This is a genomic window from Mycobacterium sp. SMC-14, assembly GCF_046250075.1.
Lineage (GTDB): Bacteria > Actinomycetota > Actinomycetes > Mycobacteriales > Mycobacteriaceae > Mycobacterium.
Genome location: NZ_CP176429.1, coordinates 4,546,421 through 4,603,887, shown reverse-complemented (window position 1 = coordinate 4,603,887; position 57,467 = coordinate 4,546,421). Strand labels below are relative to the sequence as shown.

Sequence of the window (57,467 nt, the reverse complement as noted above, 5' to 3'; positions counted from 1 at the left end):
GTTCAGCGAGGAAGACCACGCCCAGGCTGATCAGCATGGCGGCAAGCATGCGGGACGCCCTTTCGTCGCTGCCGAGGCTAGTGACTCCCCGGCCCGGCCGCCAGCCGGCAGGGAAATTCGGTGGGCCGAATTCGATGATCCGGCAACAGGACAACTCGGGTCGAATTCCCTTACGCGGCAAGCAGCATGGCCAGAATCGCCGTGTCGGGATGGCTGACCGGGTCGACACCGACCCGGCTCACCATCGAGGTGACGGTGCCGTCGGATTCGGCTTCCACCCAGGCGGCCCGATGCTCCAGTCCCAAGTAGGGCAAGCCGGGCAGCAATACGCATCCCGAGGCCGCGCCCCGGCATTCGGGTAGCGAGGGAATGGTCTCCGAGGGCGGGTGCAGCATCAGCAGTGCGGAGGGCTGGCGGCCGGCGAAGTACCCCGGTGCGATCGCCGATTCACCGGTCACGGTGCCCTCGGCCAGCAGCAATCCGACGGTGCCTGGCCCCGGGTTGTCGGGGAGTTCCTCGTGCGTGCCGAACACCGTTGTGGTGGGCAGCAATCCGGGCATGGAAGCGACACGAACCGCGATGCTGAGCAGCTGTGCCCATTCCTTGGTCGACTCGGGCCAGCGGCCGAAGACCACGAATCCGTGCAGCTCGCCACGGGAGTGAAACGGGGCGACTTCGATCGCCCGGCCGGACCCTGTCGTCTCCATCGCGCACCCTCCGCGACATTTGGCCTGTTGGCTGATTCGCCTGCTCGCATTTCAGCGGGTGGGTTATCTGGCAGCATGCGGCACCCACACGGCGGATTCAAGGTGACACGGCGGGGCAGCGGATAACGAAACGGTGAAAAAACCCGGCGGTTCAGCGAGGCTCGACGGAGCAGAGGCGACGCTGGAATCGCCGTATAAAACAGTGGGGCGCCACGCCCATGGCGCGACGCCCCACTCGTGCCGGCGGTGCGGCTAGAAGATCAGCCCCGACGTCTTCGAGGTGGCGGCCGCGAAACGCGACTGCACATCGGCCCAGTTGACCACGTTCCAGAACGCCTTGACGTAGTCCGCCTTGACGTTCTTGTACTGCAGGTAGAAGGCGTGCTCCCACATGTCGACCTGCAGCAGCGGGATGATGCCCAGCGGGACGTTGGCCTGCTGGTCGTAGAGCTGGAAGGTCAGCAGTTTCCCGCCGAGGGTGTCGTAGCCGAGCACCGCCCAGCCCGAACCCTGCAGGCCGTTGGCCGCCGCGGTGAACTGCGCACGGAACTTGTCGAACGAGCCGAACGCGTCGTCGATGGCTGCGGCCAGTTCGCCCGTCGGCTTGTCACCACCATTGGGGGACAGGTTCTTCCACCAGATCGAGTGGTTGACGTGCCCACCGAGGTGGAACGCCAGGTTCTTCTCGTTCAAGAAGATCGCGCCGTGGTCGTCGTTGGCCCGAGCGTCCGCGAGCTTCTCCAGTGCGGAGTTGGCGCCGGCCACGTAGGCGGCGTGGTGCTTGCTGTGGTGCAGTTCGTTGATCTGACCCGAGATGTGCGGCTCAAGAGCTCCGTAATCCCAGTCCAGGTCCGGCAAGGTGTAGTCGGCCACGGGGTTCCTTCCTTCGGTCAGTACTGATCCGGTGTCGATCACCGTTGATCATTGTCGAGAGGCGTTGACGGTCTAGCGGCACCCCACTGCCAGCACGGTCGCGGTGTGATCGGGCCACCTTCACCCACACTGCTCCAACACTGGATGTACCGCAACAACGGGTCGAGCTGACGCGCGGCGTCAGCCGATCACAGTGGTCGGGCTGAGGTTCAGGTCAGGACCAGCGCAAGCAGGACTGACAGCAGCACCAGTGCAATCACTCCCGCGCGCAACGACGCCAGCAGATAGGCGCGCTTGTAGGTGGACGATCCCGCATGCCATCCCGACGCCGTTGCGACGGATCCGGGTCCGATCGGGCGTGCCGTCATTCCCCTGCCCTCAACATCCCTGTGCCCCCAACTTCACCGCGCGCCCACCCCCGTGAGGCGCATCACATCAGTTCTGTGACGGCGATCATAGCGCTTTGTTCGCCCAGTGGAAAAATTCGATGCGATAACCCGACTTACCTGCACGGATGCAATCCGGGGGATTTCGGTCGCTGATCGCTGCAGCGGACGGCTGCTTAGCCGATCAAGCGATTTCGCTCGACGCTGTTAGTCGGTTCGCTTCGACGACGCTGCGTTATCCACAACCAATGCGTCATTCGGTATGTAAGAAGCACATCACGCCGCGTGTGGCTGTCGATGGGTGTGTGGATAAACCTGTGGAAACTGTGGATAGCTGTTGGTAGCTGTCGGCGCCCGGGCGGGCGGCAAGGAACGTCTTCGCCCCCAATTCCCGTCGGCGCTGGCCGTCGCACCGCCGACCTTGCGGTCGCCGCGGTGTTGATGGCGTCGACCCGACTGCGGTCGGCTCCGCCGACCTTGCGGTCGCCGCTAGGCTGGTGCCGTGATCCAGGTCTGTTCCCGCTGCAACACGCGGTGGAACGTGCGCGACCGCCAGCGGGCCTGGTGCCCACGCTGCAACGGTGCGCTGTGGGCGCCGCTGACACCCGAGCAAGAGGCCGAGCTGCAGTGGACCCAACCCGGGCCCCCCGCGCCGCCGCCGGCAGTCGGGGAAGCGCCGCCGCGGCTGGGGCCCGGTTACCGCTGGATCGCAGTACGACCCGGCCCGCCGCCACCGCAGTCGCCTGCCCGGCGTCCGCTCGGCCCCACCCCGCGTTATTCGGTGATGCCCCGCTGGACCCTGATGGGCGGCCCGATTCGCACTGCGGCACAGTCGAAAACGGGGGAGCGGGTGGCGCCTACGGCGCGCTCGCTGGAGAAGACGCTCGCGGCCGCGATCGCCGCGCTGGGCGTGGCGGCCCTGGTGCACGTCTTGATCTATGTGTTGATGATCGTCAATCGCACCATGCTGCTCAATCCCCTGGTTGCCGGTGGCGCGGTGTGGCTGGGCCGGCTGGCCGGGCTCGCCGCGATCGCGGCGGTGGTCGCCTGTGCGGTGGTGCTGACCAGGTGGCTGCTCGCCCGTCGTTCGGTAACCTTCGCCCGATTGCATCTGCCCGAGACGCGCCCGGCTTGGGCGGTGTGGGCTGGGTGCCTGGTGCCGGTGGTCAACCTGGCCTGGGCGCCGGTCTTTGTCATGGAGTTGGCCAAGCGGGAGGGCCGTCTGGACCGGCTGCGCAAACCCATCGTGATGTGGTGGGCGGTGTGGACGGCCAGCACTGCCGTCGCGATCTTCGCCACCGCCACCAGTTGGGCCGACGGGGCCCAAGGCATTGCCGACAATATGGTGGCGACGGTGGTGGCGTACCTTCTCGGCCTGGCCGCAGTGGTGACTGCGGCACGGGTGGTCGAGGGATTCGAGCGACGCTCGATGGGGCGGCCGGCCCACCACTGGGTGGTGGTGGCCGATGGCCGCGATACCGCTGCCGAATCGCCTCCCGCTCCGGCGGCCGCGGCGAAGCCGGACGAAGCCACGACACCGGCCCCGGCTCGTGAGCCCGACGGGCGGGAACCGGCAGCATAAGCCCATGACACCGGCCGGCGATGTCGTCTCGGAACACCCGTTCGTGGTCGCACACCGGGGTGCATCTATCGATCGTCCGGAACACACCCTGGCCGCCTACGACTTGGCGTTGCAGGAGGGGGCCGACGGTGTCGAATGCGACGTGCGGCTGACCAGTGACGGTCATCTGGTCTGCGTGCACGACCGTCGGGTGGATCGGACGTCCAGTGGGGCCGGGGTGGTCAGCGAGATGACGTTGTCGCAGTTGCAGCGCCTCGACTACGGCGCGTGGCACCGTGGCGGGCGAACCGGTTCACCGGAGCTCGACGGCATCGGCGACACGGGCCTGCTCACCCTCGATGCGCTGGTTGCGTTGGTCCTGGACTGGCACCGGCCGGTGAAGATTTTCATCGAGACCAAACATCCGGTGCGATACGGCTCGATGGTCGAGCGTGAGGTGCTGGGGTTACTGCAGCGATTCGGGCTCGCCGCACCGGCATCGGCCTCGCGGTCGCGTGCGGTGGTGATGTCGTTCTCCGCCGCGGCGGTATGGCGGATTCGCCGGGCCGCGCCCCTACTTCCGACGGTGCTACTCGGGTCGGGCGCCCGTTATCTGGGCGGCGGCGCGGCGACGACGGTCGGTGCCACGGCGATCGGTCCGTCGATCGAGACGCTGCGGGAGCATCCGGAGTTGGTGGATCAGGCTGCTGCGCGGGGCCGCGCGCTGTATTGCTGGACCGTCGACCGCAACGAGGACGTCGACTTCTGTCGCGATGTCGGGGTCGCGTGGATCGCAACGAATCAGCCCGCCCGAACCAAGGCGCGGTTGCGGACGGGCTGATCAGCGGGCGAGGGGTTTACCCGCCGGCGATACGCGGCGCGCCGGTCTCTTGGCCCACCGTGATCTCGCGTGCGATGAAGGTCTCCAATTCGAACAGGTTGTGCCCGGCGCGGTCGGCGACGCGGAGCAGCCGGGTCATCAGGGCCATCTCCTCGACCTGCTCGCGGAGGAACCACTGCATGAATTGTTCGCCGAGATGATCGCCCTCGTCGCGCGCGGCGCTGGTCAGCCGGCTGATCTGTTCGGTGACGGTGCGCTCCTGTTCGAGCGTCAGCGCCAGCGCGTCCCGCGGGGCGTCGAACTGGTTACGCACCGCGTCGACGCCGGGGATCTCCACCCGAATGTCGCGGTCGAGCAGGTACTGCACCAGCATCATCGCGTGGTTGCGTTCCTCGACGGCTTGGGCGTAAAAGAACTTCGCCAATTGCGGTAAATCCTCACCGTCGAAATAAACCGCAACCGCGATGTATTGCTGCGCCGCGGTGAATTCGTGGTAGATCTGCTCTTGAAGTAACGCGTGGAATTTCGTCTTGTGGCTGTCGGTCTCGATCATGAACGCGATGCTACCCCTGGTCAGCGATGGTTTGCATCCAAGGTGAGACTTACTCAGGTCAGCATTGCCTAAGTAAAGATAGGGTAGGCTGAAATGGCACAATCGTGCGCGGAAATTAGGTTTGGCTCAATTATCGAAGCTCGACGTGAGTGGTGTATCGCTACGCAATGCGTCGAATAATCGGTCGGCCTGGACGTGGTTCCACACCACCGCGTCGCCGACGTCGGTCGTGATGAATTCACCGATCGGCACGGTCAGCGTGGTGGCGGCACCGCGCAGCGCCCAGCCCAGGCCTGCCAGGTCCAAGACGCCCGAGTCGGCGTCGACGGTAATCGCGTGTGCGGCGGCGTGCGGCACGGTGTACCAGCGCACCGGATTGAGCCAGACCGCCGGATCCGCGACGCGGGCGAGCAGCGCCGACAGGAACAGCCGCTGGTGGGCCATCCGATCCAGGTCGGCGCGCGGTGTGGCCCGGCTACGCACATAGCCCAGCGCGGCCGCCCCGGCCAGTTTCTGGCAGCCGGCCGGCAGACTCAGTCCGGCCAGCGGATCGTCGATCGGTTCGTCCGGGCACAAAGTCACGCCGCCGAGGGCGTCGACGAGCGTGGCGAAACCGCCGAATCCGATCTCCAGATAGTGGTCCAGGCGCAGGCCGGTGGCCTGCTCCACCGTCCGGGTCAGCAGCGGAGCGCCGCCGAGGGTGTACGCGGCGTTGATCTTGTCTTGGCCGTAGCCGGGAATCGTGACGTAGGAGTCGCGCGGCAGCGACACCACGGTGGCCGGCGACGCTGATCCCGCGCCCGGCAGATGGACGAGCAGCACGGTGTCGGTGCGTCCGTCGCCGATGCTCGCGCCGGTGCTCAGGTCCCGCTGCTCCTGCATCGTGAGATCGGCACGGCTGTCCGAGCCGACCAGCAGCCACGTCGTCCCGGGGCCCGGCGCCGCGCGGTCGGCGTATTCGGAGAACGCCACGGTTCGCTGCAGCGCGGTGTCGAGCCAGGCGGCGGCGCCCACCGAACCCGCTGCCCCGAGCAACGCCACCAGCACAGCCAGTACCGCCACCCGGCGCGGCCAGGATCGCTGCCGACGCGAAGCGGGTGGGCGCGGCGCCGGCGGACGCGGCCCGGGCGGGGGCGCCGGGCGGTGACGCGGTTCCGCAAGGCGTGGTGCGGGGTGGGTCATTGGCCGCGGGACGGCTCGGGGTGGCGGCGTCGGCGAGGCCGGCCGGCCCTGGGGGACGCGGTACAGCAGCGGCGGCGGCTCACGGCGCGGCGGCCGAGGAATGTGCCAGGGCTGACCCGGCCCGCGATCGCCGTTCACTCGCCCAATCTACGTATCGCGCGTCGTCGGGGCGATCTCCCCGGCGCGCTGACCGGGCCGGTGGGCGCCGAACACGCCAGTTCATCGCCGTCGCACCACGTTTTTCTCAGGGATTGTTAGAAATTTTCCGAAGAAATCGTTATCTTGTCCACGTTGTCGCCGCGATTGTGGAGAGAGGTCTACCCGCAGATGACTCGTCAGTGCAGCACGAAGCGAAACCGCCGGGTCGCCGGACTGGGAACGGCAGTGGGGGCGTTTCTGGCGTTCGGAGTGATGCCGTTGGCTGCTGCGCCGGTGGCGTCCGCTGAGGGCTTCGAGGACATGTTCGACCAGGTACTGGCCCCGTTCATGGACACGACCACCGGCGGCTTGGACTGGGATGCGGTGTTCAGTCCGGCGGCCTGGGATGCGTTCGCCGGATCGGCGGCTGCGTCATCGCCCCTGGAGAACCTGCTGTACCCCGACGTTGCGGCGTTGGTCCAGAACTGGGTCTACAACCCGCTGTACACCGGTATCGACTGGTTGGTCAGCAACTCGTTGATGGCACCGGTCGTCGATGTGTACAACCAGATCAGTGGGGCACTGGGTCTGGGCCTGATGATCGGCGATGGCGCGGACGGTACGGCCGAGCATGTCGCCGGTGGTGCGGGTGGCTGGTTGTTCGGTGACGGTGGGGCCGGCTGGGACAACACCGAGGTCGGTGGTGCCGGTGGAGCCGGTGGATCGGCCGGGTTCTTCGGTAACGGCGGCGCCGGCGGCGAAGGCGGCGAAGGCGGCAGCGGCGGTGCCGGCGGCGTCGGCGGGTGGTACATGGGCGTCGGTGGCGCCGGTGGTGCGGGTGGCGACGGCGTCAACGGCGTCAACGGTGGCATCGGTGGAGCCGGTGGTGACGGACGCGGGTGGATGCTCGGTATCGGTGGTGCGGGCGGCGACGGCGGGGACGGCACCCACCTGGGTGGCAACGGCGGTGACGGCGGTAACGGGTCGATCTGGTTCGGCGGCGGTGGCGCCGGCGGTGACGGCGGTGACGGTGTCTACCTGAGCCAGGGGGATCTGCCCGCCCTGGGCGGGGCCGGCGGCCTCGCCGGCTCGCTGGGCACCCACGGCGCGGTTGGCCACTTCGGCACGCTGGACGGGGCCCCGGAGAAGGGACCGGCCGAACTCAGCACTGCCGGCGGCTGGATCGTCGACAACGACGGACGAGTCGTCATCCTGCAGGGCGTCAATCAGGTGTACAAGTCGCCGCCGTTCACGCCCGGCGGCGACGGTTTCGGCGCCGACGATGCGGCGTTCCTGGCCGCCAACGGATTCACCGCGGTGCGGGTGGGCCTGTACTGGGACCAGATTGAACCCCAGCCCGGGGTGTACAACTGGGCCTACCTTGATTCGGTCAGGGAGACCATCGCGATCCTCAAGTCGCACGGCATCGTCAGCATCCTCGACATGCACCAGGATCTCTACGGTGTGGAGATCGGTGGGCACGGCGCGCCGGACTGGGCGACGATGTTCAACCCGGACGACAACGACACCACCCAGCCGTTCCCGTTCGCCTACGCACTCAACCCGGCGCAGAACCAGGCCTGGGATGCGTTCTGGGCCAACGAGAAGGTCGACGGTATCGGGCTGCAGAACTACTACGCCCGGATGTGGCAGACCGTCGCCGACTATATGGCTGGCACGCCCGGCGTGGCCGGCTACGAGATCATGAACGAGCCGTGGGCCGGCTCCTCGTGGTTGGGCAGCCTGCTCGGCAACTCGCACTTCGACAACCAGTCGCTGACGCCGTTCTACGACCAGGTGATCTCGGCGATCCGGTCAGTGGACCCGAACACCACGGTGTACTACGAGCCGAACGTACTGTTCGGCAATGCCACCGCGGGCATCAACATGGGCGGGGTCGACGACGACAACGCCGTGTTCTCGTTCCACGACTACTGCATCTTCGACGCCCTGGGTGCCGGCAGTTCCGCCGGCTGCTCGCTCTGGGACGGGATGATGATGGAGAACGCCCAGCGCTACGTCGACCGCTACGGCGTTCCGGGCGTGGTCACCGAGTTCGGCGCCACCGGCAACACCGACACCATCGCCAGCCAGCTGAACTCGATCAACCCGCACAAGTTCGGCTGGCTGTACTGGGGCTACAACGACACGGGCTCGCTGGTGCACGACCCCAGCGTGCCGCCGACCGGCGACAACGTGAACGAGGCCATTGTGGCGACCCTGGCCCAGCCCTACCCCCAGGTGATCGCCGGAATCCCGAACAGCTGGTCGTTCGAGAACGGGGTCTTCTCCTTCAGCTACTCCACGGCGATGGCTGGTGGCGGGGGCAGCTTCGACGCCGGGTCGGAGACCCGGATCTCGATCCCGGACATCCAGTTCCCGGACGGCTACCAGGTGAGCGTCACCGGCGGGCAGGTCGTCTCGGCGGACAACGCCTCGGTGCTGGTCATCGAATCCAACGCCGGCGCGGGCACCATCACCGTCACGGTGACCCGGGCCGCGGGCTGAGGCCTGCGCGGGCCGCCGTAGCGGTCAGCGCAGCCACCCCAGTTTGTCGGCGAACAGTGCGTACCCGACGAAGGCCACGGTGTCGATCAGGCCGTGCGCCAGGATCAGCGGCCACAGCCGCCTGCTGCGCTGCCAGGTGTAGCCGAACACCAGGCCCATGGCGATGTTGCCCAGCCCGGCGCCGAACCCCTGATAGAGGTGGTAGGCGCCGCGCAGTAGCGCCGAACAGGCCAGCGCCACCCGCGGCGACACCCGCAGCTGCCGTAGCCGGGTCAGCAGGTAGCCGACCACGATCACTTCCTCGGCGAACCCGTTGGCGAACGCGATCACGATCAGCATCGGCGCACGCCACCAGGTGTCGTTGATCGCCGCGGGAATGACGTCGGCGTTGAGCCCCAGGATTCGGGCCAGCAGGTACAGGCCCAGTCCGGGCAGTCCGATCAGGGCCGCCAGGCCGAGTGCGCCGGCCAGGTCGGTGCGGCGGGGCCACCCGCCCAGCCCGATACGGGCGGGTCCGATTCCGCTGCGCCACAGCAGGTACAGCGCCAGCGCGCCCCAGGCGATCAGTTGGGCGGCCCAGGCGGCGTTGAGACCGAGGTCGATCAGGTCGAAATAGGACCGGCGAGGGTTGAGGGCGATCCGCTGGGCGCCGAGGTCACGCAGCACCGCGTCGGCGAGCTGCAGAATCGCGGTGACGGCGCTCAGCCCGTAGGTGACGGCCAGGACCAGCAGGATCTCCAGGCGCAGTGCGCCTCGCGGGGTCTGGAGGTCGGTCACCTGGCCACGGTAGCTACTGCTCCTGGCGTCGGGCCTGCAGCCCGTTGAGAAACGGGCAGCCCATCAGTGCGCGCACGGCCCGGTTCAGGCTCAGCACATCCTCGACCGGCTGCGGGAAGCTCAGTCGGACATCGCGGTCCCCGTCGGGCGCCTCTACCCGCAGCCACATGCCGTAGCGGTCCACGGCGAGCGGGCGGGCCTGACCACGCCGCAGCTGTGGCGGCAGCTTGGCGGCGGCGAGCCGGGCGACCATGTCAGGGTGCGCCGAGTCGAGGTGCTGCAACCAATGCGCCTCGATCGCGCAGAACGGGTCGGGACGGGCTGCCAGCAGCTCACGTACGTCGACCGCCTCGGCTCCGGTGGCGTCGGCCAGCACCGCCGACTCGGGCGTCAGCCGCAGCAGTGCGTAGTCGACGTCGGAATCACTGTCGTCGGGTGCACCGGTATCGCGGGCACGCGACGCCGAGCGAGGCGAGACGACCTGGAGCAGAGCAGGGTTCGGGTCGACCGCCGCGATCCGGTCGAGCAGCACGGAGATCTCGCGGTCGGGCACCGGGCGCAGCAGGCCCCGGAGCCACGCCAGGGCACGAACGCGTTCGCGCAGTCGCAACGGCGCGTGATCGGTCAGCTCGAGCATCGCCTGCACGCCGGACTCGGCGGCCTGCGCGACCGGGTCCGCGACGGGGACCGCGACCACCACGGATCCATCTCGCAGCAGGTGGCAGACCGGTGCGTTGACGGGCGCGGCGTCGGCGGCGTCGGCGATCGCCACGAGGGCTTGACCCCGGATGCAGGCGCTGCGAATCCGCTCGGCGGACGTCGGGACGGTTGCTGCTGTAGTCGTGGCCATCGATCACCTTTCGAAGTGAGGTAAGCCTAACTTAATTAATGACTCGGATGGGCGCAACAGGAATTGCGGAATCCGGTCGCGGGTGCCACCGCTGCCGTACGTGACGGTGGCGGCACGTTCGAGGGTCGAATGTGAACTTGGCAGCACGCTCGCGCCGCCGGTGAGCGCGTCGGACGGTCGCGGCCGATAGGGTTGTCCGGTGACCCGCATCAGCTATCTCGGCCCGGCGGGGACCTTCACCGAAGCGGCGCTGCTCGCGTTGACCGGCGCCGGACGGGTTCCCGGCGCCGACCCTCAACCGGTGCCGGCCGAGAGCACCCCGGCCGCTCTCGACGCCGTGCGCACCGGCGCCACCGACTACGCGTGTGTGCCGATCGAGAACTCGATCGAGGGCGGGGTGACACCCACCCTGGACGGGCTTGCGGTCGGCTCGCCGTTGCAGATTTTCGCCGAAACCGCTTTAGATGTCTCGTTCTCGGTGGTTGTCGCGCCGGGACGTGGTGAGGCGGGCATTCGTACGGTGGCCGCTCACCCGGTCGCCGGCGCCCAGGTTCGGCGCTGGTTGGCCCAGCACCTCCCGCAGGCCCAGGTCGTGCCGGCCAATTCCAATGCCGCTGCCGCGCAGCAGGTCTGCGCCGGTGAGGTGGATGCCGGGGTCAGCACCGCGCTGGCCGCCAAGCAGCGGGGTTTGGTGACGCTGGCCGAGGGCGTCATCGACGAACCCAATGCCCGCACGCGTTTCGTGCTGGTGGGCGCCCCCGCGCCGCCGCCGGTGCGTACCGGCGCCGACCGAACGTCCGTGGTGCTGCGTCTGGACAACGCGCCCGGCGCCCTGGCGGCGGCCCTGACGGAGTTCGGAAGTCGCAGTATCGATCTGACTCGCATCGAATCCCGCCCGACCCGCACCGAGCTGGGTACCTACCTGTTCTTCCTGGACTGCGTCGGACACATCGACGACGAAGCGGTCGCCGAGGCTCTGGCGGCGCTGCGCCGCCGCTGCGCGGACGTCCGCTACCTGGGCTCCTGGCCCATCGAGCCGGCGGGCCGAAGCGAGGCGGCGTCGTGAGCGGGCGGCTGGTGCTGCTGCGCCACGGCCAGTCTTACGGCAACGTCGACCGTCGCCTCGACACCCGCCCGCCCGGTTCGGAACTGACTCCGCTGGGCCGCGATCAGGCCAGGGCGTTCGCAGCCGAGGGAGCGCATCGCCCGATGCTGGTCGCCCATTCGGTGGCCACCCGTGCGATCCAGACCGCCGCCGAGATCAGCGGCCGGCTCGGCGTGACCGCCCGGGCGCTCGATGGCATCCACGAGGTGCAGGCCGGTTCGCTGGAGAATCGCAGCGACGATGACGCGATCGCCGAGTTCAACGCGATCTATCAGCGCTGGCACTCCGGCGAGCCCGGCGTCGCGTTGCCCGGCGGCGAGACGGCCGAGCAGGTGCTCGACCGCTACCTACCGGTCGTCACCGACCTGCGGATGCGTTACCTCGACGATGACGAGTGGACCGGGGACATCGTCGTGGTCAGCCACGGTGCGGCGATCCGCCTGGCGGCAGCGACGCTGGCGGGGGTGGACGGCAGCTTCGTGCTGGAGAATCACTTGGAGAACGCCACCGCCGTGGTGCTGGCCCCGATCACCGACGGTCGATGGAGCTGCGTGCAGTGGGGCTCGCTGACGCCGCCGTTCTATCCCGAACCGCACCCGGACCCGGTCGGCGACGCATTGCGCTCCGACACCGACCCGATGGGCTAAACCGCCAGCGCGTATATCTGCGCGCAGCGGCAGCCGACCGCCTCGCAGTCCAGGGCGAACGAGTGCGGCAGCACCTCGCCGGGGCAGCCGTCCTCGGTGCACTCCGCGGGCTGCTGGACGTGGTGGATGAGTGTGCCGTGGCAGTGCTCCAGGCCCGCCCGGCAGTCTCGGCAGTGGTCATCCATGGATCGTTCATAGCACTGCGTGCCGACAGGCTCGTTCCGGCGCGCCGCGTCGAGGGCCGTCAGCTCCAACCCAGTTCGTGCAGCCGGTCGTCGTCGATACCGAAGTGATGGGCGATCTCGTGGATCACCGTGATTCGGACCTCCTCGACGAGTTCGTCGTCGGACTCGCACATCTCCAGCAGTGCATCCCGGTAGATGGTGATGGTGTCCGGCAGCGAGCCGGCATAGCTCGAATCGCGCTCGGTCAGCGCGACCCCCTCGTAGAGCCCGAGCAGGTCGGGCTCCTCGGGGTTGCGGCCCTCGACCAGGATCACCACGTTGTCGAAGGCGGCCGCCAGTTCGGCCGGGATCAGGTCGAGCGCGTCGGAGACGAGATCGTCGAACCGGCGCGGGTCCATCGCGACACTCACCGCGGCTGGCTACCGGCCGGCAGTTGGTTCAGTCGTTCCGCGGGGATCGACGGAGGCGGGATCGGGGGCTGGCCGTTGATCAGCAGCGATCCGCGGGCACTGTTGATCAGCGCCGCCCAGCCACCGTTGCCCAGCGTGGCGCCCAGGCTGCAGGCCACCTCGCGGCTGCCCGCCGACCAGCTGGGCAGGGAGACGGTGGCGTAGGTCAACGTCAACGTCGTGTCGCGCAGCTGCACCGGGTCCAGGTAGGCGTCGGTGAGCCGGGTACAGGAATCCTTGATGAACGCATCCTGCTCGGCCTCGGGGGGCAGCGCGTCGGGGAACCGCTCGGTCAGATTGACCGTGCCGGTGACCTCCTTGGTATGCGGCGCCGCGCAGTCGACCGGAACGTCGTTGGGCTGGTTGGTGGCCGGATCGATGCCCAGGCAGGTGCCCGGCGGCCAGACCTTGGACTGGTCGATGTCGGCGACCTTGCCGACGAACGCGGTCTGCCGGCCGCCCACGCCGGGCAGCTGCAGGCCGCACAGCATCCGGCGCTCACCGTGCTGGCGCCATGCGCGTTCGCCGGCCCACAACATGCTGGCGACGAACTTGCTGTGCGGGTCGAACTTGGCGCCGAGGTAGCGGCGCACCGACGACTCGCACTGCTCCTGGGTGATCTGCTCGATGCGGGCCATCGACGGCGGCGGGGCGTCGGGACCGTATTCGGCGCCCGGGAACATCTTCATGTCCACCGGGCCGGCCACCTCGAACTTGTGCTCGTCGGTGCAGCTGACGATCGTCGCCGCGTCCAAGTCGTTCTCCGGCCAGTTCAGGCAGTCGCCGGCAACCGCGTGGTCGATCGCTTCGTTGCCCTTGACCGTGCCGAGTCCCAGCCCCGGCCCGGTGCCCTTGCCGCCCGCCCCCGGCGCCGGCTCGGCGTTCAGATGGCCCAGCAGTCCGCCGGGGCCCTCGCCGACGACGGGAACAACGGTGATCAAACCGGCGATCAGCAACCCACCCAGCGCGGTGAGCAACAGGGCACGGCGGGTCGGGGCGGCTTGGAGCGTGCGTCGCCAAGACACCCGCTTGGCGGGTGGATTCTCCTGGTCGGCTGCCTCTGACATCGGGTCCATTCTGACAGGCAGCCGCGAGCGCGTGACAAATGATGCGAAAGTGATGCAGCCGGGCAGGTTGTAGGGTTTTGCCGTGATCGACCTGAAGCTGCTGCGTGAAGATCCCGACCGTGTCCGCCGCTCCCAGGTGGGTCGCGGTGAGGACCCGGCCCTGGTGGACGCCTTGCTGGCCGCCGACACCGCTCGACGTGCCGCCATCGCGGCGGCTGACTCGTTGCGTGCCGACCAGAAGTCAGCCAGCCGGTCGGTCGGGGCGGCATCGCCGCAGGAGCGCCCGGCCCTGCTGGCGCGGGCCAAGGAGCTGGCCGAGCAGGTCAAGGCCGCCGAGTCCGCCCAGGGCGAGGCCGAGGCGGCGTTCACCGCGGCGCACATGGCGATCGCCAACGTGGTGATCGACGGGGTGCCGTCGGGCGGCGAGGACGACTTCGCGGTGCTGGACGTGATCGGCGAGCCGCCGGCGATCGAGAATCCGCGCGACCACCTCGAGCTCGGTGAGGCGCTGGGCCTGATCGACATGGGACGCGGAGCCAAGGTCTCCGGCTCGCGGTTCTACTTCCTGACCGGCCGCGGTGCGCTGCTGCAGCTGGGCCTGTTGCAGCTGGCTGTGCGCCTGGCGGTCGACAACGGGTTCACCCCGATGATCACCCCGTCGCTGGTCCGTCCCGAAGTCATGTCCGGCACCGGATTTCTGGGCGCGCACGCCGACGAAATCTATCGGCTCGAGGCCGACGACCTCTACCTGGTGGGCACCTCGGAGGTGCCGCTGGCCGGCTACCACTCGGACGAGATCCTCGACCTGTCGGCCGGGCCGCTGCGCTACGCCGGGTGGTCGTCGTGCTTTCGCCGGGAGGCCGGCAGCTACGGCAAGGACACCCGCGGCATCATTCGGGTGCACCAGTTCGACAAGGTCGAGGGGTTCGTCTACTGCCGGCCCGAGGACGCCGAAGCCGAACACGACCGGCTGCTCGGCTGGCAGCGCGAGATGCTGGCCCATATCGAGGTGCCCTACCGGGTGATCGACGTCGCCGCAGGCGATCTCGGGTCCTCGGCCGCCCGCAAATTCGACTGTGAGGCGTGGGTGCCCTCCCAGGGCACGTACCGGGAGCTGACCTCGACGTCGAACTGCACCACCTTCCAGGCCCGCAGGCTGGCGACCCGCTACCGCGACGAGAACGGCAAGCCGCAGACTGCGGCCACCCTCAACGGCACCCTGGCCACCACCCGGTGGCTGGTGGCCATCCTGGAGAACCACCAGCAGCCCGACGGCAGTGTTCGGGTGCCGCAGGCGCTGGTGCCCTACGTCGGCGTGGAGGTGCTGGAGCCGTCCAGCTCCTGACCGGCATCCGCGTCAGGCGGTGAAGAGTCGCCGTGAGCAGTCCAACAGCATCCGGTGCAGTTCCTCGTTGGGAATGTCCGACACCGCGGGATCGGCTGCCGCGCCGAGAATTCCGGGCACCAGAACCGCGATCGCGATGAGGGTGGCCGGGTCGGGCTGTGGTCCCGCCAGGATGGTCTGCAAGCGCCGGGAGGCGTCCCGGAAGTCTCCGATGGCCTCGACGACTCCCACCACGGCGGGATCGGTGTGGACCAGGGCCGTGGTGCGACGGTGCCGCACAGCCAGTTCGATGATGCCGCTGATGGTGGCCTCGCGCTGAACCTCGCGGGAGTCGATGGCCTCGACGATAGCGACCACCCGGGCGATGTCCTCGAACACCGGGCGAAACACCTCGACGACGATGTCGTCCTTGCAGTGGAACTGGTAGTACACCGCTGACTTGTTGACGCCCAATCGGTCGGCGATCATCTGCAGCGAGGTGCCGCTCACCCCGTGCTCGGCGAACAACCCTTGCGCGGCCTCTAATACGCGCTCCCGCGCGAATCCCCGCGGCGCCATCGTCTTCGCCACTGCATGTCTCCCTGCTGTCGGAGTCGACCGTTCACGGACGTGAGCCACACCGCACGGTTCTGCTGACCGATCGCTTGATTCTACTTTACCGATCGTATAACTTGGCTTTCCGTCACGCTTAACCGCAGATCTGGACAGAAAGGGCGTCGCCGATGCTGAACCCACAGGTGCACAGGCTTTCCCGCTCTGATCAGGCCACGCTGTCCCCGGGCGTCACGGCTTATGTGGTTGACGCGCCGGAGATCGTGGCCGGTGACCACCCGTTGTTCGATGCGATCGCCGAACTGGGCGCCACCGCGAATCGGTTCGCGGCCGACACCCATGTCCTGGTAGTGGTCAGCAAGGCCACCGGCAAGGTCGGATCCGCTCGGTGAAGGCGCTGAGGCGGGCGTGGATGCCGCTGCTCATCGTGGCGGTGGTGGTGCTCGGGACGCTGACCGTGCTGCGGTTGCGCACCTATTTCGGGGGCGACAACTCGCACCTGATCAGCACCAAAGTCGATGACACCAAGCCGTACAACCCGAAGGTCGTCACCTACGAGGTCTTCGGTGAACCCGGCGCGACAGCCGACATCAGATACCTCGACCTCGACAGCAGGCCCCAGCACGTCGACGCCGCAACACTGCCGTGGTCGGTGACCCTGAGCACCACGCTGTCCGCGGTATCGCCGAACCTCTACGCGCAGGGCAAAGGCTCCACCCTGGGCTGCCGCATCAGCATCGACAACGAGCTCAAAGACGAGAGAACCGCCACCGGCGTCAGCGCCCTGACCTTCTGCTTGGTGAAATCTGCATGAGCACTTCTACGGACAACTTCCCGCCCGAGGCGCCCACCGAGACCATGCCCGCTGTTGCGGAGTATCCCAAGCCGGGTGCGGTGGCGAAATGGATTCGACGACTGGCTATTCCGATCATGCTGGGCTGGATTGGGATCATCGTTCTGGCGAACGTGACCGTCCCCCAGCTGGAGAAGGTCGCCGAAATGGCCGCGGTCCAGATGACCCCGGACGATGCGCCCTCGATGATCGCGGTCAAACGTCAGGGCGAGGTGTTCAAGGAGTTCACCTCCAACAGCTCGGTCATGCTGGTCCTCGAGGGCGACGAGCCGCTGGGTGCCGATGCGCACCATTACTACGACCAGATCATCGACAAACTGAAGGCCGACACCACCCACGTCGAACACATCCAGGATTTCTGGGGTGATCGCCTGACCGCCGCGGGAGCTCAGAGCCCGGACGGCAAGAGCGCGTACGTGCAGATCTATACCGCGGGAAACCAGGGTGAGGCGCTGGCCAACGAATCGGTCAGAGCTGTCAATCAAGCAGTAGACAGTGTCACCGCGCCACCGGGTGTGAAGGCGTATGTGACCGGCGGTGCGGCGCTGGCGGCCGATCAGGACAAGGCCGGCACCCGCAGCATGCACATGATCGAGTCTCTGACGTTCGTCGTCATCATCACCATGATGCTGACGGTCTACCGATCCATCACCACCGTGGCGCTGGCGCTGGCGATGGTGGTGACCGGGCTGGCGTCGGCTCGGGGCATCGTCGCGTTCCTGGGCTATCACGGTCTGATCGGTCTGTCGCCCTTTGCCACCAGTCTGTTGGTGACACTGGCCATCGCGGCAGCCACCGACTACGCGATCTTCCTGATCGGCCGATATCAGGAAGCGCGCAGCGCGGGCGAGGACCGGGAACAGGCGTACTACACCATGTTTCGCAGCACGGCGCATGTGGTGCTCGGCTCGGGCATGACGATCGCGGGCGCCACCTTGTGCCTGCACTTCACCCGGTTGCCCTACTTCCAGTCGTTGGGGATTCCGCTGGGGATCGGCATGACCATCGTCGTCATCACCTCGCTGACGATGGGGTCCGCCGTCATCGCGGTGGCGGGGCGGTTCGGCACCCTGCTGGAACCGAAGCGAGCCAACAGAGGACGCGGCTGGCGCAAAATCGGTGCGGCCGTGAGCCGTTGGCCAGGGCCGATTCTGATCGCCGCGACTGCGGCCGCACTGGTCGGCATCCTCGCCCTGCCCGGGTACAAGCCCGGCTACAACGACCGCGCCTACATGCCCGCGGATCTACCCGCCAACCAAGGGTTCCTGGCGTCGGACCGGCACTTTCCCTCAGCGCGGATGAACCCCGAGATGCTCATGATCGAAACAGACCACGACATTCGAAACTCCGGGGACTTTCTGGTGATCGAGCGAATCGCCAAGCGGGTCACCGGGGTAGAGGGTGTCTCGCGCGTTATGTCCATCACCCGGCCGCAGGGCATTCCGATGGAACACTCCACCTTCGGCTACATGCTCGGCATGCAGGCCGTCAGCCAGGACATGACCCGCAAGTTCAACGAGGATCGCACGGCGGACATGCTGGCCCAAGCAGAGGATATGCAGGTCAACATCGACACCATGACGAAGATGATCGAGCTCATGGAGGAGATGAACGCCACCATGGGGCGCATGGTCGGCAAGATGCACCTGATGGTCGACGACATCGAAGAACTGCGCGACAAGATCGCCAACTTCGACGACTTCTTCCGGCCGATGCGCAGCTACTTCTATTGGGAACCACACTGTTTCGACATTCCGGTCTGCCACTCGCTGCGGTCGGTCTTCGACGCCATGGATGGTGTCGACACCATGACCGACAACTTCAAGCAGATCGTTCCGGACATGGACGCGATGGCGGCGCAACTGCCACAGATGCTCACGCTGATGCCGCCGATGATCCAGATGATGACGAACGCCAAGGCAATGATGCAGGCCACCTACGCCACCCAGAGCGGACTGGCCAAGCAGGCGCAGGAAGCCCAAGGGGATCCCGCCGCGATGGGGGAGGCCTTCGACAAGGCCCGCAACGACGACTCGTTCTACCTGCCGCCGGAGATCTTCGACAACGCCGAATTCCAGCGCGGCATGAAGAGTTTCGTGTCGCCGGACGGGCGTGCCGTGCGGTTCATCGTCAACCACGAGGGCGATCCACTGAGCGCAGAGGGCATCAAGCACATCGACGCGATCAAGCTCGCTGCCAAGGAAGCCATCAAGACCACCCCCTGGGAGGGCTCGAAGATCTACGTCGGCGGTACCGCCGCGATGTTCAAAGACATGCAGGAGGGCTCCAATTACGACCTGATGATCGCGGGCGTCGCGGCGTTGTGCCTGATCTTCATCATCATGCTGATCATCACCCGTGCCGTGGTGGCCGCGCTGGTGATCGTGGGCACCGTGGTGGTATCACTCGGCAGCGCCTTCGGACTCTCGGTGCTGCTGTGGCAGAACATCATCGGACTGCAGGTGCACTGGATGGTGATGGCGATGGCGGTGATCATCCTGCTGGCGGTGGGCGCCGACTACAACCTGTTGCTGGTTTCCCGCCTGCGCGAGGAGATCCACGCCGGCCTGCACACCGGCATGATCCGGGCGATGGGCGGCAGCGGCTCGGTGGTGACCGCCGCGGGACTGGTGTTCGCCTTCACCATGATGACGATGGCGATCAGCGAACTGCGCGTGATCGGTCAGGTGGGCACCACCATCGGCTTGGGGCTGTTGCTCGACACCCTGATCATCCGCTCGTTCATGACGCCGTCGATCGCGACTCTGCTCGGCAAATGGTTCTGGTGGCCGCAGGTGCCCCGACTGCGTCCCAAGCCCGCACCCTGGCCGGCGCCGTTGCAGCGCAACCCGAGCGACGACCTCGTGGAGTCCGGCGGTGGAGCGCATCGGGGAGGTTGGTGATGAGGTTCGGAGCCGCATACGCGTTGGCAGGTGTGTCAGCGGCAATCCTGTTCGCGGTGCCCGCGCACGCCGATGTCGACACCGATTTCGCCGGCCGATTGCATGGTTACGGCATCTACGGGCCGCGTGACTACAACGCCTGGCTCGGCAAACTCACCTGTAAACGGTTGACCAACGACGTCGACCATGACGCGTTCGAGTCGGCGGCCTTCGTGGGCAAGAACATCAAGGGTGCCGACTCCCAGCAGGCCTGGCAATTCGTGGGTACCGCGTTGAGCACCTACTGCCCCGACAAGCTGATCGTTCTGGAACAGGCCGGAGGTACTCGATGAACCGCAAGAGCTGGGCTCTGACGGTAGGGCTGCTGACCGGTATGGCCGCGGCGGGGACTGCGTCGGCGGATGCGACGGAGAACTTTCCGATTCCCAACCGGATGCTGCACACCACCTGTACCGCCGAACAGATCATGGCGGCCGCCCGCGATGTCGCGCCGGTCTACTACGAGCGCTACATGATCGACTACAACAACAAGTCCCCGCAGGTCCATGAGGCGGTGCAGGATCGGATTCACTGGTTCTACTCCATGGACTACCCGGGCCGTCGCGCCTACTCGGAGAACCTGGCCACCGACATCTACTACGAGAAGCTTGCTTTCACGTGGCCGAACTGGGCCAAGTTGTTCTTCAACAACCACGGGGTTGCTGCCCGGGCCACCGATGTGTGCGCGCAGTACCCCGCTGCCGACATGGGGGTGTGGAACTGGACCTGACCCGCTAGGTCAGTAACGTCATGATCTGCCGTGCCGTGTCCAGCAGGATCTCGTGCAGCTGTTCGTCGGCGATGTCTGCCAGTTCTGGGTCGGCTGCCGCGGTGAAGGCTCCAGCCATCAGGGTGGTCGTGATCACCCGAGTTCTGGCATCGGGATTGGGGCCCCGCAGGATGGCCGCCGCGGCGTCGCTAACGGCCATGAAGTCGTCGCGGGCCCGCACCGCGTGCTCCATGCCGCGGTCGTAGAACAGGAAGGCGAGCCGGCGGTAGCGGACGGCGAGCTCGACGACGCCACTGACGGTCACGTCGCGCTGGCCCTGCCGGGTCGGCATGGCCTCCGCGATCTTGATGACCCGGACGATGTCGTCGAACATCGGTTCCACGAGCGCCACGACAATGTCATCGCGGGACCGGAACTGGTAGTAGACAGCGGGTTTGCTCACGCCCAGCCGGTCGGCGATCATCTGCATGGATGTGCCACCGATGCTGTGCTCGATGAACAGGTCCAAGGCCGCCTGCAGCACCCGCGCGCGCGCGGAGCCGCGCGCCGCCACCGGCTTGGCCACGACATTCCTCCTCCTCGACGCGGCCAGCCTATCGCGCGAGGCCGGGGTCGCCGGCCGCTACGGGGCACTGTCATTTCGCACAGCGGGCGAGGTCGGGGTCGCCGGCCGCTACGCCGCAGCTTTGGCGTGCCGGTGCTGGCGCTCGATGGTGGCGAAGTAGAAGGCGTAGGCGAACGCGCAGCTGGTGAACAGACTCGACACGAAGTAGAGCCACGGGCGCCGCAGTCCACGCCGGTAGCCGTCGACGATGGTGAACAGCGGCAGCAGAACGACGTTGATGATCGTGTAGTCCTGGCTGGCCGAACCGGCGGCCGGGTTGGTGAACATCAGCTGGATGTACTGCGTCCAGCTGCCCGGCCCCCAGATCGGATTGTGGTTGGGACCCTGCGCGTACTCGTTGACGAAGCGGATGTTGAAGTACCAGCCCAGCACGATCGACGCGATGCCGATCAGGTAGTACACGATCTCCAGGGGTGAGAACGATGCACCCCCAGGGGGTTTCGCGAAAACCGCGCGATTGGATGCCACGATCCACCAGATGGTTGCCAGGCCCAGTACTGCATGCACGATGAGCGAGATCATGCGGTCAGTCTCACCATGCGTCGCAAGTTTTGTCAATAATGACATTCCTGACCCGGTGTAACGCTGAGGTACCTTTACGCGCATGCCACGAGCCCCGCAGACCGCGCGCAGCGAACGCACCCGCGAAGCGTTGCGGCAGGCCGCGCTGGTCCGCTTCCTAGCGCAGGGGGTAGAGGACACCTCCGCCGAGCAGATCGCCACCGACGCAGGGGTGTCGCTGCGGACGTTCTATCGGCACTTCACTTCCAAGCACGACCTGCTGTTCGCCGACTACGACGCCGGGCTGCAGTGGTTCCGCAGCGCCCTGGCTGCCCGGCCGCCGGCCGAGCCGATGATCGAGGCGGTTCAGGCGGCGATCTTCGCGTTTCCCTACGACGTCGAGGCGGTGACTCGCATCGCCGCGCTGCGCGAAGAAGAGCTCGATCCGGAGCGCATCGTGCGCCATATCCGGCAGGTGGAGACCGATTTCGGCGACGCGGTGGCCGAGCGGCTGCGGGCCACCACGAGGAATGCGTCCACTGACCCGCTGCGGGTCGCCGTGACTGCCCGCTGCATCGCGGCCGCCGTGTTCGCCGCGATGGAGGTCTGGATGCTGGGTACGGACCGCTCGCTGGCCGAGCTGGCCCGGATGTGCCGTGCCGCACTGGACTCGCTGAGCAGTCTTTAGTTACGTCAATATTGACAAAACTATCCACCCGTGCCAGCGTTCCCGGAAAGCGGGAAGGGGCGGATGGATGACCGACTACGACGCGATTGTCATAGGCGCTGGGCACAACGGACTGGCCGCGGCACTCATCCTGCAGCGCGCGGGTTTACGCACGCTGTGTCTGGAGGCCGGTCGATACGCCGGGGGGATGGCCTCCACGGTGGAGCTGTTCGACGGCTATCGGTTCGAGATCGCCGGCTCGGTGCAGTTCCCCACGTCGGCCGTGGTCAGCGCGGAGCTGGGCCTAGACGGTCTGGAGAGCATCGACCTCGAAGTCATGTCGGTCGCTATGCGTGGCGTCGGTGACGACCCGCTGATCCAGTACACCGACCCGATGAAGCTGTTCACCCACCTCAGTGAGGTACATGGCGCCGAGGCGGTCAACGGCATGGCCGGGTTGCTGGGCTGGAGCCAGGCGCCCACTCGGGCGCTGGGCCGTTTCGAGGCGGGCCGGCCACCGAAATCGCTTGACGAGATGTATGCCTGCGCCACAAATGAATTCGAGCGATCAGCTATCGACGACATGCTGTTCGGCTCGGTTACCGACGTGCTGGACCGTTACCTGCCCGACCGGGAAAAGCACGCGGCGCTGCGCGGCTCCTTCACCGTGTTGGCCGTCAACACCCTCTACCGCGGACCGGCCACCCCCGGCAGTGCCGCGGCACTGGCCTACGGCCTGGGCGTGCCCGACGAGAACACCGTGCTGATGAAGAAGCTGCGTGGTGGAATCGGCGCACTCACCGGGCACCTGTGCGACACGTTCACCGGTCTGGGCGGGCAGCTGCGGCTGCGCACCGCGGTGTCGGAGATCCTTGTCGCCGATGCGGCGGTGGCCGGCGTGCGTACCGAATCCGGCGACACCCTGAGCGCACCGGTGGTGGTGTCGGCGATCGCCCCCGACGTCACGGTCACCGGACTGCTCGACGCCGCTTCGGTCCCGGAGGACGTCCGCGCCCGCTACGCTCGCACCGACCACCGCGGCAGCTATCTGCAGATGCATTTCGCACTGGACGAGGCGCCGGTGTTCACCGCGCCCTACGAGGCGCTCAACGACCCGGCCATGCAGGCTTCGTTGGGGATCTTCTGCACGCCCGAAGAGGTCCAGCAGCAGTGGGAGGACGCACGCCGCGGCGTCGTCCCCGCCGATCCGACCGTGGTGCTGCAGATCCCGTCGCTGCACGATCCCGAGCTGGCCCCGCCCGGCAAGCATGCCGCGTCGGCGTTCGCGCTGTGGTTTCCCATCGAGGGGGACGGCAACTACGGCGAGATGAAGGTCGAGATGGGGCGGCGGGTGATCGACAAAATCACCAGACTGGCACCGAATTTCGAGCGCAGCATCACCCGGCACACCACCTTCACCCCGCGCCATATGGGCACCATGTTCGGTGCGCCCGGTGGCGACTACTGCCACGGCCTGCTCAACCCGGATCAGATCGGTCCCAACCGGCCCGGGCCACGGGGTTTCCTCGGGCAGCCGCTACCGGTGGCAGGGCTGTACCTGGGGAGTGCCGGCTGTCACGGCGGGCCGGGGATCACGTTCATTCCCGGTTACAACGCCGCCCAGCAGGTCTTGGCCGACCGCTGAGCGCGCACCTACCGCTGGGCTGCCAGTAGCTCGTCGAGCAGCGCCCGAAACGCGTCCGGGTCCGCCGGGGTGAACGCCGGGCGCGGCCACGGGTCGCCGTGCAGGTCCAGCGTGATCAGGGTGGACCGCGTCGGCCGCTTGATGTCCAGCGGCAGCCAGCGCCGCAGATCCGAGCTGCCCCAGATCCGAAATCGGTGGGTCAGCATGCCCAGCGGTTCAGCGCGGTAGCCGCGGATCGCCGACAGCGGGATCACTTTCGAGGTCCCGGAGGGGAAGTGATAGCGGCGCAACGTGATCGCCCGGCGATCCAGGACCACCAATCCGTCATCGTAGGAGTCGCCGCTCACAGCTTCTCGCAGCGCAATTCGTGGCCCTTGGCGGTCAGGCAGCGACCCGACTTGAGATCCCATTCCCAGCCGTGCTGATTGCAGGTCAGAGTGTCGCCCTCGACCACCCCGACCTTCGACAGGTCGGCCTTCATATGCGGGCAGCGACGCTGAATCTGCCAGTCGCCCAGCGTGATGGTGGCCGAGTCGTCATGGCTCTCGCCGAACCAGCCTTCGGCGTAGACGATCCGGTCCTCGGTGAGGCACTTGAAAAAGGTGTACAGGTACTCGTTGTAGCCGCCGACCCGCCACGCGCGGAATCGGGTGGACAAGAAGATGGTGTTGACCCAGTCCGGTTCGTCGTCGCGCAGCACGGTCCGCACCAGCTCGGGCGGAATACCGAAGCCGTAACGAAACTTCTCGCCGGGAATCGGCTCGCGCACCATGCGTTTGGGGAAGTCCAGCACCACGGTTTCGGTGTGGCCCTGCCCGTCCAGCACCAGCTCGACCGGATAGCCGATGCCGTCGCAGATCTCATTGCTGCGGGCCATGATCGGCTCGAACAGTGTGCGCAGCGACTCAAGCATCGCAGGACCGTCCGCCGGCGCCCAGGCGGCCTTCTCGGCGGCCAGCACCGGCGCCATCCGGTCTGCGTAGGCGGCGATGTAGTCCGCCTTGCCGGTGGTGAAGATGGCCTCGACGTCAGCGTCCTCCAGTGGGTGATTCAGTGAATCCAGCTGCGCCCCGGTGAAGCTCGCGGTGCTGCCGGGAATCATCAGCAGCCCGCGGTCATGCCCGTTGCGACGCAGCTGGTCCAAGAACACCATCTCGTCGGGGAAGATGTTGGCCGGATCGCCGTGATCGTCGTTGAGGTAACGCAGCTCGGAATCCAGGAAACATGGTGGACCCGCAGACGGCACCACCCACGTCGCTCCGACGTGGGCGATGTACTGGCGCGCGCGGTCCATCTGCCGCTGGCGCTTCTGGGTGCCGAACGCCTCCTTGGCCCGGGCCGGCATGTCGTAGACCATCGGGTACCAGATCGCCCCGGAGTACTGCACCAGGTGCACGTCGATCGCGTCGAAGGCCGCCAGCACGTCCAGATCGGTCGGGCGGGAGTCGTTCATGTTGAACACGGTGGTCACACCGTCGGACACCACCAGCCCGGAGTCACCGATCGGACCGTCGGCCGGGGCGCGCAACGCGATGATCATCACGTCCAGATCGCCCTTGGGGCCGGACACGGTGTGCCGCTGCGAATCGGCGGTCTCGAAGAACCGGTGAAAACCCAGGGCTTCCAGCTCGCGGCGCAGGTCGAGCACCGGATAGTCGGGCAGCAGCACCACCGCGTCCTTGTTGACGTGCGCCGCCAGGTGCCGCGGGTCGAAATGGTCGTGGTGCAGGTGCGAGATGTAGAGGTAGTCGCAGTCGCCGAGAGTGTCCCAATCCAGCGCGGAGTTGTCCGGGAAGGGGAACCACGACGCGAAGTAGGCCGGGTTCACCCACGGGTCGCACAGGATGCTGCCTGCGGCGGTCTCGATCCGGAAGCCGGCGTGCCCGACGCTGGTGACCTGCACGTGTACCTTCTCCCGACGCTGACAGAGATCCCCTGCGAGCTTACCGGCGGGGAAGCCGACCTCATCGCCTAGGCTTGGACCCTGTGGAGCCTTGGTACGGGAGTGTCGCTGCTGCTGCACATACGTTGTGGCGTTATGAGGGCTTGAAGATCACCGTCACCGGCCGAGAGCACCTGCCCGCCACCGGCGGCGCGGTGATCGCGATCAACCACACCGGCTATCTCGATTTCCTGTTTGCCGGCGTGGCCTCCTATGACGCGAAGCCGCGGCGGCGGGTGCGCTTCATGGCCAAGAAGGAGACGTTCGACAACCGCTTCACCCGCCCGATCATGCGCGGCTGCCGGCACATCGCGGTGGACCGCAGCCGGGGCGCAGAGTCCTATGCCATCGCCGTCGCCAAGCTCAAGGCCGGTGAACTGGTCGGGGTCTACCCCGAGGCGACCATCAGCCGCAGCTTCGAACTCAAGGAGTTCAAGAGCGGCGCCGCACGGATGGCGATCGAGGCGCAGGTGCCGATCATCCCGCACATCGTGTGGGGCGCCCAGCGGATCTGGACCAAAGACCACCCGAAGCAACTGGGCCGCACCAAGGTGCCGGTTTCGGTGACCATCGGCGAGCCGATACCGCCGACGTTGCCGGTCGAAGACCTACGCGCGCTGCTGCAGACCCGGATGCAACACCTGCTGGAGCAGGCGCAGGACGCCTACCCCGAACATCCCGCCGGCGCGTTCTGGGTGCCGAGGCGCCTGGGCGGCAGCGCACCCACCCCTGCCGAGGCGCTCCAGTTGGACGCCGCCGAAGCTGCCCGCAAAGCGCAGGAGCGGGCCGCCCGCCAGAAGCAGCCGCCGAGCCCGACGGGCGCTGCGGAGTAGAGCTGGCATGCAGCCGGTCTTTCGAGCCCTGGAGCTCACTGCGCTAAGCGCGGTGAAGATCACCGGCGCAGCGATCGACTACCGCGGCCTGGAACACATCCCGGCCGACGGCGGTGCGGTGATCGCGATCAACCACACCGGCTACGTGGATTTCCTGCCGGCCGGGCTGGCGGCGTACCACCGCGGACGCCGAATGCGGTTCATGATCAAGGCCGAAATGCAGCAGGTGCGCGTGGTCAACTATCTGATCCACCACACCGGCACCATCCCGGTGGACCGCGGGGCCGGATCCGACGCCTACCGCCATGCGGTGGCGGCGCTGCGCTCCGGCGAGGTGGTGGGTGTCTATCCCGAAGCCACCATCAGCCGCAGCTTCGAGCTCAAGGATTTCAAGTCCGGGGCGGCCCGCATGGCGCTGGAGGCGCAGGTGCCGATCGTCCCGCTGATCGTCTGGGGGGCCCACCGGCTGTGGACCAAGGGCCACCCGAGGGCGCGGCTGGTGCGCAGCAAGATTCCGATCACCGTCCTGGTGGGCGAAGCGCTGGCCCCGTCCGGTGACGCCGCGACGCTCAGCGCCCGATTGCGTGAGCGAATGGCACCGCTGCTGGCGCAGGTGCAGCAGGACTACCCGCATCCTGCCGGTCAGTTCTGGGTGCCGCGGCGACTCGGCGGCGGTGCGCCCACGCCCGACGAGGCTAGGGTTTTAGAAGTGCAAGAGCTGGCGGAACGGATGCGCAAGGGCGCGGGTGCCCGGAGGCCAGACCCAGGGATGACGGAGCGCACGGAGTAATAGAGCATGGCAGAACCCTTCTTCCGGGCGCTGGAGATTGTGGTCCCGCGGCTGGCGAACGCCAACGGGCCGCACGTGAGGATCGACGGCCTGGAGAACATTCCCGAGCATGGCGGCGCGGTGCTCACGGTCAACCACACCAGCTACCTGGACTGGTATCCGGCCTCGATCGCGGCCTTGCGCCGGCACCGCCGGCTGCGGTTCATGATCAAGGCCGAGATGACCGAGGTCCCGGTGGTCAACTACGTGATCAAGCACATCAAGTTGATCCCGGTCGACCGTTCCGCCGGAGCAGGCGCCTACGACGAGGCGGTGCGGCAGCTGCGGCAAGGCGAGCTGGTCGGCCTGAACCCGGAGGCGACCATCAGTCGGAGCTTCGAGCTGCGGGAGTTCAAGACCGGTGCTGCCCGGATGGCTCATGCCGCGGGTGTTCCGCTGATCCCGGTTGTCGTCTGGGGAATCCACCGGGTCTGGACTAAAGATCATCCGAAGCATTTGTGGCGCAACCATATTCCGGTGCTGGCGAAGGTCGGACGGCCGATGGCTGCCTCCGCGGATATCGAGGCGACCACGATCGAGCTGCGGAACACGATGGCGGCGATGCTGGAGGAGGCGCAGTTGGAGTACCCGCACCCCGCCGGGGCGCACTGGGTGCCACGCCGGCTGGGCGGCAGCGCGCCGACCATGGCAGAGGCGCTGCAGATGCGTGCGGCCGAGTTGGCCGAGCGTGATCGCAGACGTTTGGAGCAGGCCCACGGCGGCCGACTGCGGCGGGCGCTGGACGCGAGGAGTTCGCACTGATGCAGCCCCACGGCGGTCCTCCCGCCCTGATCGCCAGCGACGTCGACGGCACCCTGCTCGACGACACCGAGAACATCACCGCGCGGACCCGGGCCGCGGTGCACGCGGCCGTCGACTCGGGTGCCCGCTTCGTGCTGGCGACCGGACGTCCACCGCGGTGGATCGCGCCGGTGGTCGACGCGCTCGGATTCGCCCCGATGGCGGTGTGCGCCAACGGCGCGGTGCTCTACGACCCGGCCACCGATCGGGTGGTCTCGGCACGCACGCTCTCGGCCGACAGCCTGGTCAAGCTGGCCGAGGTTGCCAGCCGCGCCATTCCGGGGGCGGGCCTGGCGGTGGAGCGCATCGGCGAGAGCGCGCACGACGCGGCCACCCCGCAGTTCGTGAGCTCACCGGGCTACGAACACGCCTGGCTCAACCCCGACAACACCGAGGTGTCTCTGCAGGACCTGCTGTCCCAGCCGGCGATCAAGCTGCTGATCCGCAAGGCGGGGATGTCCAGCGCCGACATGGCGACGCAGCTGCAGGCCCACATCGGAACGGCCGCGGAGCTCACCTACTCCACCAACAACGGGCTGATCGAGGTGGTTCCGGCGGGCATCACCAAGGCCAGCGGCATCGAGGAGCTGATCGCGCCGCTGGGCATCGGCATCGAGCAGGTGGTGGCATTCGGGGATATGCCCAACGACCTGCCGATGCTGGTACGTGCCGGACACGGCGTGGCGATGGGCAACGCCCACCCCGACGTGTTGGCGGCGGCCGCCGAGATCACCGCACCCAACACCGATGACGGTCTGGCGCGGGTGCTGGAGCGGATTTTCCTGCGTTGACTCTGCGCTGAGGGCGGGGGTTACTCGAACTTTTCCGCCATGGCCGCAGAGTCAACGGTGGTCAGCTGACGCCGAACGGGTCGATCACCCGCGAGAAGCGCTCGAGCTGTACCGGCGGGCCCTCCGGTGGCGGCGGGGGCAGCACCTCGGCGTTGCCGTCGACGACCCGGATGACCGTCGCGCTGGCCCGGTTGTAGTTCAGGGTGCCGTGCTGGAAGTTCTGGCCCACCCATTCCGGTTCGGCGAGTTCGGCGCTGGTCGGCAGTCCGAGCACGCCGCGTTCGTAACCCAGCGACGCCCAGGCGTCGTAGATGGCCCCGGTGATCGGCTGCGCGCCGGTCTCCGGCGACCAGTACACCGCGCCGTGCTCGAACGTGGCGTACTTGGTGGAACCCTCGCCGATCGCCTCGGGCGACGTGGGGGCACCGAGCATGCCTTCGGTACCGCCCAGTTCCAGCCAGCGGGTGTGGATGGCGCCGCCCTCCATCACCCGGGCGAGGTCTTCCGGGCCGGGCGGTTCGTTGAACCGGGCGGCGATCTCGCGAATCTCGTTGAGCGCGACGTAGCCCTGCTCGCCGGGGCACTCCGTCGCGTCGAGGTCGCGGTGGCCGATGATCGAGGGCAGCGTCAGCGACGCACCGCGCGGAAAGTGGGTGAACGAGCCGCCGGCGGAGGTCAACTCGGCGATGCCACGCGGGTCGGTGCGGTCCAGACCGAGCCGCCAGCCCAACAGCCGGCCGACCGTCTCGAGTTGAATCGGCGGGGGAGGCGCGTCGTCGAAGGTGCCGATCATCGACACGCCCCAGGTACTTCTGTTGAACCCGCCCGCGTGGCTGCCGATGATGCCGCGGGCCAGGCCGCCGGCCCGGCCTTCGAAGACCTGGCCGTACTTGTCCACCAGGGCGTTGTAGCCGATGTCGCACCAGCCCAGGGTGCGGGTGTGATAGGCGTAGATCGCCCGGATGATGTCCGCGGAGTCTTCGGGGGCGTATTCGTTGGACCCCGCGGTGTGGTGCACCACGGCCGCATGGACCGGGCCGCTCTCCACGGGTTTGCCGCACCGTCCGTAGGCGCCCGCGCCCCAGTGACTGCGCGGGATGATGTTGGGTGGCTGCCCCGGGCCCAGCACCGCCTTCGGCGGTTGCCACTGCGAGTCGGCGGGCGCCTTCGGCGGCGTGATCAGCACCGCGGAGACATTCTGGGCAATGGGCTGCGCGGCGGTGGCCGGTAGGTAGCCGAGCTCGGGCCCCAGGACGGGCTTTTTGGGGGCGGGCTCCGGCTTGGCGGGGCCCTTCGTGGCGGCCGGCCCCTTCGCCTTGGGCTTGGCCTGAGCGTTCGGAGCAGTCCGGGTCACCGCGATCTGGACCGCCGTGGTCCGCCCGACGAATACCGGCTCGGTCCCGTCCGGGCCGGGAGCAGGGGCATCGGCAGGCCGTGGACCCGGGGTCTCCTGTTTGGTCTCGTGCGCGGTCGCATACCAGGGCCCCCAGGACCCGTCGGCGCGTTTGGCGCGGATGCGTGCCGACGTGCCGCTCAGGTCGGCGCCGGTGAGCGCGACCATGGTGAACGGTTCGTCCTGGCTGATCTCGCGGACGGTGACGCCCGGCTCCAGATTCGGCAGTGGCTGCTGGTTCAGCTTGGTCGCGGCAGCGCTGGGGGGTGTCTGCGAGGCGTCAACCGACTTGAAGCCCGACCCGGAGTTCAATGCCCACGGCAGGATCAGCACGGTCGCGAGGGACGCGGTCAGCTTGATCGTCGGCGGGGGACGACGACGGGTTGGCACGTGCTGATGTTACGTATGTGTCATGTGTTGTTGGTGATGCGACACGCGCCCGCCGACTCCGGCCGGATTCCCGGGCATTGTTAACGGCACCGCAGAGTCTTCCGGTGCCCGCCGGGTGCGGGCTGACTCTGCGGTGCCGTTGGGCGGAACAGCTCCGCTGTTGTGTCTATTACGGCAGCGGCGGGGCCGGGGCGGCGACCGCCGGACCGGCGCCCTGCGCGGCCTGCGCGATGGACGGGATCACCACACCCTTGAGCAGGTCGATGGCCTGTCCGGCGCCCAGCTGGTTGGCGGCGCTCATCAGGTCGCTGACCAGTCCACCCTTCTCCTCCGGCATGCCCAGGGACGGGTCGCCGAGGATCGGGTAGGTGCCGTCGAGGCCGGGGTCCAGGCCCACCGGCGAGGTGAGCGGCAGACCGTCGGACCCGAGCAGACCGGTGTCCGGGCTGGTCAGGCCGGGGCTGGTGAGGCCGGGGCTGGTCAGCGGGCTGGTCAACCCGGGGCTGGTCAACCCGGGACTGGTCAGCGACGAGTCGGTCAGCGGCGGCGTGGTCAGTCCGGGCGTGGTCAGTCCGGAAGTAGTCGACACTCCGGGCGTGCCCAGCGGCGGCGTCGACAGCGACGGCGTGGTCAGCGACGGGTCGGTGAGCCCCGGCGTGCCCAGCCCGGGGGAGGTCAGGCCCGGCGTGCCCAGCCCCGGGGAGGTGAGGCCCGGCGTACCCAGGGACGGGTCGGTCAGGCCCGGCGTGCCCAGGCCCGGTGAGGTCAGGCCGGGGTACATCCCGGTGGAGGCCCCGGGGTACATCCCGGTCGAGGCGCCGCCGCCGCCGAAGCCGGGCACCGGCGGGAGGTTCACCCCGAACTGGGACAGGCCCTGGGTCAGGGCGGTGATCAGCTCGCTGGGCAGGTCGGCCACGGACGAAGCCGCGACGAAGTCGTGGTGCTGAGGGGCGCTGTTGTGGGCGGCCAGCTCGGATACTGCGACAACTGCGAACGGACTCGCGACCGCCAGGGCGGCGACTGCGCTCATGGTTGTCGAGAGCCTGCGTCGACGTCGGTTCGGCACGGAAGTCTCCTCAATATGTTTTGCCGTCGGGCCCGCGCTTTTCCGGGGCCGTCGTGGCGCTCACTGCACTTGCATCTGTCCTACGTGACCGACGGTACGCGTGTGACTCGTGTGAAAAGAGTGACGAGATCGAATCGTGAGGGAACTGCTATCAACCCTTCTCCGGCGTCCGGGGGCGGCCTCGGCGCCTCCGGATTGCCGAGCCGCCGGTAATCGGCGGGCGATAGTCAAGGTGCAAGCGGGGGCGGCGGGGCGCCGACGATGCGCGCGGGCGCTGGTCGGCTACCCTTGGCGCCGATGACCGCTCGTTTTGACCTCTTTGTCGTGGGTTCCGGATTCTTCGGCCTGACCATCGCCGAGCGCGCAGCCACGCAGCTCGGCAAGCGCGTTCTCGTCGTCGAGAAGCGCCCGCACATCGGCGGCAACGCCTACTCCGAAGCCGAACCGCAGACCGGTATCGAGGTCCACAAGTACGGCGCGCACCTGTTCCATACCTCTAATAAGAGGGTCTGGGACTACGTGCGGCAGTTCACCGAGTTCACCGGATACCAGCACCGGGTGTTCGCCATGCACGACGGTCAGGCCTACCAGTTCCCGATGGGCCTGGGCCTGGTGTCGCAGTTCTTCGGCCGCTATTTCACCCCTGATGAAGCGCGGGCGCTGATCGCCGAACAGGCCGCCGAGATCGACACCGCCGACGCGCAGAACCTCGAGGAGAAGGCGATCAGCCTGATCGGCCGCCCGCTGTACGAGGCGTTCGTCAAGGACTACACCGCCAAGCAGTGGCAGACCGACCCCAAAGAACTCCCGGCGGCCAACATCGCCCGGCTGCCCGTGCGCTACACCTTCGACAACCGCTACTTCAACGACACCTACGAAGGCCTGCCGGTCGACGGCTACACCGCGTGGCTGGAGAACATGGCGGCCGACGAGCGCATCGAGGTCCGGCTCGACACCGACTGGTTCGACGTCCGCGACGAACTCCGGGCAGCCAACCCCGACGCCCCGGTGGTCTACACCGGACCGCTGGACCGCTACTTCGACTACGCCGAAGGCAAGCTGGGCTGGCGCACCCTGGACTTCGAGCTCGAAGTGCTGGGCACCGGGGATTTCCAGGGCACGCCGGTGATGAACTACAACGACGGCGACGTGCCGTTCACCCGCATCCACGAGTTCCGGCACTTCCACCCGGAGCGCGAGTACCCGGCCGACAAGACGGTGATCATGCGCGAGTACTCGCGGTTCGCCGAGGACACCGACGAGCCCTACTACCCGATCAACACCGAGGCGGACCGGGCGGTGCTGACGTCCTACCGGGCGCGGGCCAAGGCCGAGATGGACACCGCGAAGGTGCTCTTCGGTGGGCGGCTGGGCACCTACCAATATCTGGACATGCACATGGCCATCGCCAGTGCGTTGAACATGTACGACAACATCCTGGCGCCGCACCTGTCCGAAGGGGTGCCGCTGGGGGAGGGCAGTAAGGCATGAGCGACAGTTCGCGCGCGGTGAGCCGGCTTTCGCGGATCATCCTTCCTCGCCAGGGCGAACCGCTGGATGTGCGCAAGCTCTACATCGAGGAATCCGAGACCAACAGCCGACGGGCGCACCCGCTCACCCGCACCAGCCTGGAGATCGGCGAGGAGTCCGAAGTCTCGTTCGCCACGTACTTCAACGCCTTCCCGGCGTCCTACTGGCGTCGCTGGTCGATCCTCGAATCGGTGGTGCTGCAGCTGGAGCTGACCGGGGCGGGCCGAGTCGATGTCTACCGCTCCAAAGCGACCGGTGCACGTATCGCGGTGGACGGCAAGCCTTTCGGGTCGGTCGAAAACAGCGACACCCCCACGGTGGTGGAATTCGAGATTGGTCTGCAGCCGTTCGAGGACGGTGGCTGGATCTGGTTCGACATCACCACCGACTCCGCGGTCACGCTGGACCGCGGCGGCTGGTACGCCCCGGTCGAGGCCCCCGGCCGGGCCGACATCGCCATCGGCATCCCGACCTTCAACCGGCCCGACGACTGCGTCAACGCGCTGCTCGCACTGACCTCCGACCCCGACGTCGACGAGGTGATCAGCGCGGTCATCGTTCCCGACCAGGGCACGCGCAAGGTCCGCGACCATCCCGGCTTCGCCGCGGCCGCCGCCGGACTGGGAGACCGGCTCTCGATACACAACCAGCCCAACCTCGGCGGGTCCGGCGGTTACAGCCGGGTCATGTACGAGGCGCTGAAGAACACCGGCTGCGAACAGATCCTGTTCATGGACGACGACATTCGCATCGAGCCGGACTCGATCCTGCGGGCGCTGGCACTGAACCGGTTCGCCAAGACGCCCACCCTGATCGGCGGGCACATGCTCAACCTGCAGGAGCCCTCGCACCTGCACATCATGGGCGAGGTCGTCGACGCGGGCGTCTTCATGTGGACCAACGCCCCGCACACCGAGTACGACCACAACTTCGCCACCGACTCGCTGGCCGAGTCTCCGGATCTGCACCGCCGCATCGACGTCGACTTCAACGGCTGGTGGATGTGCATGATCCCGCGCACCGTTGCCGAAGAGATCGGCCAGCCGATCCCGTCGTTCATCAAGTGGGACGATGCCGAGTACGGGATCCGGGCCGGGGAGCACGGCTACCCGACCGTCACGCTGCCGGGCGCGGCGATCTGGCACATGGCCTGGAGCGACAAAGACGACGCGATCGACTGGCAGGCCTACTTCCACCTGCGCAACCGATTGATGGTGGCGGCCCTGCACTGGGACGGCAAGATCTCCGGGCTGATCCGCAGCCACCTCAAGGCCACCCTGAAACACCTTGCCTGCCTGGAGTACTCAACGGTCGCCGTGCAGAACAAGGCGCTGGACGACTTCATGGCCGGCCCCGAGCACATCTTCTCGATCCTGGAGTCGGCACTGCCCGACATCCACGCGCTGCGCAAGACCTATCCCGACGCGGTGGTATTGCCGGCGGCCAGCGAGCTGCCGACTCCGTCCCGGCGCAGTCGGGCAATGCGCCCGCCGGTGCAGCCGCTGTCGATCGGCTACCGCCTGGCCCGCGGCATTCTGCACAACCTCAAGGCCACCGAGCCGGAGCATCATCGCCGCCCGCAGCTCAACGTGCCCACCCAGGATGCTCGCTGGTTCCTGCTGTGCACCCAGGACGGCGTCACCGTCACCACCGCCGACGGGCGTGGAGTGGTCTACCGGCAACGTGACCGGGAGAAGATGTTCTCGCTGCTGCGCGAATCGCTGCGCCGCCAGTACGAATTGGCGCGTCGGTTCGACAGCCTGCGCAGGGCCTACCGCCGGGCGCTGCCCACGCTGGCGAGCAAACAGCAGTGGGAGACGGTGCTGCTTCCCGACAGTGCCACCTCGTCATGACCGAACTCGGCAGCGCCCCCGACCACATGGATCTGGCTGATTCGGTGCCCCCGCACGGCGAGGACGCCGTGCTGGTCGCGGTGCAGTCGGCACTGACCGGCCGGTCCGGTGTGCTGCCGGTGGCCCGGACGATGTCGCACTTCGGTGAGCACAGCCTGGGCTGGCTGGCGGTAGCGGCGCTGGGCGCACTGGCCGCGCCGCAACGCCGCCGGAGCTGGCTGCTGGCCGGCGCCGGAACCCTGGCCGCGCACGCCGCCGCGGTCGTCATCAAGCGCATCGTGCGCCGCAAACGCCCGCACCACCCGGCGATCGCGATCAATGTCGGCACGCCGAGTGCCTTGAGCTTCCCCTCGGCGCACGCCACCTCCACCGCGGCGGCGGCCATCCTGCTGGGCCGCGCGGCCGGCCTGCGGCGCGGAGCCCTGCCGGCGGCACTGGTACCGCCGATGGCGCTGTCTCGCCTGGTGCTCGGGGTGCACTATCCCAGTGATGTTGCCGCCGGCGCGCTGATTGGCGCCGCCGTCGCCGCAGCCGCGATCCGCCTGGACAACTCTGGAGACTCGGCATGAGCGCAGAAACGCAAGATCGCACCTCGGAGCTCGGCCCACCGGCCAACCTGCTCTCCGGGGTGATCAAGGCCATCCGGCCCCGCCAGTGGGTGAAGAACGTACTGGTGTTGGCCGCGCCGCTGGCCGCGCTCGGCGGCGGCGTGCACTACGACTACGCCGATCTGGCCCGCAAGTCGCTGATCGCCTTTGTGGTGTTCTCACTGGCGGCTTCGTCGATCTACCTGGTCAATGACTCTCGCGACGTCGAGGCCGACCGGGCGCACCCCACCAAGCGATTCCGGCCGATCGCCGCCGGGGTGGTGCCGGTGGGCTTGGCCTACGCCCTGGCGGCGCTGCTGGGGGCCACCTCGCTGGGTATCTCCTGGTGGCTGACGCCGAATCTGGCTCTGGTGATCGGCATCTATCTTGCCATGCAGTTGGCGTACTGCTTCGGGCTCAAACACCAAGCGGTGCTGGACATCTGCGTCGTGTCGTCGGCATATCTGTTGCGGGCGATCGCCGGCGGCGTGGCTGCGAATATCCCGCTGTCGCAGTGGTTCCTGTTGGTGATGGCATTCGGGTCGCTGTTCATGGTGGCCGGCAAGCGCTATGCCGAGAAGCAGTTGGCTGAACAGACCGGGGCGAAAATCCGCAAGTCGCTGGAGAGCTACACCAGCACCTACCTGCGGTTCGTCTGGACGATGTCGGCCACCGCGATGCTGGTCTGCTACAGCCTGTACGCGTTCGAACGCGACAGCGGGTCGGGTTCGTGGTTCGCGGTGTCGATCATCCCGATCGTCATCGGCGTGCTGCGCTACGCGGTGGACGTCGACGGGGGTATGGCCGGTGAAGCGGAGGACATTCTGCGCCGTGATCGGGTGCTGCAGCTGATGGCGCTGGCCTGGATCGGGACCATCGGTGCTGCCGTCGCCTTCGGCTAGCTCGGCCCGGGGGGCCACGAGCGGCAGAGCGCCGGACCCCCGGGTCCGGCCTCTGGGCTGGCCCGCGGTCTCCTACAGCCCCTCGGTGCGGCTGAGCTCGTGGGTCGGGGTCGCGGTGGTGCTGTTGATGTTCGGCATCGGTGCGTGGCGGCGGCGCTGGATCTCCGACGACGGCCTGATCGTGTTGCGCACCGTGCGCAACCTGCTGGCCGGCAACGGCCCGGTGTTCAACGTCGGCGAACGCGTGGAGGCCAACACCTCCACGGCCTGGACCTACCTGATGTATCTCGGCAGCTGGCTCGGTGGGCCCGTGCGCATGGAGTACGTGGCGCTGGTCTTCGCGCTGGTGCTGAGCCTGGCCGGGGTGGCGATGCTGATGCTCGGCGCCGCGCGGCTCTACGCGCCGGGCCTGCAGGGCCGCCGCGCGCTGCTGTTGCCGGCCGGGGCACTGGTCTACATCGCACTGCCGCCGGCGCGCGACTTCGCCACCTCTGGCCTGGAAGCGGGCCTGGTGCTGGCCTACCTGGGCCTGCTCTGGTGGATGCTGGTCTGCTGGTCGCAGGCGCTGCGGATGCCCCGATCCCGCGCTCGCGGAACCCTTTTCACCGCATGCCTGGCTTTTGTGGCCGGCTGCAGCGTGCTGGTGCGCCCCGAGCTGGCGCTGATCGGCGGCGGTGTGCTGGTCATGCTGTTGATCGTGGCGGCGGACTGGCGGCCGCGCGCGCTGATCCTGGTAGCCGGCGGCGCCCTGCCGGTGGCGTACCAGATCTTCCGGATGGGCTACTACGGCCTACTGGTGCCGGGGACCGCGCTGGCCAAAGACGCGGCCGGTGACAAGTGGTCGCAGGGAATGATCTACCTGGCCAACTTCAACGCCCCCTATGCACTGTGGGTGCCGGCCGTGCTGCTGGTAGCGCTGGGTGCGGCACTGTGGGTGGGCGCAGCCGTCCGCTACCGGCCGCGCCGACCGGTGCCGCCCGGCGTGGGCCCGTGGGCCCGACTGGTCCAGAGCCCGGGTGCGGTGGTCTGCTTCTTCGTGTTCAGCGGGCTGCTGCAGGCGGCCTACTGGGTGCGCCAGGGCGGCGACTTCATGCACGGGCGCGTGCTGTTGGCACCGCTGTTCTGCATGCTGGCCCCGGTGGCGGTCATTCCGGTGCTACTGCCCGACGGCGCGCGGTATCGCCGGGAAGCCAGCTTGCCGCTCAGCGGTGCGGTCGGCCTGCTGTGGCTGGCGGTGGCCGGCTGGGCGCTGTGGGCGGCCAACTCCCCGGGGATGGGCGATGACGCGACCCGCGTCACCTACTCCGGGATCGTCGACGAGCGCCGGTTCTACTCCCAGGCGACCGGCAATGCGCACCCGCTGACCGCCGCGGACTACCTCGGCTATCCGCGGATGCGCGCGGTGCTGACCACGATCGCCGCGACCCCTGACGGGGCGTTGCTGCTGCCGTCGGGCAACTACGACCAGTGGGATGTGGTGCCGGTCATCTTGCCGGTGCCCCCGGGGATCGGCGTGCCGACCGATCCCGATCCCGGCGGAACCGGCCCGCACACCGTCTTCTTCACCAATATGGGCATGTTGGGCATGAACACCGGCCTCGACGTCCGGCTGCTTGACCAGATCGGGCTGATCAATCCGATCGCGGCGCACACCGAACGGCTGGAGCACGGCCGGATCGGTCACGACAAGGATCTGTTCCGGGACTGGGTGGTGGCCGACGGCCCGTGGGTCAAGTGGTACCCGCTGATTCCGGGGTATCTGGACCAGGACTGGATCGCTCAGGCGGAGGCGGCCATGCGCTGCCCCGACACCGCGGCGGTGCTGGGCTCGGTGCGTGCGCCGATGGGCCCGCGCCGGTTCCTGTCCAACGTGTTGCACTCGCCGGGTTTCACCCGCTACCGGATCGAGCGCGTCCCGCGCGACGAACTGATCCGCTGTGGGCTGGCCGCCCCCGAACCGACGCGTCCCCCCTACACCGGGATGTCGCCAGACGTCCCCTGACCGCCTGGCGCCGGTCCTAGCCGAAAATTGTGACGGACGTCATTGTCCGGACCCGGCAGCTACCCGCCTTGCCGGGTCTACCGGCTGGAATGCCTGCCTGAGCGCAGCGGGCCGACTGTCACAAAATTCGGTTGCGGGCCCGGTTGCGGGCCCGGTGGCGGAACCCGGGGATCTCGATGGCGGGCGATTTGTGGTTGACTACACCGGCACTGTTGCGTTGGTACGCACAGATCGGGTCCGAGTCGGGCCACGCTATGAGCTAAGTACGGCAACGAACGAATGAGGATGCCAAGGATGAAGCTGCTTGACAGGTTGAAGGTCGCCGCCACCGGCGCGGCCGTGCTGGCGGGACTGGTCGGTGTCGTCGGCGGGACCCCGGAGGCGAACGCTTTCTCTCGGCCGGGTCTGCCGGTGGAGTACCTGCAGGTGCCCTCGGCCGGTATGGGTCGTGACATCAAGGTCCAGTTCCAGAGCGGCGGTTCGGACTCCCCGGGCCTGTACCTGCTCGACGGCATGCGGGCCCAGGACGACTTCAACGGCTGGGACATCAACACCCCGGCGTTCGAGTGGTACCTGAACTCGGGTATCTCGGTGATCATGCCGGTCGGCGGCCAGTCCAGCTTCTACAGCGACTGGTACAAGCCGGCTTGCGGCAAGGCGGGCTGCTCCACCTACAAGTGGGAGACCTTCCTCACCAGCGAGCTGCCGGCCTACCTGGCCTCGGAGTACGGCGTGAGCCAGAGCCGCAACGCCGCGGTCGGCCTGTCGATGGCCGGTTCGTCGGCGATGACGCTGGCGATCTACCACCCGAACATGTTCACCTATGCCGGCTCGCTGTCGGGTTACTTGAACCCGTCCACCGGTAAGGGCTGGATCGGCCTGTCGATGGGTGACGCCGGCGGCTACAAGAAGAACGACATGTGGGGCGACGACAACGACCCGGCATGGCTGCGCAACGACCCGACGGTCAACGTCGACAAGCTGGTGGCCAACAACACCCGCCTGTGGGTCTTCTGCGGTAACGGCAAGGCCAACGAGCTGGGTGGCGACAACATCCCGGCCGTGTTCCTCGAGCAGAACTTCATGATCGGTGCGAACAAGAAGTTCCAGGAGCTCTACACCGCGGCCGGTGGCAACAACGCGATCTTCAACTTCCCGGAGTACGGAACGCACAGCTGGGAGTACTGGGGTCAGCAGCTGCAGGCCATGAAGCCGGACCTGCAGAGCCACCTGGGCGCCACGCCCGGAGGCGGCGCGAGCAGCAGCAGCTCGGGCGAGTAGCCCGCAGCGCTAAAGATGTACCGCCGACGGCGGCGACCCCGAAGGGTCGTCGCCGTCGGTCGTTTCCTGCCCTGCCTGCGAGTGCCGTGTGATTGACTACCTCCCGGGGTCAGGGCGCGCGACCAGCGGGTGGAATCATCTGAGAATCTGTGCCGACGAGCGAGGTGGAAATGAGCGGACTGTCGAAGTTGCTGCGGGCGCTATGCGTTGCCGTGCTGATGCTGGGCTTGTGGGGTGGGGGCACCATCGTCAGCTCCACCGCGCACGCCGCACAGTTCGAGAACCTGATGGTCCCGTCGCCTTCGATGGGCCGCGACATCCCGGTGGCGTTCCTCAACCAGGGACCGCACGCGGTGTACCTGCTCGACGCGTTCGACGCGCACCCCGATCTGAGCAACTGGGTCACCGCGGGCAACGCGATGAGCACCCTGGCCGGTAAGGGTGTCTCGGTGGTCGCCCCGGCCGGCGGCGCCTACAGCATGTACACCAACTGGGAGCAGGACGGCAGCAAGCAGTGGGACACCTTCCTGTCCAGTGAGCTGCCGGACTGGCTGGCGGCCAACCGGGGTCTGGCTCCGGGCGGTCACGCCGTGGTCGGTGCGTCCCAGGGCGGTTACGGGGCACTGGCACTGGCCACCTTCCACCCCGACCGGTTCGGCTTCGCCGGCTCGATGTCGGGCTTCCTGGGGCCGGCCAACACCACCGAGGGCGGCGTCATCGCCGCCGGCCTGCAGAACTTCGGCGGGGTGGACCCGTACGGCATGTGGGGCGCGCCCCAGCTGGGCCGGTGGAAGTGGCACGACCCGACCGTGCACGCCACGCTGCTGGCGCAGAACAACACCCGGGTCTGGATCTACGCCCCGCTGGGCGGCGCCTCCAACCCGGCCGCGATGATCGGTGACCCGTCGCAGGCGGCCGGCAGCGGTCGGTACTTCAACTCGCAGTACCGCCAGGTGCGCGGCAAGAACGGCCACTTCGATTTCTCGGCCGGTGACAACGGCTGGGGATCGTGGGCGTCGCAGCTGGGCGCCATGGCCGGCGACATCGTCGGCGCGATCCGCTAACTTGCGTTGACTCTGCACTCACCAGGCAGAAGTGCGAGTAACTCGCCTGGTGAGTGCAGAGTCAATCTCGGTTTGGGGGTGCCCGGTCAGGTGGTCCCAGGCCTGCCGGACCCGGCGGATGACGTCGTCGTCGCGGTGCTCCGCCAGCACCTTGATGTGCGTCCAGCTGAGCCGAGCGACGAACTCCTGACGTTCGGCGTCGCTGACGTATTGCGGACGGCTGGTCCGGTGTTGATCGCCGTCGTATTCGACCGCGAGCTTGATGTCCTCCCAACCCATGTCCAGGTAGTACCAGCGTCCGCCTCCGCGCCGTAGCGGAATCTGGGTCTGCGGGCGCGGGAAGCCCGCTGCGATGAGTTTTAGCCGCAGCCGCGTCTCTCGGGGGGAGTCGGCTCCGGCGTCGACGAGATCCAGCGCCGTTTCGAGTCTGCGCAGTCCCTTGGTATGCGGGTGCCGCTTCGCCAGCTGCGCCACGTCATCGATTTTGAAACGCGTTGCCTGTGCCAGGGCATCGAGCCGGGCCACGCGATGAACCAATCCCCCGCGCCGGCCGAGGTCGAATGCGGTGCGTTCGGGTGTGGTGAACCGCAACAGGCCCCACGACTGGGTCTCACCGTCGAGCAGTCGATCGGTCCGGGTTATTACGCCGTCGGGCGCCCTGGCATTGCGCCAGATCAACTCGACCGGAGTGTCGTCGTCAACCCATTTGGCGCCATGCAGCGCCGAGGCGGCAGCGCCGGCGACGACGGCCCGTCGATGTGTCCACAGCCACGCCGCGAGCGTCCGGTTCCGCATCGAGAGCTCGGCGCGCCGATCCAGGTAGACATCCGGCATGATCGCGCGGTGATACTTGGCCAGCTCATGCCAGGTGACGGTGCCGGCGCGCAGGGCCTCCGAGCCGATGAACGGCTGCGGGCCCGCGTTTTCCATGCCGGGATGGTGCCAGCGGCTGTTGCTGAGCGCACTTCACCCGTTGACTCTGCACCCACCAGGCAGAAGTGCGAGTAACCCGCCTGGTGAGTGCAGAGTCAATGATGGCCCGGACCGCCGATCTGTACCGTTAAAGGCGATATGGCCAAGAAGAAGACATCCAGCTCCCCGCGCAAATCCCCCCGGAAGTCGCCGCGCAAGTCGTCAGCCAACCGCCGTCGCGTCCTCGCCTGGATCGCCGCCGGCGCGATGGCACTCGTGGTGGCGCTGGTGATCGTGGCAGTGGTGATCTGGATCCGCCGGCCGGCCACACCCCCGATCGCGGAGCAGCCGGGCGCGGGCGTCCCGTCGACCAGTTCGGTCCCGACCCGGACCCGCAAGCCCCGCCCGGCCTACCAGGACGCCAGTTGCCCCGACGTGCAGCTGGTGTCGGTGCCCGGCACCTGGGAGACCTCGCCGACGGACAACCCGCTCGACCCCACCCAGTTCCCGATCGCGCTTCTGCTCACCGTCACCCGCCCGATCGCCCAGCAGTTCGACGCCGCCCGGGTGCAGACCTACACGGTTCCCTACACCGCGCAGTTCCATAACCCGCTGTCGGCCGACAAGCAGATGAGCTACAACGACAGCCGCGCCGAAGGCACTCGCGCCACCATCAAGGCGCTGACCGAGATGAATGACCGGTGCCCACTGACCAGCTACGTGCTGGTCGGCTTCTCGCAGGGCGCTGTGATCGCCGGCGACGTGGCCAGCAAGATCGGCAACGGGGAGGGGCCGGTCGACGAAGACTTAGTGCTGGGCGTCACGCTGATCGCCGACGGCCGCCGCCAGACCGGCGTGGGTGTAGACGTCCCGCCGTCTCCGCCCGGTCAGGGCGCCGAGGTGACCCTGCACGAGCTGCCGATCCTGTCCGGGATGGGGCTGACTATGACCGGCGCGCGCGAGGGCGGTTTCGGCGACCTCGATAAGCGCACCAACGAGATCTGCGCGGTCGGTGACTTGGTCTGCGCGGCCCCGCAGGAGGCGTTCAGCGTCGGCAAGCTGCCGGCGACGCTGTCAACGCTGGCCGGCGGTGCTGCTCAGCCGGTGCACGCGCTGTACGGCACCACCGACGTCTGGAGCCAGGACGGCATGTCCGCAACCCAGTGGACGCTGAACTGGGCGCGTGAACTCATCGACAACGCGCCACGTCCGCCGCACGGCTGAGGCCCGGCGGTTCAGCGAGGCTCGACGAAGGAGAGGCGAAGCTGGGACTGCCGCATGGACCCGGCGGTTCAGCGAGGCTCGACGAAGGAGAGGCGAAGCTGGTACCGCCTCGTGACCCGGAGACCGGCGTCACACGCGGTACCGTTTGATTTGGCATGGGCCGCACCGACCTCTAACATTAAGAGCAATTTAAGAGCGGCGCGGTCCATGGCCGCAGGGCAGCAGCGCGTCGTCGGGTGGCGGCAAACCATTACCATCTGTGAGGTTCCGGGCCCGCGCGATGTAACGCACCGGCGTAACCAGACACGCCCGGCAGCTGACTGAGAACGTATGTTCGCGACAGGAGATTTTGCATGGCCCCGGCAACACAGGCCAGTTACCACAACCCGTTCGTCAAGGACGGCAAGATCCGGTTCCCGGACAACGCCAACCTGGTGCGGACCGTCGAGCGCTGGGCTGCGCTGCGCGGCGACAAGATCGCTTACCGATTCCTGGACTTCTCCACCGAGCGTGACGGTATCGAGCGCGACCTCTCCTGGTCGGAGTTCGGCGCGCGGAACCGGGCGATCGGTGCGCGGCTGCAGCAGGTCACCAAGCCCGGTGACCGGGTGGCGATCCTGTGCGGGCAGAACCTGGACTACCTGGTGTCCTTCTTCGGCATCATGTACGCCGGTCGCATCGCCGTGCCGCTGTTCGACCCGGGCGAGCCGGGTCACGTGGGCCGGCTGCACGCGGTGCTCGATGACTGCACCCCGTCGGCGGTGCTGACCACCAGCGACTCCGCTGAAGGCGTCAACAAGTTCTTCCGCAGCCGCCCGGCCAACGCCCGACCGCGGGTGATCGCGGTCGACGCGCTGCCGCCGGAGGTGGGATCGACCTGGGTGATGCCCGAGACCGACCGGAGCGACGTCGCCTACCTGCAGTACACCTCCGGCTCCACCCGCACCCCGACCGGGGTGAAGATCAGCCACCTGAACCTGCCCACCAACGTCGTACAGCTGCTGGACTCACTCAAGGGCCGCGAAGGTGACCGGGGCGTCAGCTGGTTGCCGTTCTTCCACGACATGGGCCTGGTCACCATCCTGCTGTCGTCGGTGATGGGTCAGCAGTTCACCTTCATGAGCCCGGCTGCGTTTGTGCGCAGGCCAGGCCGATGGATCCGTGAGCTGGCCCGCAAGGAGGGGGAGACCGGCGAGGTCTACTCGGCGGCCCCCAACTTCGCCTTCGAGCACGCTGCGGCGCGCGGCCTGCCCAAGGAGGGCGAGCCGCCGCTGGACCTGAGCAACGTCAAGGCGATCCTCAACGGCAGTGAGCCGGTGTCTGCGGCGTCGCTGCGCAAGTTCAACGAAGCGTTCGCGCCGTACGGGTTCCGTGAGGAGGCCATCAAGCCCTCCTACGGTCTGGCCGAGGCCACCCTTTTCGTGTCCACTACCCCGATCGGCGAGAAGCCCAAGATCATCTACGTCGACCGCGAAGCGCTCAACAACGCCAACCGCCTGGTCGAGGTACCGGAGGATGCACCGAACGCCGTCGCGCAGGCCTCAGCCGGACGGATCAGCGTCGACCAGTGGACGATCATCGTCGACTACGAGACCGGCGCCGAGTTGCCCGACGGCCAGATCGGCGAGATCTGGCTGCAGGGCAACAACATGGGCGGCGGCTACTGGAACCGTGAAGAAGAGACCGCCGACACGTTCCACAACGTGCTCAAGACGCGTAACAACCCGTCTCGGGCCGAAGGCTCCGACGAGAACGGCTTCTGGGTGCGCACCGGTGACTACGGCGCCTACTACCAGGACGACCTCTACATCACCGGCCGGGTGAAGGACCTGGTGATCGTGGACGGCCGCAACCACTACCCGCAGGACCTGGAGTACTCCGCGCAGGAGGCCAGCCGGGCGCTGCGGGCCGGCTACGTCGCGGCGTTCTCGGTGCCGGCCAACCAGCTGCCGCAGTCGGCCTTCGACAACCCGCACTCCGGGCTGAAGTTCGACCCCGAGGACAGCTCCGAGCAGTTGGTGATCGTCGCCGAGCGCGCACCGGGCGCCCACAAGCTGGAATACCAGCCCATCGCCGACGACATCCGGGCGGCGATCGCGGTGCGCCACGGCGTGACTGTGCGCGACGTGCTGCTGGTGTCGGCGGGCACCGTGCCGCGCACCTCCAGCGGCAAGATCGGTCGCCGCGCCTGCCGGGCCGCCTACCTCGATGGCAGCCTGCGTGGCGGCACCACCGGCCCGAACGCCTACCCCGACGAGGTCTAACCCCAGATGAGCGAGGCTCCGCAGATGAACGGCGACGGCGACGACGCAATCCTGCGCGGCACCAGCCGCACCGACCTGACCGTCGCCGACATGCGGGCCTGGCTGCGCAACTGGGTGGCCAATGCCACCTCCCAGTCGCCGGAGAAGATCAACGAGACCGCTCCGCTGATCGAACTGGGCCTGTCGTCGCGTGACGCGGTGGCGATGGCGTCGGACATCGAGGACTTCACCGGGGTCACGCTGTCGGCGACGGTGGCGTTCCGGCACCCGACGATCGAGGCGCTGGCCACGGTGATCATCGAGGGTGAGCCGGTGCTGGAGGACGACGCCGCCGGCGAGGACTGGTCGCGCGACGCCGATGTCGCCGACATCGCTGTGGTCGGCCTGGCCACCCGATTCCCGGGCGACATGAACACCCCCGAGGACACCTGGGAAAAGCTGCTGGCGGGGTTCAACGCGATCACCGACCTGCCCGAGGGGCGCTGGTCGGAGTTCATGGAGGAGCCGCGGGTTGCCGAGCGGGTCAAGAAGGCGCGCACCCGCGGTGGCTACCTCTCCGACATCAAAGGCTTCGACGCGGAATTCTTCGCGCTGTCGAAGATGGAGGCCGACAACGTCGACCCGCAGCAGCGGATGGCGCTGGAGTTGACCTGGGAGGCGCTCGAGCACGCCCGGATCCCGGCCTCGAGCCTGCGCGGCGAAGCGGTCGCGGTCTACATGGGCTCGACGAATGGCGACTACCAGAACCTGGCGCTGTCCGACCCGAGCATCACCCACCCGTACGCCATCACCGGCAACTCCAGCTCGATCATCGCCAACCGGGTCAGCTACTTCTACGACTTCCGCGGTCCATCGGTCACCGTCGACACCGCATGTTCGTCGTCACTGGTCGCCGCGCACGCCGGTGTGCAGGCGCTGCGCAACGGCGAGGCCGACGTGGCGGTGGTCGGCGGTGTCAACGCGCTGGTCACCCCGCTGGTGACGGTCGGATTCGACGAGGTCGGCGGGGTGCTGTCGCCCGACGGCCGGATCAAGTCATTCTCCTCGGACGCCGACGGCTACTCCCGTGCCGAGGGCGCCGGCGTGCTGATCCTCAAGCGGGTGGACGACGCGCGCCGCGACGGTGACCAGATCCTCGCGGTGATCGCCGGCTCCGCCGTCAACCACGACGGCCGATCCAACGGCCTGCTGGCGCCCAACCCGGACGCGCAGGCCGCGGTGCTGCGCAAGGCCTACAAGAACGCCGGTATCGACCCGCGCACCGTCGACTACATCGAGGCGCACGGTACCGGCACCATCCTGGGTGACCCGATCGAGGCCGAGGCGCTGGGCCGGGTGGTCGGCCGGGGCCGTGCCGCTGACAAGCCCGCCCTGCTGGGTGCGGTGAAATCCAATGTGGGACACCTGGAATCGGCAGCCGGTGCGGCGAGCCTGGCCAAGGTCGTGCTGGCGTTGCAGCATGACAAGATTCCGCCGTCGATCAACTACGCCGGGCCCAATCCCTACATCGACTTCGCCGGCACCCACCTGAAGGTCGCCGACGCCGTCAGCGACTGGCCGCGTTACGGCGGCTATGCGGTCGCCGGTGTCTCCGGATTCGGGTTCGGTGGGGCCAACGCCCACCTGGTGGTGCGCGAGGTGTTGCCGCGCGACGTGATCGAGCGGGCGAAGGAGCCTGAAGCGCCTGTCGTCGACGAGGTTTCCGAACCCGAGATCGAGCACGAGGCCCCGCGCTTCGACGAGTACGGCGAGTTCATCGCGCCCGAGAGTTCGCACGGCTACGGCGATGAACCCGAGTACGAACTGCCCGGCCTGACCGATGAGGCGTTGCGGCTACGCGACGAGGCGCTGGCCGAACTGGCGGCGCAAGAGCCTGTGCAACCGCTGATCCCCCTGGCGATCTCTGCCTTCCTGACCTCCCGTAAGAAGGCCGCCGCGGCCGAGCTGGCCGACTGGATCGACAGCGAAGAGGGCCGGGCCACCCCGCTGACGTCCATCGGCCGGTCGCTGTCGCGGCGCAACCACGGCCGCTCCCGCGCCGTGGTGCTGGCCCACGACCACGACGAGGCCATCGCCGGCCTGCGCGCGGTCGCCGAGGGCAAGCAGAAGCCCAACGTCTACTCCGTCGACGGCCCGGTCACCAACGGGCCGATCTGGGTGATGGCCGGATTCGGCGCCCAGCACCGCAAGATGGGCAAGAACCTCTACCTGCGCGACCCGATCTTCGCCGAGTGGATCGAAAAGGTCGACGCCCACGTCCAGGACGAGCGCGGCTACTCCGTGCTGGAGCTGATCCTCGACGACTCGCACGACTACGGCATCGAGACGTCCAACATCGCCATCTTCGCCATCCAGATCGCGCTCGGCGAGGTGCTCAAGCACCACGGAGCGCGCCCGACCGCCGTCATCGGCCAGTCACTGGGCGAGCCGGCATCGGCCTACTTCTCCGGTGGTCTGTCGCTGGCCGACGCCACCCGGGTGATCTGCTCGCGCGCACACCTGATGGGTGAGGGCGAAGCGATGCTGTTCGGCGAGTACATCCGGTTCATGGCGCTGGTGGAGTACTCCGCCGAGGAACTCAAGACCGTGTTCGCCGACTTCCCCGGCCTGGAGGTGTGCGTCTACGCCGCCCCGAGCCAGACCGTGATCGGCGGCCCGCCCGAGCAGATCGACGAGATCGTCGCGCGCGCCGAATCCGAGGGCCGCTTCGCCCGCAAGCTGCAGACCAAGGGTGCCGGCCACACCTCGCAGATGGACCCGCTGCTCGGCGAGTTCTCCGCGGAGCTGCAGGGCATCGAGCCGCACACCCCGAACATCGGCATCTTCTCCACCGTGCACGAGGGCAGCTACGTCAAGCCCGGCGGCGAGCCGATCCACGATGTGGACTACTGGAAGAAGGGGATGCGACACAGCGTCTACTTCACCCACGGGGTCCGCAACGCCGTCGACAACGGCTACACCACCTTCCTGGAGCTGGCGCCGAACCCGGTCGCGCTCATGCAGGTGGGACTGACGACGGCCAGCGCTGGGCTCCACGATGCCCAGTTGATCGCAACGCTGGCCCGCAAGACCGACGACGTCGACGCCATGATCATCGCGATGGCCCAGCTCTACGTCTACGGCCACGACCTCGACTTCCGCACGCTGTTCCCGCGTGAGGTGCAGGGGCCGATCAGCCCGGCGGAGTTCGCCAACATCCCGCCGACGCGCTTCAGGCGCAAACCGCACTGGCTCGACGCCCGATTCTCCGGCGACGCCACCGGTGTCATGCCCGGCTCGCACGTCGCGACCCCGGATGGCCGGCACGTCTTCGAGTTCGCCGGTCGCGGCGAGACCGACTTGGCCGCCCTGGTGAAAGCCGCTGCCGCAACCGTCATTCCGGACTCGGCCCTGGTGGCCTCCGAACAACGGGCGGTACCGGCGGAGGGTTCGCGGCTGGTGACCACGTTGACCCGGCACCCGGGTGGCGCGGCCGTGCAGGTGCACTCGCGCATCGGCGAGTCGTTCACGCTGGTCTACGACGCGCTGGTGAGTCGAGGCGGTGCAGCCGGAGTCCTACCGGTGGCAGTCGGCGCCGGGACCGCCGTGACGGCGGAATCTGTTGCGGCACCGGCTGAACCGGAGCCGCAGGCCGATGACGCCGCGATCCTGAGCGACAACCTCACCGCGGGAGCCGGACTGGCGGCCGGCTTCGCCAAGTGGTCACCGGAGAGCGGGGAGACCGTCGCTGAGCGGCTGGGTGCGATCGTCGGCGGCGCGATGGGCTACGAGCCCGAGGACCTGCCGTGGGAGGTGCCGCTGATCGAGCTGGGCCTGGACTCGCTGATGGCGGTGCGGATCAAGAACCGCGTCGAGTACGACTTCGATATGCCGCCGATCCAGCTGACCGCGGTGCGAGATGCGAACCTGTACAACGTCGAGGAGATGATCCGCTACGCGGTCGAGCACCGCGACGAGGTGGAGGCGCTGCACGCCCACCAGCAGACCCAGACGGCCGACGAGATCGCCGCCGAGCAGGCCGCCATGATCGCCGCGGCAAAGGGCGCGGCGAGCGCGGAAGTCGCGCCCGCCGCCGAGCCGGCGCCGGCCGCCGAAGCCGCTGCCGGGCCACCTGCTTCGGACATCCCTATCCCGCCGCCGCCGACCAACCCGGCCGGCCCGGCAGTTCCGCCGCCGCCGACGGACCCCAGCGGCCCGGGCGTCAACGCGAGCGGCGTGAGCACCAAGACGGCTGCCGCGGCCGCCGCCAAGGTGCTCACCCAGGAGGCGGTCACCGAGGCGCTGGGCGCCGACGTGCCACCGCGTGACGCCGCCGAGCGAATCACGTTCGCCACCTGGGCGATCGTCACGGGGAAGTCCCCGGGCGGCATCTTCAACGAACTGCCCGCCGTCGATGACGACACCGTGGCCAAGATGGCCGAGCGGTTGTCCGAGCGTGCCGAGGGCATCATCTCGATCGACGACGTGAAGTCGGCGACCACCATTGAGTCGCTGGCGACCATCGTCCGCGATCAGCTGGAGGATGGCGTGGTGGACGGATTCGTCCGCACGCTGCGCGCGAAGCCCGAAGGCTCGAACAGGGTCCCGCTGTTCGTGTTCCACCCGGCCGGTGGCTCGACCGTGGTCTACGAACCGCTGATGAAGCGATTGCCCGCCGACCTCCCGGTGTACGGGATCGAGCGGGTGGAGGGCTCCATCGAGGAGCGCGCCGCCGAGTACGTGCCCAAACTGCTGGAGCTGCACGACGGACCGTTCCTGCTGGCGGGGTGGTCACTGGGAGGGGCGCTGGCCTACGCATGTGCGATCGGGTTGAAGCAGGCCGGCGCCGATGTGCGTTACGTCGGGCTGCTCGACCTGGTGCTGCCCGGTGAGCCGATCGACCAGAGCAAGGAAGGAATGCGCGCGCGCTGGGACCGCTACGCACGGTTTGCCGAGCGCACCTTCAACGTCGAGGTCCCCGAGATCCCCTACGAGGAACTGGAAAAGCTCGACGACGAGGGTCAGGTCCGTTTCGTGCTGGACGTCGTCGCGCAAAGCGGCGTGCAGATCCCGGGCGGCATTATCGAGCACCAGCGCACGTCGTACCTGGACAACCGGGCCCTGGACACCATCGAGATCCAGCCCTACGAGGGGCACGTCACGCTGTACATGGCCGACCGCTACCACGATGACGCCATCGTGTTCGAGCCCGCCTACGCGACCCGCAAGCCCGACGGCGGCTGGGGCGAATACATCTCCGACTTGGAGATCGTGCCGATCGGGGGCGAGCACGTCCAGGTCATCGACGAGCCGTACATTGCCAAAGTGGGCGCCCATATGAGTGAGGCGATCAACCGGATCCAAGCCGAAGGCGAGAGCGCGTGACGAACAAGACCACCGCCGAACTGTTGGCCGAACTCCGCGAAAAGCTGGAGCTGGCATCCGAACCCGGCGGCGAGGCGGCCGTCGCCAAGCGCGCGAAGAAGGGCATTCCCAGTGCCCGCGAGCGGATCCATGCCCTGCTGGATCCGGGCAGCTTCTTGGAGATCGGTGCGCTGTGCAAGACCCCCGGTGACCCGAACGCGCTGTACGGCGACGGCGTGGTCACCGGCCACGGCCGGATCAACGGCCGGCCGGTCGGGGTGTTCAGCCACGACCAGACCGTGTTCCAGGGCTCGGTCGGGGAGATGTTCGGTCGCAAGGTGGCCAAGCTGATGGAGTGGGTGGCCATGGTCGGCTGTCCGATCATCGGCATCAACGACTCCGCTGGCGCGCGGATCCAGGACGCGGTGACATCGCTGGCCTGGTACGCCGAGCTGGGACGGCGGCACGAGATGCTGCGCGGCTTAGTGCCGGAGATCTCCATCATCTTGGGCAAATGTGCTGGGGGAGCGGTGTATTCGCCGATCCAGACAGACCTCTTGGTGGCGGTGCGCGATCAGGGCTACATGTTCATCACCGGTCCCGACGTGATCAAGGACGTCACCGGCGAGGACGTGAGCTTCGACGAGCTCGGTGGCGCCGACGTCCAGGCGCAGCGCGGCAACATCCACAAGGTGGTCGACGACGAGGCGGCGGCGTTCCAGTACGTGCGCGACTACCTGTCGTTCCTGCCCGCCAACCACTTCGACGACGCGCCGATCGTCAACCCCGGGCTGGAGCCGGAGATCACTCCGCACGACCTGGAGCTGGACGCGATCGTTCCGGACGCCGACAACGTCGCCTACGACATGCACGAGATCCTGCTGCGTATCTTCGACGACGGCGACGTGTTCGAGATCGCCGATCAGCGCGGGCAGGCGATGATCACCGCGTTCGCCCGGGTCGACGGGCACCCGGTCGGGGTGATCGCCAACCAGCCGATGTACATGTCCGGGGCCGTGGACACCGAGGCTTCGGACAAGGCGGCAAGTTTCATTCGTTTCTGCGACTCCTACAACCTCCCACTGGTTTTCGTCGTCGATACCCCCGGCGCCATGCCCGGGGTGGCCGAGGAGAAGAACGGAATCATCAAGCGCGGTGGCCGGTTCTTCAATGCCATCGTCGAGGCCGACGTGCCCAAGGTGACAGTGATCATCCGCAAGGCCTACGGCGGCGGCTACGCCGTCATGGGTTCCAAGCAGTTGTCCGCGGACCTGAACTTCGCCTGGCCGACCGCCCGCATCGCGGTGATCGGTGCAGACGGCGCGGCCCAGCTGCTGGTGAAACGCTTCCCGGATCCGACCGCGCCCGAGGTGCAGAAGATCAAGCAGGACTTCATCGACGGCTACAACGAGAACATGGCGATCCCGTGGACCGCCGCCGAGCGGGGCTACATCGACGCCGTGATCCAGCCGCACGAGACCCGGTTGTTGCTGCGTAAGTCGCTGCGCCTGCTGCGCGACAAGCAGAACTTCCCCAAGGTGCAGCGCAAGCACGGCCTGCTGCCGATCTAGCCCGTGCTTCTCGGTGGGTGAGCGCTGCCGCCCCGCACCGCCGCTAAGTCCTGGCTCAGGGTGCGGGAACATTAGGTCGCCTGCGTTCTCAGGGTGAGAGCAGCTTGGTCCTGGTGGGGACGTTTTCCGGATTAGTGAACCTTAATTTGACATAACAGAGTGTGATTGAAATCATCCAGGTTCGGCAACGCCCACTCATGGGCGGCCTCGAGAATCTGGCGAGGAACTCTGGATGTTTGATGCAGTCGCGGCACGGTCCAGTCACTGCGAGCAAGGCCTGCGAACTGCGCTGGCCGCCGCCGTCTTGGCGGCCGGTATCGCCGGTGCTCCCCAGCTCACATCGCTGACTTCGCCGCCCGACCATGCCGGAGTGCTGCTGTCGGCTGCCGAGGGTGGCTCGCTCGCCAACTCCGGCGTCGCGCTGATCATGGGTCCCAGCATGATCCCGACTCCGAGTGAGCATTACGCCGAAACCGTTAATGACCTCTTTCTGCAGCCGCACGGGTTCGCCGGCCAGCTCGAGGTGCTGACCACTCCTCAGGAGGCCTACTTACTGGACGAGTCCATGGCCAAGGGCGCGACGGCGCTGACCGACCGAGTGCTGACCCTGCTCGATGAAGGCAAGGTGGACGAGGACCACCCGGTGACGGTCTTCGGTTACTCGCAGAGCGCCGCCCTCACCACACTGGCCATGCAGCAGCTCGACGAGGCCGGCGTACCGAGTTCGGCGGTGCATTTCGTGTTGATCGGTGACTCGGCGAACCCGAATGGCGGTCTGCTGGTCGGATTCTCGGACATGCCGGGCATCACCGCCAATCTCGCGGAACAGGGCGTGACACTGGGCAACCCGACTCCGAATGATCTGTACCCCACCGACATCTACACCTTGGAGTACGACGGCTACGCCGACTTCCCGAAATACTTCCTCAACCCGCTGTCCAGCCTGAATGCAATCATGGGCATGGCCATCCAGCACATTGCGTACCTTGGCTTGACCCCCGAGCAGATCGCGGACGCCGTCCTGCTGGAGTCCAGCCCGGACAGCATGATCAACTCCTACGTGATCCCCAGCGAGTACCTTCCGCTGCTGTACCCGCTGCTGTTCGTCCCGATCACCGGCAAGCCCATCTATGACCTGCTGGAACCGGTCATGCGCATCCTGGTGAACCTGGGTTACGGCAACATCGATCACGGGTGGAACGATGGCCCGGCGGATGTCCCGAACATGGCGACGGAGGACATGCCGAACCTCGACTGGAACGAGGTCAGCACCGCGTTGGTTGAAGCGACGATGACCGGCTGGGGCGCTTTCGTCAACGACCTGTTCGACCCCCAGACCTACGTAGAAGTGGACATGCTCGACAACCCCGCACTGGACGGACTGCTCGCAGCTATGGCCGGTGTGGGCGTCGCTGCCGGCGACAACCCGACGGTGGACGAAATGCTCAACGGCCTGACCAACATGATGTGGGAGTCGCTGGTCGGTCAATACCTGGATCCTGCTTACTGGGAAGCTGCTTCCTAGTCTCGGGCGGGTAAGTGTTGCGTAACGCTTCCGCAACACCAGTCACTTCTGTTGCAAACCAATTATCGTTTACCCCAGGCGATCCCATGATGGGCTAGCCGCCGAGGTTCCAATCATGCGGGGCCGGAACGTGATTCCGGCTGCCCGGATCGCCGTGCGAACCGTCGGAGGCATGACGGGGGAGACGACGTGTGCCCTAGCGGCGAGGCGCGATGAGTCTACTGCTGCCGGCGAGGCCGTCGGCGCCGGTCGTACGAAAACCGCGAAGTGTCCCAGATGGCCGTAAAAGGCTGCTGCGCAAAGCAATTGCTGCATCAGCCATCGGCAACGCTACCGAATGGTATGACTACGGCGTTTACGCGGTGGTCGCGACGTATCTGACTGAGGCGTTCTTTCCGGACACGCTGGGCAATCTCGGAACCATGCTCGGCTTCGCGGTCTCTTTCGTGCTGCGGCCGCTGGGAGGCATGATCTGGGGCCCGATCGGAGACCGGTTCGGACGGAAGTCGGTCCTGGTCGCGACAATTCTGCTGATCGCGGTGGCGACGACGTTGATCGGCGTGCTGCCCACCTATGCCAGCGCGGGGTGGTGGGCGCCAGGCCTGTTGATCGCCCTGCGTGTGGTGCAGGGCTTCTCCACTGGTGGCGAATACGGCGGCGCCGCAACGTTCATGGCTGAGAGCGCACCCGATGACAAGCGGGGGACGTACGGCAGCTTCCTGGAGTTCGGTGCCGTCGGCGGCTTCGTCCTCGGCAGCGCCGTCGTCCTGGCGCTGGAGGCGATGCTCAGCCACGAGCAGATGGCGGCCTGGGGCTGGCGCATCCCGTTCCTGCTTGCCCTGCCGCTGGGTGCGCTGGGGCTGGTGCTGCGCAGTCGGATGCCCGAGACTCCGGTGTTCACCGAGTGCGTCGCCTGCGATGCGATCAATGGATCGGCCTGGGACCGGCTGGTCGACCTGCTGACCAACTACACCCGACCGATCTTGGTCACGCTCGCGCTGCTGGTCGCGCTGAACATCATCGACTACACCCTGGTGACCTATCAACCGACCTACCTGCACGCCTCGGCCGGCCTGGACGAACGCAGCAGGACGGCGGTGGTGTTGGTCGGGGAGCTGGCCATGATGGCCTGCATCCCGTTCGCGGGCGCCTGGTCGGATCGGATCGGTCGAAAACCGCTGTGGCGCGGCTCCCTGATCGGGTTCGTCGTGTTGGCGCTGCCGATGTACTGGCTCATGGGCCAGGGATTCACCTGCGCGCTGGTGGGATTCACGGTGCTCAGTGTGCTGTTCGCTGGGCCGCTGGCAACCGTGGCGGCGACATTTCCGGCCATGTTCCCCACCCAGGTGCGCTATGCGGGATTCGCGATCGCCGACAACGCGGCCGTCGCGGTCTTCGGCGGCACCGCGCCGGTGTTGGCCGACTCGGTCATCGAACGCACCGGCTGGCAGCTTTTTCCGGCGGCATACCTGGTGCTCGCCGCGGTGATCGGATTGGTCGCCCTGCGGTTCCTGCCGGAGACCCTCGGGTGCTCACTGCGCGGTACCGGCATCCCCGGAGTGCAGGGCGAACTCGAACGCGAGCTGCGGGACTTGGCGTCCCTCTCCCGCGAGCGTGCACAACTGTCCGGTGTTTCCCCAGGTCGGGGCGGACAAATCTGCACGGTGGGCGAAGGAGCAGGGATTATCCACAGCGCCGCGGCAGGGTGACTGGGCGGGATGGGGTGCCGGCGCCGACGATAGGCGCCCATGAACCCCGACCTCCGCGAGCTGTTGGCACACCAGGGCGGCGTCGTCACCTGCGGCCAGGCCCTCAACCATCTGAGTCGGCGCGCGCTTCGTGACGCAGTCAAACACGGACAGCTGCAACAACTTTGGCACGGAATCTACGGTGCCGGAGAACCCGACGCCGAGTTGCGGCTGCGCGGCCTGGACCTGCTGACCGGAAGTCGAGTCTCGACCTGTCTGGCCACCGCAGCCGCCACCCACGGCTTCGACGTGGAATGCCCCCAGGAGCTGCATGTGCTGAATCCTGAAGGCAGACAGCTCCGGCCGGTCGACGGCCTGGTGGTGCACCGCCGGGAGGGCGCCCCGCTGGTGGAGGTCGACGGGAGGCTCGCCACCGCCCCGGCCTGGACTGCGATCGAGACGGCTCGCAGCCTATGGCGACCGCGTGCGCTGGCCACCCTCGACGCCGCGTTGCGCAGTGGCACCTGCACTGAACGGGAGCTGTGGGCGGCCGCGGAGCGCCAGGCCGGCCGGCGCGAGATCGTCACGGTGCGTGACCTCCTGCCGCTGGCCGACCCGCGCGCCGAGTCACCGATGGAGAGCGAGACGCGGCTGGTGATGATCGACGGCGGCCTACCCGCGCCGGAGCTTCAGTACGAGATCGTCGACCGCAATTTCCGGACCTGGCGAGTGGATTTCGCCTGGCCAGCGTACCGGGTCGCGGTCGAATACGACGGTCTGGAGTGGCACAGCGGAGTGGGTGCGTTGCGTTACGACCGGGTCAGACGGGCTGCACTGCAGGAGGCGGGCTGGGTGGTGCTGGCCGTGATCGTCGACGATGTGCGGCACCGGCCCTACGAGTTGCTGCGACGGATCAGGTTTCAGCTGGACCGGGTGGCCTGACCCCTACTCTTTGTGAGCGTGCAGAGTTGTCCACCCTCACCTGGGGAAATGCCGGACAACTCTGCACGCTCGCGGATAAAAATTACGCCTTGATCCGGATCTGGCCCGGTGACCACCAGCCCGAACGTGTGGCGCTGCCCAGGTCCAACTCCGCGGGCGTTGCCGGCGTGATCACGTCGAACTGGCGCAACGAGCCCCAGTCCCGGCCCCAGTCGTAGTTCAGGTAGGTGGCCATCACATGTGCGCGCAGCAGCATGTCGGAGATGCCCAGCAGCCCGCCGTTGACCCCGTCCTGCCAGGTGTCGGTGTCCTGCTTCTTGGCGTTGTAGTCCGGGGTGATCCGGTACTGAGGCACCTCGGTGACGCCGTTGGCGTGCAGCATCGGGTGCTGGCACGGGAAGGCCAGGCCCACCGCCCAGTCCAGCAGCACCGGCTTGTCGGAGCCGATGTACTCCTGGATTGTCTTCACCTCGGGCAGTCGCGGCGGGGTGAACGCGATCCAGTCCCGCGGGTTCAGCGACTTGTCCACGGCCACAATGCGTACCGCGACGGCGTCGGCGGGAATCTGGGCCCGCGGGTAGCGCAGGTTGCGCCACATCCTCGGCCACTCGCCGAACAGGTCGTAGGGCACCAGCCGGCCGGCGGCCACGGGCGCGCCGTCGGGGCCGGGCACGCCGTACTCCAGCTGCACGTCCTGGCCGGTGGTGTAACCCTTCAGCACGCTGTTGCCGGCGATGGTGCCTGCGGCGGTCACGGCCACCAGTGGGTGGCCGTCATCAGCCGGGGGCAGCGCGTACCACGCCGACGTCAGCTTGGACTCCTGCTGCCCGTCGGTGCTGTAGCTGCCCGCCAACGGAATCCGGGCCGGGTCCAGGCCGTAGGGCAGCGGGACGGTCGAGCCGTTGATTCCGGCCGTCTTCAGCTTCTTCGGGGCATCCCAGTCGTAGTCGGTGCCAGGCTGGGTGATCGGCATCCGCAGCGCCTCGGCGACCACCTTCTCCGGTACCCCGCTGGCGGTGAAGCCGACCGGGTCCACCCCGCCCAG

Annotated in this window: 51 protein-coding genes (2 of these 51 running past the window's edge); 31 read left to right on the top strand and 20 right to left on the bottom strand. The window is 67.7% G+C overall.

Annotated features, from left to right (window positions below):
- The 4 genes from ACKY0W_RS21360 to ACKY0W_RS21345 form a co-directional block, all read right to left on the bottom strand.
- Positions 1–49 carry the beginning of a TMEM165/GDT1 family protein gene (locus tag ACKY0W_RS21360; protein WP_409435711.1) on the bottom strand. The gene continues 641 nt to the left of window position 1, outside the view, so 49 of the gene's 690 nt are visible here — the first part of the coding sequence; the start codon lies at positions 47–49; the stop codon falls past the left edge of the window.
- A gap of 121 nt (positions 50–170) precedes the next feature.
- On the bottom strand, positions 171–707 hold the full coding sequence (locus tag ACKY0W_RS21355; RefSeq protein ID WP_406756673.1) for a peptidase: 537 nt from the start codon (positions 705–707) through the stop codon (positions 171–173).
- A gap of 252 nt (positions 708–959) precedes the next feature.
- On the bottom strand, positions 960–1,580 hold the full coding sequence (locus tag ACKY0W_RS21350) for a superoxide dismutase (protein ID WP_406756674.1): 621 nt from the start codon (positions 1,578–1,580) through the stop codon (positions 960–962).
- A 209-nt stretch (positions 1,581–1,789) separates the two neighbouring features.
- Positions 1,790–1,948 carry a hypothetical protein gene (locus tag ACKY0W_RS21345; RefSeq protein WP_409435710.1) on the bottom strand — a complete coding sequence of 53 codons (159 nt, stop codon included), beginning with the start codon at positions 1,946–1,948 and terminating at the stop codon, positions 1,790–1,792.
- A 520-nt stretch (positions 1,949–2,468) separates the two neighbouring features.
- Between ACKY0W_RS21345 and ACKY0W_RS21340 the strand changes: the two genes are divergently transcribed.
- Both ACKY0W_RS21340 and ACKY0W_RS21335 read left to right on the top strand, forming a co-directional pair.
- The gene (locus tag ACKY0W_RS21340; RefSeq protein ID WP_409435709.1) at positions 2,469–3,548 is read left to right on the top strand and encodes a DUF4328 domain-containing protein; all 1,080 of its coding nucleotides are present in this window, start codon (positions 2,469–2,471) and stop codon (positions 3,546–3,548) included.
- A 4-nt stretch (positions 3,549–3,552) separates the two neighbouring features.
- Positions 3,553–4,368, top strand: a complete 816-nt coding sequence (locus ACKY0W_RS21335; protein WP_409435708.1) for a glycerophosphodiester phosphodiesterase — start codon at positions 3,553–3,555, stop codon at positions 4,366–4,368.
- 16 nt (positions 4,369–4,384) lie between these two features.
- On the opposite strand, the gene ACKY0W_RS21330 is transcribed toward ACKY0W_RS21335, so the two are convergent.
- Positions 4,385–4,921, bottom strand: a complete 537-nt coding sequence (locus ACKY0W_RS21330; protein WP_406756678.1) for a ferritin — start codon at positions 4,919–4,921, stop codon at positions 4,385–4,387.
- Positions 4,922–5,047: 126 nt separating this feature from the next.
- Positions 5,048–6,241 (bottom strand): LCP family protein, encoded by a 1,194-nt coding sequence (locus tag ACKY0W_RS21325; RefSeq protein WP_409435707.1) that lies wholly within the window; start codon positions 6,239–6,241, stop codon positions 5,048–5,050.
- Positions 6,242–6,487: 246 nt separating this feature from the next.
- Here ACKY0W_RS21325 and ACKY0W_RS21320 point away from each other — a divergent pair, with 246 nt between their 5' ends.
- Positions 6,488–8,749, top strand: a complete 2,262-nt coding sequence (locus ACKY0W_RS21320) for a cellulase family glycosylhydrolase (protein ID WP_409435706.1) — start codon at positions 6,488–6,490, stop codon at positions 8,747–8,749.
- A gap of 24 nt (positions 8,750–8,773) precedes the next feature.
- On the opposite strand, the gene ACKY0W_RS21315 is transcribed toward ACKY0W_RS21320, so the two are convergent.
- Both ACKY0W_RS21315 and ACKY0W_RS21310 read right to left on the bottom strand, forming a co-directional pair.
- A complete protein-coding gene (locus tag ACKY0W_RS21315; protein WP_409435705.1) occupies positions 8,774–9,526 on the bottom strand; it encodes a CPBP family intramembrane glutamic endopeptidase in 753 nt (250 codons plus the stop codon).
- A 13-nt stretch (positions 9,527–9,539) separates the two neighbouring features.
- Entirely contained in the window at positions 9,540–10,376 is an 837-nt protein-coding gene (locus ACKY0W_RS21310; RefSeq protein WP_409435704.1) for a DUF2470 domain-containing protein, read from the bottom strand.
- Between the two features lie 199 nt (positions 10,377–10,575).
- Between ACKY0W_RS21310 and pheA the strand changes: the two genes are divergently transcribed.
- The gene (gene pheA, locus ACKY0W_RS21305; protein WP_409435703.1) at positions 10,576–11,442 is read left to right on the top strand and encodes a prephenate dehydratase; all 867 of its coding nucleotides are present in this window, start codon (positions 10,576–10,578) and stop codon (positions 11,440–11,442) included.
- The gene (locus ACKY0W_RS21300) at positions 11,439–12,128 is read left to right on the top strand and encodes a histidine phosphatase family protein (RefSeq protein ID WP_409435702.1); all 690 of its coding nucleotides are present in this window, start codon (positions 11,439–11,441) and stop codon (positions 12,126–12,128) included. Before pheA ends, ACKY0W_RS21300 begins: the two co-directional genes overlap by 4 nt.
- Here ACKY0W_RS21300 and ACKY0W_RS21295 read toward each other — a convergent pair.
- The 3 genes from ACKY0W_RS21295 to ACKY0W_RS21285 are packed head-to-tail and all read right to left on the bottom strand — an operon-like array spanning position 12,125 to position 13,838.
- Complete coding sequence (locus ACKY0W_RS21295; RefSeq protein ID WP_409435701.1) at positions 12,125–12,313, bottom strand: hypothetical protein; 189 nt, start codon at positions 12,311–12,313, stop codon at positions 12,125–12,127. The two genes, ACKY0W_RS21300 and ACKY0W_RS21295, sit on opposite strands and share 4 nt — an antisense overlap.
- A 59-nt stretch (positions 12,314–12,372) precedes the next feature.
- Positions 12,373–12,723, bottom strand: a complete 351-nt coding sequence (locus ACKY0W_RS21290; protein ID WP_409435700.1) for a metallopeptidase family protein — start codon at positions 12,721–12,723, stop codon at positions 12,373–12,375.
- Positions 12,720–13,838, bottom strand: coding sequence for a septum formation family protein (locus tag ACKY0W_RS21285; protein ID WP_409435699.1), 1,119 nt, complete (start codon positions 13,836–13,838; stop codon positions 12,720–12,722). Before ACKY0W_RS21285 ends, ACKY0W_RS21290 begins: the two co-directional genes overlap by 4 nt.
- A 73-nt stretch (positions 13,839–13,911) precedes the next feature.
- Between ACKY0W_RS21285 and serS the strand changes: the two genes are divergently transcribed.
- Complete coding sequence (gene serS / locus ACKY0W_RS21280) at positions 13,912–15,174, top strand: serine--tRNA ligase (protein ID WP_409435698.1); 1,263 nt, start codon at positions 13,912–13,914, stop codon at positions 15,172–15,174.
- Positions 15,175–15,186: 12 nt separating this feature from the next.
- Here serS and ACKY0W_RS21275 read toward each other — a convergent pair whose 3' ends face one another.
- Positions 15,187–15,744, bottom strand: a complete 558-nt coding sequence (locus ACKY0W_RS21275; protein ID WP_409435697.1) for a TetR/AcrR family transcriptional regulator — start codon at positions 15,742–15,744, stop codon at positions 15,187–15,189.
- Between the two features lie 152 nt (positions 15,745–15,896).
- On the opposite strand from ACKY0W_RS21275, the gene ACKY0W_RS21270 reads away from it, so the two are divergent.
- Genes ACKY0W_RS21270 through ACKY0W_RS21250 form a run of 5 tightly spaced genes read left to right on the top strand, consistent with a single transcriptional unit; the run spans position 15,897 to position 20,251 of the window.
- Entirely contained in the window at positions 15,897–16,118 is a 222-nt protein-coding gene (locus ACKY0W_RS21270; RefSeq protein WP_125078643.1) for a hypothetical protein, read from the top strand.
- Complete coding sequence (locus ACKY0W_RS21265) at positions 16,115–16,540, top strand: MmpS family transport accessory protein (RefSeq protein ID WP_125078644.1); 426 nt, start codon at positions 16,115–16,117, stop codon at positions 16,538–16,540. Before ACKY0W_RS21270 ends, ACKY0W_RS21265 begins: the two co-directional genes overlap by 4 nt.
- Positions 16,537–19,482 (top strand): RND family transporter, encoded by a 2,946-nt coding sequence (locus ACKY0W_RS21260; RefSeq protein ID WP_409435696.1) that lies wholly within the window; start codon positions 16,537–16,539, stop codon positions 19,480–19,482. The genes ACKY0W_RS21265 and ACKY0W_RS21260 overlap by 4 nt, the downstream gene beginning before the upstream one ends.
- Positions 19,482–19,814 (top strand): DUF732 domain-containing protein, encoded by a 333-nt coding sequence (locus ACKY0W_RS21255; RefSeq protein WP_409435695.1) that lies wholly within the window; start codon positions 19,482–19,484, stop codon positions 19,812–19,814. The genes ACKY0W_RS21260 and ACKY0W_RS21255 overlap by 1 nt, the downstream gene beginning before the upstream one ends.
- The gene (locus tag ACKY0W_RS21250) at positions 19,811–20,251 is read left to right on the top strand and encodes a DUF5078 domain-containing protein (RefSeq protein ID WP_409435694.1); all 441 of its coding nucleotides are present in this window, start codon (positions 19,811–19,813) and stop codon (positions 20,249–20,251) included. The genes ACKY0W_RS21255 and ACKY0W_RS21250 overlap by 4 nt, the downstream gene beginning before the upstream one ends.
- A 4-nt stretch (positions 20,252–20,255) precedes the next feature.
- Here ACKY0W_RS21250 and ACKY0W_RS21245 read toward each other — a convergent pair whose 3' ends face one another.
- On the bottom strand, positions 20,256–20,816 hold the full coding sequence (locus tag ACKY0W_RS21245; protein WP_409435693.1) for a TetR/AcrR family transcriptional regulator: 561 nt from the start codon (positions 20,814–20,816) through the stop codon (positions 20,256–20,258).
- Positions 20,817–20,924: 108 nt separating this feature from the next.
- Positions 20,925–21,398, bottom strand: a complete 474-nt coding sequence (locus tag ACKY0W_RS21240) for a DUF2834 domain-containing protein (RefSeq protein ID WP_409435692.1) — start codon at positions 21,396–21,398, stop codon at positions 20,925–20,927.
- 82 nt (positions 21,399–21,480) lie between these two features.
- Between ACKY0W_RS21240 and ACKY0W_RS21235 the strand changes: the two genes are divergently transcribed.
- Together ACKY0W_RS21235 and ACKY0W_RS21230 are read left to right on the top strand one after the other, a co-directional pair.
- Positions 21,481–22,065, top strand: a complete 585-nt coding sequence (locus ACKY0W_RS21235; protein WP_409435691.1) for a TetR/AcrR family transcriptional regulator — start codon at positions 21,481–21,483, stop codon at positions 22,063–22,065.
- 67 nt (positions 22,066–22,132) lie between these two features.
- The gene (locus ACKY0W_RS21230; protein WP_409435690.1) at positions 22,133–23,689 is read left to right on the top strand and encodes a phytoene desaturase family protein; all 1,557 of its coding nucleotides are present in this window, start codon (positions 22,133–22,135) and stop codon (positions 23,687–23,689) included.
- An 8-nt stretch (positions 23,690–23,697) separates the two neighbouring features.
- On the opposite strand, the gene ACKY0W_RS21225 is transcribed toward ACKY0W_RS21230, so the two are convergent.
- Both ACKY0W_RS21225 and ACKY0W_RS21220 read right to left on the bottom strand, forming a co-directional pair.
- Positions 23,698–24,036: a hypothetical protein gene (locus ACKY0W_RS21225; protein WP_409435689.1), complete on the bottom strand. Its 339-nt coding sequence runs from the start codon at positions 24,034–24,036 to the stop codon at positions 23,698–23,700.
- Positions 24,033–25,592 (bottom strand): Rieske 2Fe-2S domain-containing protein, encoded by a 1,560-nt coding sequence (locus ACKY0W_RS21220; RefSeq protein WP_409435688.1) that lies wholly within the window; start codon positions 25,590–25,592, stop codon positions 24,033–24,035. The genes ACKY0W_RS21225 and ACKY0W_RS21220 overlap by 4 nt, the downstream gene beginning before the upstream one ends.
- A gap of 83 nt (positions 25,593–25,675) precedes the next feature.
- Between ACKY0W_RS21220 and ACKY0W_RS21215 the strand changes: the two genes are divergently transcribed.
- From ACKY0W_RS21215 to ACKY0W_RS21200, 4 genes are read left to right on the top strand one after another with little or no spacing between them, the layout of a single operon-like run.
- Positions 25,676–26,464 (top strand): lysophospholipid acyltransferase family protein, encoded by a 789-nt coding sequence (locus tag ACKY0W_RS21215; RefSeq protein WP_409435687.1) that lies wholly within the window; start codon positions 25,676–25,678, stop codon positions 26,462–26,464.
- Between the two features lie 7 nt (positions 26,465–26,471).
- Complete coding sequence (locus ACKY0W_RS21210) at positions 26,472–27,254, top strand: lysophospholipid acyltransferase family protein (RefSeq protein WP_409435686.1); 783 nt, start codon at positions 26,472–26,474, stop codon at positions 27,252–27,254.
- Positions 27,255–27,260: 6 nt separating this feature from the next.
- Positions 27,261–28,055, top strand: coding sequence for a lysophospholipid acyltransferase family protein (locus tag ACKY0W_RS21205; protein WP_409435685.1), 795 nt, complete (start codon positions 27,261–27,263; stop codon positions 28,053–28,055).
- Complete coding sequence (locus ACKY0W_RS21200; protein ID WP_409435684.1) at positions 28,055–28,885, top strand: HAD family hydrolase; 831 nt, start codon at positions 28,055–28,057, stop codon at positions 28,883–28,885. Before ACKY0W_RS21205 ends, ACKY0W_RS21200 begins: the two co-directional genes overlap by 1 nt.
- 61 nt (positions 28,886–28,946) lie before the next feature.
- On the opposite strand, the gene ACKY0W_RS21195 is transcribed toward ACKY0W_RS21200, so the two are convergent.
- Positions 28,947–30,668: an N-acetylmuramoyl-L-alanine amidase gene (locus ACKY0W_RS21195; protein ID WP_409435683.1), complete on the bottom strand. Its 1,722-nt coding sequence runs from the start codon at positions 30,666–30,668 to the stop codon at positions 28,947–28,949.
- Between the two features lie 169 nt (positions 30,669–30,837).
- Positions 30,838–31,734, bottom strand: coding sequence for a hypothetical protein (locus tag ACKY0W_RS21190; protein WP_409435682.1), 897 nt, complete (start codon positions 31,732–31,734; stop codon positions 30,838–30,840).
- Between the two features lie 288 nt (positions 31,735–32,022).
- Between ACKY0W_RS21190 and glf the strand changes: the two genes are divergently transcribed.
- From glf to ACKY0W_RS21155, 7 genes are all read left to right on the top strand, one after another.
- Complete coding sequence (gene glf, locus ACKY0W_RS21185; RefSeq protein ID WP_409437881.1) at positions 32,023–33,225, top strand: UDP-galactopyranose mutase; 1,203 nt, start codon at positions 32,023–32,025, stop codon at positions 33,223–33,225.
- A complete protein-coding gene (locus ACKY0W_RS21180; RefSeq protein WP_409435681.1) occupies positions 33,222–35,117 on the top strand; it encodes a glycosyltransferase in 1,896 nt (631 codons plus the stop codon). The genes glf and ACKY0W_RS21180 overlap by 4 nt, the downstream gene beginning before the upstream one ends.
- A complete protein-coding gene (locus tag ACKY0W_RS21175; RefSeq protein WP_409435680.1) occupies positions 35,114–35,686 on the top strand; it encodes a phosphatase PAP2 family protein in 573 nt (190 codons plus the stop codon). Before ACKY0W_RS21180 ends, ACKY0W_RS21175 begins: the two co-directional genes overlap by 4 nt.
- Positions 35,683–36,606 (top strand): decaprenyl-phosphate phosphoribosyltransferase, encoded by a 924-nt coding sequence (locus tag ACKY0W_RS21170; RefSeq protein ID WP_409435679.1) that lies wholly within the window; start codon positions 35,683–35,685, stop codon positions 36,604–36,606. The genes ACKY0W_RS21175 and ACKY0W_RS21170 overlap by 4 nt, the downstream gene beginning before the upstream one ends.
- On the top strand, positions 36,584–38,608 hold the full coding sequence (zomB, locus tag ACKY0W_RS21165) for a flagellar motor control protein ZomB (RefSeq protein ID WP_409435678.1): 2,025 nt from the start codon (positions 36,584–36,586) through the stop codon (positions 38,606–38,608). The genes ACKY0W_RS21170 and zomB overlap by 23 nt, the downstream gene beginning before the upstream one ends.
- A gap of 285 nt (positions 38,609–38,893) precedes the next feature.
- Positions 38,894–39,889, top strand: coding sequence for an esterase family protein (locus ACKY0W_RS21160; protein WP_409435677.1), 996 nt, complete (start codon positions 38,894–38,896; stop codon positions 39,887–39,889).
- 170 nt (positions 39,890–40,059) lie between these two features.
- Positions 40,060–40,953, top strand: a complete 894-nt coding sequence (locus ACKY0W_RS21155) for an esterase family protein (protein WP_409435676.1) — start codon at positions 40,060–40,062, stop codon at positions 40,951–40,953.
- 18 nt (positions 40,954–40,971) lie between these two features.
- On the opposite strand, the gene ACKY0W_RS21150 is transcribed toward ACKY0W_RS21155, so the two are convergent.
- The gene (locus ACKY0W_RS21150) at positions 40,972–41,883 is read right to left on the bottom strand and encodes a hypothetical protein (RefSeq protein ID WP_409435675.1); all 912 of its coding nucleotides are present in this window, start codon (positions 41,881–41,883) and stop codon (positions 40,972–40,974) included.
- A gap of 141 nt (positions 41,884–42,024) precedes the next feature.
- On the opposite strand from ACKY0W_RS21150, the gene ACKY0W_RS21145 reads away from it, so the two are divergent.
- The 7 genes from ACKY0W_RS21145 to ACKY0W_RS21115 all read left to right on the top strand — a co-directional run bounded on the left by ACKY0W_RS21145 (position 42,025) and on the right by ACKY0W_RS21115 (position 56,422).
- A complete protein-coding gene (locus ACKY0W_RS21145) occupies positions 42,025–43,089 on the top strand; it encodes a cutinase family protein (protein WP_409435674.1) in 1,065 nt (354 codons plus the stop codon).
- 353 nt (positions 43,090–43,442) lie between these two features.
- The gene (gene fadD32 / locus ACKY0W_RS21140) at positions 43,443–45,353 is read left to right on the top strand and encodes a long-chain-fatty-acid--AMP ligase FadD32 (protein WP_409435673.1); all 1,911 of its coding nucleotides are present in this window, start codon (positions 43,443–43,445) and stop codon (positions 45,351–45,353) included.
- Between the two features lie 24 nt (positions 45,354–45,377).
- Entirely contained in the window at positions 45,378–50,717 is a 5,340-nt protein-coding gene (pks13, locus tag ACKY0W_RS21135; protein WP_409437880.1) for a polyketide synthase Pks13, read from the top strand.
- The gene (locus ACKY0W_RS21130; protein ID WP_409435672.1) at positions 50,714–52,267 is read left to right on the top strand and encodes an acyl-CoA carboxylase subunit beta; all 1,554 of its coding nucleotides are present in this window, start codon (positions 50,714–50,716) and stop codon (positions 52,265–52,267) included. The genes pks13 and ACKY0W_RS21130 overlap by 4 nt, the downstream gene beginning before the upstream one ends.
- Before the next feature lie 232 nt (positions 52,268–52,499).
- The gene (locus tag ACKY0W_RS21125; protein WP_409435671.1) at positions 52,500–53,792 is read left to right on the top strand and encodes a PE-PPE domain-containing protein; all 1,293 of its coding nucleotides are present in this window, start codon (positions 52,500–52,502) and stop codon (positions 53,790–53,792) included.
- A 212-nt stretch (positions 53,793–54,004) separates the two neighbouring features.
- Positions 54,005–55,501: an MFS transporter gene (locus ACKY0W_RS21120; protein WP_409435670.1), complete on the top strand. Its 1,497-nt coding sequence runs from the start codon at positions 54,005–54,007 to the stop codon at positions 55,499–55,501.
- 39 nt (positions 55,502–55,540) lie between these two features.
- Positions 55,541–56,422, top strand: a complete 882-nt coding sequence (locus ACKY0W_RS21115) for a DUF559 domain-containing protein (RefSeq protein ID WP_409435669.1) — start codon at positions 55,541–55,543, stop codon at positions 56,420–56,422.
- Positions 56,423–56,504: 82 nt separating this feature from the next.
- Here the strand turns inward: ACKY0W_RS21115 and ACKY0W_RS21110 are convergent, their stop codons facing one another.
- Positions 56,505–57,467 carry the 3' end of an arabinosyltransferase domain-containing protein gene (locus ACKY0W_RS21110; RefSeq protein WP_409435668.1) on the bottom strand. 2,226 nt of this gene lie beyond the right edge of the window, so the window shows 963 of its 3,189 coding nt (coding positions 2,227–3,189); the start codon falls outside the window, past its right edge; it ends in the stop codon at positions 56,505–56,507.

What these genes read in the sequence shown, in the direction of transcription:
- ACKY0W_RS21355 (WP_406756673.1), bottom strand. Translation starts at nt 707, where the DNA reads ATGGAGACGACAGGGTCCGGCCGGGCGATCGAAGTCGCCCCGTTTCAC.
- ACKY0W_RS21345 (WP_409435710.1), bottom strand. Translation starts at nt 1,948, where the DNA reads ATGACGGCACGCCCGATCGGACCCGGATCCGTCGCAACGGCGTCGGGA.
- ACKY0W_RS21335 (WP_409435708.1), top strand. Translation starts at nt 3,553, where the DNA reads ATGACACCGGCCGGCGATGTCGTCTCGGAACACCCGTTCGTGGTCGCA.
- ACKY0W_RS21330 (WP_406756678.1), bottom strand. Translation starts at nt 4,921, where the DNA reads ATGATCGAGACCGACAGCCACAAGACGAAATTCCACGCGTTACTTCAA.
- ACKY0W_RS21310 (WP_409435704.1), bottom strand. Translation starts at nt 10,376, where the DNA reads ATGGCCACGACTACAGCAGCAACCGTCCCGACGTCCGCCGAGCGGATT.
- ACKY0W_RS21295 (WP_409435701.1), bottom strand. Translation starts at nt 12,313, where the DNA reads ATGGATGACCACTGCCGAGACTGCCGGGCGGGCCTGGAGCACTGCCAC.
- ACKY0W_RS21285 (WP_409435699.1), bottom strand. Translation starts at nt 13,838, where the DNA reads ATGGACCCGATGTCAGAGGCAGCCGACCAGGAGAATCCACCCGCCAAG.
- ACKY0W_RS21270 (WP_125078643.1), top strand. Translation starts at nt 15,897, where the DNA reads ATGCTGAACCCACAGGTGCACAGGCTTTCCCGCTCTGATCAGGCCACG.
- ACKY0W_RS21260 (WP_409435696.1), top strand. Translation starts at nt 16,537, where the DNA reads ATGAGCACTTCTACGGACAACTTCCCGCCCGAGGCGCCCACCGAGACC.
- ACKY0W_RS21255 (WP_409435695.1), top strand. Translation starts at nt 19,482, where the DNA reads ATGAGGTTCGGAGCCGCATACGCGTTGGCAGGTGTGTCAGCGGCAATC.
- ACKY0W_RS21250 (WP_409435694.1), top strand. Translation starts at nt 19,811, where the DNA reads ATGAACCGCAAGAGCTGGGCTCTGACGGTAGGGCTGCTGACCGGTATG.
- ACKY0W_RS21240 (WP_409435692.1), bottom strand. Translation starts at nt 21,398, where the DNA reads ATGATCTCGCTCATCGTGCATGCAGTACTGGGCCTGGCAACCATCTGG.
- ACKY0W_RS21235 (WP_409435691.1), top strand. Translation starts at nt 21,481, where the DNA reads ATGCCACGAGCCCCGCAGACCGCGCGCAGCGAACGCACCCGCGAAGCG.
- ACKY0W_RS21230 (WP_409435690.1), top strand. Translation starts at nt 22,133, where the DNA reads ATGACCGACTACGACGCGATTGTCATAGGCGCTGGGCACAACGGACTG.
- ACKY0W_RS21210 (WP_409435686.1), top strand. Translation starts at nt 26,472, where the DNA reads ATGCAGCCGGTCTTTCGAGCCCTGGAGCTCACTGCGCTAAGCGCGGTG.
- ACKY0W_RS21205 (WP_409435685.1), top strand. Translation starts at nt 27,261, where the DNA reads ATGGCAGAACCCTTCTTCCGGGCGCTGGAGATTGTGGTCCCGCGGCTG.
- ACKY0W_RS21200 (WP_409435684.1), top strand. Translation starts at nt 28,055, where the DNA reads ATGCAGCCCCACGGCGGTCCTCCCGCCCTGATCGCCAGCGACGTCGAC.
- ACKY0W_RS21180 (WP_409435681.1), top strand. Translation starts at nt 33,222, where the DNA reads ATGAGCGACAGTTCGCGCGCGGTGAGCCGGCTTTCGCGGATCATCCTT.
- ACKY0W_RS21175 (WP_409435680.1), top strand. Translation starts at nt 35,114, where the DNA reads ATGACCGAACTCGGCAGCGCCCCCGACCACATGGATCTGGCTGATTCG.
- ACKY0W_RS21170 (WP_409435679.1), top strand. Translation starts at nt 35,683, where the DNA reads ATGAGCGCAGAAACGCAAGATCGCACCTCGGAGCTCGGCCCACCGGCC.
- ACKY0W_RS21160 (WP_409435677.1), top strand. Translation starts at nt 38,894, where the DNA reads ATGCCAAGGATGAAGCTGCTTGACAGGTTGAAGGTCGCCGCCACCGGC.
- ACKY0W_RS21155 (WP_409435676.1), top strand. Translation starts at nt 40,060, where the DNA reads ATGAGCGGACTGTCGAAGTTGCTGCGGGCGCTATGCGTTGCCGTGCTG.
- ACKY0W_RS21150 (WP_409435675.1), bottom strand. Translation starts at nt 41,883, where the DNA reads ATGGAAAACGCGGGCCCGCAGCCGTTCATCGGCTCGGAGGCCCTGCGC.
- ACKY0W_RS21145 (WP_409435674.1), top strand. Translation starts at nt 42,025, where the DNA reads ATGGCCAAGAAGAAGACATCCAGCTCCCCGCGCAAATCCCCCCGGAAG.
- fadD32 (WP_409435673.1), top strand. Translation starts at nt 43,443, where the DNA reads ATGGCCCCGGCAACACAGGCCAGTTACCACAACCCGTTCGTCAAGGAC.
- pks13 (WP_409437880.1), top strand. Translation starts at nt 45,378, where the DNA reads ATGAACGGCGACGGCGACGACGCAATCCTGCGCGGCACCAGCCGCACC.
- ACKY0W_RS21125 (WP_409435671.1), top strand. Translation starts at nt 52,500, where the DNA reads ATGTTTGATGCAGTCGCGGCACGGTCCAGTCACTGCGAGCAAGGCCTG.
- ACKY0W_RS21120 (WP_409435670.1), top strand. Translation starts at nt 54,005, where the DNA reads ATGAGTCTACTGCTGCCGGCGAGGCCGTCGGCGCCGGTCGTACGAAAA.
- ACKY0W_RS21115 (WP_409435669.1), top strand. Translation starts at nt 55,541, where the DNA reads ATGAACCCCGACCTCCGCGAGCTGTTGGCACACCAGGGCGGCGTCGTC.